Source organism: Nocardioides sp. NPDC087217 (assembly GCF_044744805.1).
Taxonomy (GTDB): Bacteria; Actinomycetota; Actinomycetes; order Propionibacteriales; family Nocardioidaceae; genus Nocardioides.
On sequence record NZ_JBIUZB010000004.1, the window covers coordinates 1 to 56826 of the forward strand.

Genomic DNA, 56826 nt, shown 5'->3' on the forward strand with positions numbered 1-56826 from the left:
GCCTACCCTTGACCTACAGACGCCAGCCCAACGGCTGGCCCAGCTGCTCAATCCAGCAGCTTGACCAACCGTTGCTTCGACCGGTTGAGATCGCCTCACTCACAAGGTGTCATCGGCTGGTGCAGCGGACTGCGTGGGGTCAGAGGTCGAAGAGCGACCCTGCCTCGTGGATGTCGACGTCGGTACGCGGCGCGTGAGCCTCTCCGCTCACGGCCGGTGCCGGCTTCGGCTCCGGCGCGGCCTTCTCGGGCTCGGGCTCCGGGTCGGGCTCGGCTGGCGTCTCCACCTCGACCGCCGCTTCTTCGGCGGGCGCGGCGGGTGCCTCGTCGACCACGGTCTCCGGGGCAGCCTCGGCCACGGGTGCGGCCTCAGCGGGGGCGGGAGCAGCCGGAGCCGCGGCCGCGACCGCGCCCTCCGGGGCCTCGATGTCGAAGAGCGAGCCGAGGCTGTCGAAGTCGACGTCGGTCTTCGGCTCCGAGGTCACTCCCGAACCTGCCACCGGCGCCGCGGGTGCCGCGGGCGCAGCAGGTGCGGCCGGGGCCTCCGTCGTGGCCTCGACCGGAGCAGTCTCGGCCGGAGCAGCCTCGACCGGAGCGGCGGGCTCGGCGGCCTTGGCCGTCGTCGGCTCGGGCTCGCTGGCCGGGATGTCGAAGAGCGAACCACCCGCGCTGAGGTCGATGCTCGGCTCTTCGGCGGCCGGCGTAGCAGCCGGGGCCGCGGGCTCGGCTGCCGGTGCAGCCTTCGCCTCAGGCGCAGGTGCGGCCTCCTCGGCCGGTGCGGCCGGGATGTCGAAGAGCGAGCCGCCTCCACCGAGGTCGACAGCAGGCTCCTCGGCGGGCGCCGGAGCGGCCTTCGCCTCGGGTGCGGCAGCAGGCTCCGCCTCCTGAGCCGGTACGTCGAAGAGCGACCCACCAGCCCCGAGATCCGCAGCAGGCTTCTCAGCCGGCTTCTCGGCAGGCTTGTCGGCGGGCACGTCGAAGAGCGAGCCACCCGAAGCCGGGGTCTCCTCCTCGGCAGGTGCCTCCGCAGGCGTGTCGAAGAGCGACCCGCCGCCGTCGAACAGCGAGCCACCGGAGGCCGGCTTCTCCGGCTCAGCGGCCGGAGCGGGGGTGTCGAAGAGCGATCCGCCACCCGACGTACCTCCCGAGGCCGGCTCGGCCGGGGCAGGCGTGTCGAAGAGCGAGGACGCGTCGGCCGGAGCCTTCGGGGACTCGGTGGTCTCCGCGGCCTCGGCGGGGGAGTCGAAGAGCGACGAACCCGCAGCGGCGGTGGCAGCACCGGCGGCCGGAGCGGCTTCCTCGACGGCCGGAGCAGCCTTGGCGGCGGCACCGACCTTCGCACCCTCGCCCGGGGCCAGCTTTGTCGCCTGCTCGCCCTTGACGGACGCGAGCAGCATCTGCGCGACGTCGAGCACCTCGACCTCTTCGCGTGCGGCCCCGTTGGCCTGGGCCTTGGTCAGGCCGTCGGAGAGCATGACGCGGCAGAACGGGCAGCCGACGGCGATCTGGTCGGCACCGGTGGCGACGGCCTCGTCGGTGCGGTTCTCGTTGATCCGCGACCCGATCTTCTCCTCCATCCACATCCGGGCGCCACCGGCACCACAGCAGAAGGAGCGCTCGGAGTTGCGGGGCATCTCCTTGTACTCCGCACCCGGCATGATCTGCAGGAGCTCGCGCGGCGGCTCGTAGACGCCGTTGTGGCGACCGATGTAGCACGGGTCGTGGTAGGTGATCGAGCGCTTGTGGGCGCCGGCGCCGTCCGCGACCGGGGTCAGCTTGCCCTCGCGGACGAGGCGGTTGAGCAGCTGGGTGTGGTGCACGACCTCGAGCTCGATGCCGAACTCCTTGTACTCGTTCTTCAACGTGTTGAAGCAGTGAGCACAGGTGGTGACGGCCTTCTTGACCTTGAACTCCTTGAACGTCTCGACGTTCTGCTGAGCCAGGCCCTGGAACACGAACTCGTTGCCGGCGCGGCGGGCGGAGTCGCCGGTGCAGGTCTCGCCGTTGCCGAGTACGCCGAAGGAGACCCCGGCCATGTCGAGCAGCTCGGCCACGGCGCGGGTGGTCTTCTTGGCCCGGTCCTCGTAGGCGCCGGCACAGCCGACCCAGAACAGCCAGTCGACCTCCTCCAGCGACTCGATGTCCTTGCCGACCTCCTTGACGTCGAAGGGCAGGTCCTTGGCCCAGTCCATGCGCGCGTTGGCGTTCATGTTCCAGGGGTTGCCCTTGCCCTCGAGGCCCTTGAAGAGGCCGTTGAGCTCAGAGGGGAAGTTGGACTCGACGAGCACCTGGTAGCGGCGCATGTCCATGATGTGGTCGACGTGCTCGATGTCCACGGGGCACTGCTGGACGCAGGCACCGCAGGACGTGCAGGACCAGAGGACGTCCTCGTCGATGACGAAGCCGCCGTCCTCGGGGTTGTAGAACCAGTCGAGCACCTCGGCGTTGCCCCCGGCACCCTCCGGTGCGCCGTCGGCCTTGCCGATCAGCGGCTTCTCCTTGAGATCACCGTCAGCGGCAGCGGCGTACGCATGCTCACGCAGGCCCATCATCAGCAGCTTGGGCGAGAGCGGCTTCTCGGTGTTCCAGGCGGGGCACTGCGACTGGCAGCGACCACACTCGGTGCAGGTGGTGAAGTCGAGGATGCCCTTCCAGGAGAAGTCCTGGATCGAGCCGACACCGAGGATGGCGTCCTCGGGGATCCGGTCCTCCTCGACGTCCTCGAGGGTGACCGGCTTGCCGTCGATCAGCATCGGCTTGATCGCGCCGAGCGCGGTGCCGAGCGGGCGCGCGCCGTCAACAGCAGACGTACGCGAAGCGGGCTCGCGCTTGAACCAGATGTTGAACCAGGCGGTGAAGCGGTGCCAGGCGACACCCATCGTCAGGTGGGTGGAGACGACGGCCAGCCAGATCAGCGCCGTGATGATCTTGAAGGCCGCGATCCCGTAGATGATGTTCTCGAGCGTGTGGATCGCGTCGGGGCCGGTCGGGTAGAGCGCGCCGAAGAACTGCGAGATCGGGAAGTGGAACGCGGTGGCGTGCTCGGCGACCTCGCCGCCGTGGGCCTTGGCGAGGTTGTACTCCGCACCGCGGATGAACAGGATCGCCGCGCTCTCGACCAGCACCATCGCCTCGACGAAGAACGCCTGCCACTGCGTGGAGCCGTAGAACCGCGTGCCGCGGCCCATCTTCGAGGGCAGGTGGGTCACCCGGTAGATGATCAGCGGGATGATGCCCAGCGCGCCGAGCAGGCCGAGGAGCTCGGCGAGCCACTCGTAGGCGAACAGCTTGCCGATGACCGGGAGCGTCCACTCGGGGTCGAAGAGCTGGAAGTACGCAGCCCCGACCGCCGTCGAGAGCAGCAGGAACGCGGCGAAGGCGAACCAGTGGAGCACGCCGACCCAGGTCCACTGCAGCATGCGCGTGTGGAGGACCGTCTCTTTCAACATCGTCAGGGTGCGGGCGAGTGGCTGGTCGACGCGGCTGATCGGCGTACCGATCTTGATGACCGCGAGCATCGACCTGACCGCCTTGATCACCAGGTAGGCGGTGGCCACCGTTGCCGCAAGACACACGACGATGGCGATGATCTGCAACATGCCTAGGCGCTCCTCATCAGGGGGCAGGACTGCCGGAATGAACCGAGCCTAATGCTTCAGGTCGGCTCGACTGCGTATGGGTGGGTTGATACTACCCGTGAGTAACTTCATAAAGAAGAAACGGCCCGCGACCTGGTCAGGACGCGGGCCGTTTCTTAGGACAGCCTCAGTGGATCAAGGCCTCACTTGTTCGCGTTCACCTTGAACTTGGCGTGACCGATGTTGACGACCGACTTGGTGCCCTCGGTCGCGTCGAGGAGCGTCAGCCGCAGGGCGACGACCTCAACCAGGTTCTTGCTGCGCTCGACGACGACCTTGGTCTCGATCTTGGCCAGGCCGGGGATGTCGACGCGGGAGAGCGCCGACTCCAGCTGGGCGAGGGAGACCTTCTGGTCGTTGATGTAGATGTCGCCGAACTTGGTGCCCGAGATGGACGTCGTGGAGCCCTTGCCCTTGACGTACTTGGCGTTCGCCTGAGCGCGGATGGCCTCGATGCGGATCGCGCCGTCGCCGATGTTGACGTTGGCGACCTCACCGAAGGTGTAGCCCTCGGCGGTGGTCTTGGTCTGGTTCGAACGCTGACCGCTGGTCAGGCCCTTGACGTCCACGATGTTGCCGGCCTCGCCCAGCGGCACGTGGCCGATGGACTTGGTCTTCAGCTTGCCCTTGGTGCCGGCGCAGCCCGCGTTGGTCAGCGGGTTCTTGCCGATCTGGACGGCGCCGCCGAGAGCGGAGGCGTCGATGGAGTTGGAGAAGCCGTTGAAGACCGCGGAGAAGGCCTGGCCGTTGATCTCGGCGCGGGAGCGACCGACGATGACCTCGGAGTCGGTGCCGTGGAGCTTGATCCAGATGCCGTTGGCGTAAGCCTGGGCGCCGTCGGCGTTGGTGTTCTCGACGGTGTTGCCCAGACCGATGGTGGCAATGCCCGGGATGACGAGCGGCTTGTCACGGCCGGGGATCGGGAGGTCGATCTTCTGGCCGGGACCGGCCGGGTCGAGGACCACGTGAGCGATCTTGGCCTTGGAGTCGGCCTTGTAGGCCTTCCCGTCCCACCAGGCCTGGGAAACCGAGCTGAGGCCCTCGACGGTGACCTTGCCCAGCGGGCTCTTGTCGAGCACGACGTCGGCGATCTTGTGCTCCGAGATGGACTTGACCACCGCGCCGGACTTGACGGTGCGCTGCTTGGTGGTGGTCGCACCGATCGTGCCGATGCCGGGCACCTTGGCGCCGGCGGTGTTGTTGTTGACGTCGTAACCAGCCTTACGGGTGCACCCGATCGTCTGGTATCCGAGGTCTCCCGAGTTGGCCGGGATGCTTCCACCGGTCACGCGGGTGCCGAAGCCGCTCGCGAACAGCCCGAAGGAGGTGTTCGTCAGTGCGGCCTGAGAAGGCGCCGGCACAACCAGAACTGCGCCGACGACGGCGGCAGCGGCTGCGGACAGCGCGAACGTACGGATGCTTCGCATTGTTGGTTGGACTCCGATTCTGCGGTGGGGATCCCCCAAGATCCCCGCAACGGGGCCGTGCCACCTGCCAGATCCGGGGGAACCTGGCGCACTCCCGAGTTAAGGGGTGGCACATCGGGCAAACGAGAGAAAACCACGGAAGTTATCGGGACGGAGGTCCTATTTCTAGATGACCCTTCCTGGCCATGGGTAACCCACCCGGGCATACGCAAACGGGGCCGTGACCTCGGATGAGGTCACGGCCCCGTTCTGGGCCAGTCGATGACTACCGGGTCAGGTCGAGCTTGATTCCGGTGAGACCGTCGATGACGCCCGTCACCGTGTCGAGCACCGGGGCGACCACGTTCTCGCCCAGCGATGGCTGGGTCGGCGCTGGGGTCGGCTCGGGCTCGGGTTCGGGCTGGGGCTGCGGAGCGGGCTCCGGGGCCGGCTCGGGAGCCGGTTCGGGAGCGGGGGCCGGATCCTTGTCCGACAAGGCGTCCCCCTCGCGCGGCGCGGAGATCGTCCCGCTGGAGGAGTGAGCGCCGCCGTAGGTCTCGGCGGTGGAGGGCGCGTCGTAGTCGCCGTTGGAGTGCTTGCCGCCGGCGGTGGTGCCCGGGGCCGCGGGGGAGAACGGCGACGTCCTCTCCGGCGCGATCACGCCGGGGGCGTCGATGACCTTCTGGTCGGCGACGTCGACCACGGGTACGGCGTCGTACTGGCCGGCGTGGGCCTTGGCCTGCGTGGTCTCGAGGCCCGGCTCGACGTTGGCCTGGGCGAAGGCGCCGATGCCGGCCGAGGCGATCGCCATCGCGGCGAGCGGCAGCAGCACGGCCTTCTTGTTGCGGGCGCGGCTCTTCGGGATCCGGTGCTCCTCGACCACGCCGTTCCGGGTTGGCACCTGCGCGGCGGCGTACGGCGGCATCGCCGGGTTGGCGAACGTCACCGGCCCGGCAGGGTGGAACTGCTGGGCCGTGTAGGGGCTCGGCTGGTAGGCGTACTGCGGCAGCCGGGTGTGCGCGGGCATCGGGCGCTGATAGGTGGCCCGCGGCGGCTGGGAGTAGCCGGCATCGGAGTGTCGCAGGACGATCGCCGTGCCGGGCTGCGGCGGCGGGTATGGCGTGTACGGCGTGTGATGCGGTCGCACTCGCTCCGCGGCTGGGTTCGTCTTGGGATTGGTGAACCACGACTCGTCCGCCGGGGACACCCCCTCGAGAGCGCGGCGAGCGATCTCGAGGGGTTCGGGCGCGGTGTCGTTCGTGGGGAGCATCGGTGTGGCGGGGTGTCGAGCCGGCGTGGGTGGGACGTTCGAGTGGTCCCCCGTCGCGGGCCGACGATTCGCTTCAGTCATCTGACGCTGTCTCCTGAGCGCGTAGCGAGTGTCGGTTGTGTCGCGCAGCACGTAACGGAACCAGAATCGCGCCGGTTTGTCACCTTCTTCTCGGAAAAAAGTTACTGATCAGCCAAGATGGGCGATCAGTAACTTTTTCTATACATTGAGAGATATTCCTGGCCGGTGGCCTACAGCGCGGCGATGGCCTCGGCGATGCTGAGGACTCGCTTGGCGGACTCGACGTGGAGGGCCTCCACCATCTTGCCGTTGTAGGTCGCGACGCCGCTGCCGGCGGCCTCGAACGCCTCGATGAGACCCTTGGCGTCGGCCACCGCCTGCTCGCTGGGCGCGAAGCCTGCGTTGGCGCCCTCGACCTGGGCCGGGTGGATCAGGGTCTTGCCGTCGAACCCGAAGATCCGGCCCTGCTCGACCTCGGCCGCGTAGCCCTCGGCGTCCTTCACATTGTTGTAGACGCCGTCGAGGATGACCTTGCCGCTCGCGCGCGCCGCGAGCACGGCCAGCTGGAGGCTGGTGACCAGGTTGGCGCGGGCCGGGACGTGGTCGACGTACAGCTCCTTGACCAGGTCGTTGGTGCCCATGACGAGCACCGTCAGCCGCTCGGCGGCGGAGGCGATCTCCTCGGCGTGGAGGATGGCGTACGGGCTCTCGATCATCGCCCAGAGCTTCGTCTGCTCCGGGACGCCGGCCTTCTCGAAGGCCGTGACGAGGTCGTGCACCTGCTGGGCGCTGCTGACCTTGGGGACCACGATCGCGTCGGGTCCTGCCTTGGCCGCGGCGGCCAGGTCGTCGGCATGCCACTCGGTGTCGGCGCCGTTGATGCGGATGGTGAGGTACTTGTTGCCGTACTCGCCCGATGTCACGGCCGCGGCGGCGTTCTCGCGCGCCTCCGGCTTGGCGTCGGGGGCGACGGCGTCCTCGAGGTCGAGGATCAGCGCGTCGGCGGTGATCGTCTTCGCCTTCTCAAGGGCGCGCGTGTTGGAGCTCGGCATGTAGAGGACCGAGCGCAGGGGGCGGAAGGTGGTGGTCTCGGTCATCTCAGTCCTCGATCTCGATGGCGTCGTAGAGCTCCTTGAGCTTCGGGTCGATGGCGGCCAGCTCCTCGGCGAGGTCGACGAGCACCAGGCACTGCTTGAGCGAGGCGTCGTCCTCCATCTTGCCGTCGAGCATGACCGCGCCGGTGCCGTCGCCCATGGCGGCGACCACGCGGCGCGCGTGCTTGATGTCCTCGACGCTGGGGGAGAAGACGCGGTTGGCGATCTCGATCTGCTTGGGGTGCAGGCTCCAGGTGCCGACGCAGCCGAGCAGGAACGCGTTGCGGAACTGGTCCTCGGCCGCGACCACGTCGGTGATGTCGCCGAACGGGCCGTAGTAGGGGTAGATCCCCGCCGCGGCGCAGGCGTCGACCATCTTCGCGATCGTGTAGTGCCACAGATCCTGCTGGAAGACCGTGCGGTTGCCGTGGATGTCGCCGTCCACCGGGTCCTGGCGGACCAGGTAGCCCGGGTGGCCGCCGCCGACGCGGGTGGTCTTCATCTTGCGGTCGGCCGCGAGGTCGGCCGGGCCGAGGCTGATGCCCTGCATGCGGGGGGAGGCGAGCGCGATCTCCTCGACGTTGGCCACGCCGCGCGCGGTCTCGAGGATGGCGTGGATGAGGATCGGCTTCTGTACGCCGCCCTTGGCCTCGAGCTGCGCGAGCAGCCGGTCCACGTAGTGGATGTCCTCGGGGCCCTGCACCTTCGGCACCATCACGACGTCGAGCTTGTCGCCGATCTCGGTGACCAGGGTGACCAGGTCGTCGAGCACCCACGGGGAGTCGAGCGAGTTGATCCGGGTCCACAGCTGCGTGGGGCCGAAGTCTGTCTCGGAGGCGATCTTCACCAGACCCTCGCGCGCCGCGACCTTGTTGTCGGCCTTGACGGCGTCCTCCAGGTTGCCGAGGAGCACGTCGACGGTGCCGACCATGGCGGGCACCTTGGCCGCCATCTTCGGGTTCGACGGGTCGAAGAAATGGATCGCACGACTGGGCCGTGCCGGGATCTCCCGCAGTGGTGCGGGGGCGCCCACCGCCAACGGTGCGAAGAAGTCCTTGGGGCTCTTGTGACTCATGCCGGTCACCCTAACGGCCGGGAGTTACCGGCCGGTAGGCGTCTCGGCTTGTAACGATCACGACCGGCGTCGGGAGGGATGGTCCTTGGGAACCTGGGCGCCGTGACGGATCCGGGCGCCGGCGTCGAAGCCGGCGAGGACGGAGCGGACGGTGCTGCGGACCTTGCTGGGGTTCTTCTTGTAGTTGGTCATGACTCCAGCGTGCTCTCGTGGAGCGCCGAGGAGGAGTGGCAGGATTGACTAAGAATGATAGATTCTTGCCATGCCCGCGAAGCCGTCCATCGCCATCCCGATCGTCGACGGGATGACCCTGTTCGAGATCGGGATGCCGCTCGAAGCGCTCGGCTACGACTGGGACCACGACGCCAGCCCGCTCTACGACGTGGTGCTGTGCGGCGACCTGCGCGGGGTGCGCGTCCACGGTGGACCGCGGCTGACTCCGCAGCGGCCGATGGCCGCGCTGGCCGAGTCCGGAACGGTGCTGGTGCCGGCGATCCGTCCGGGCGAGCCGATCAGTCCGACCCTGGTCCGGGAGCTGCGCCGCGCCGCCGCGGGCGGGGCCCGGATGGTCTCGCTGTGCACCGGTGCCTTCGCCCTGGCCGAGGCCGGGCTGTTGGACGGTCGCCGCGCCACGACCCACTGGCGGTGGACGGAGTTGTTCCGGCGTACGTATCCCGGGGTCGACCTGGACCCGCGGGCGATCTACGTCGACGACGGTGTGCTGACGAGCGCGGGCTCGGCCGCAGGGCTGGACCTGTGCCTCCACCTGATCCGCACCGACCACGGCCAGCACGCCGCCAACACCATCGCCCGCAACCTGGTCATCGCCTCGCACCGCGACGGCGACCAGGCGCAGTACGTCGCGGCCGACCCGCTCACCGAACAGGCCCACTGGCTCGACGAGCTGCGCAGCTGGCTCCGGGCCAACCTGCACGAGGACATCACTCTCGAGCGTCTGGCGGCGGCTGCCGCGGTCTCCCCGCGCACCCTCGCCCGGCGCTTCGAGCGCGACCTCGCCACCACTCCGATGCGCTGGGTCACCGCAGAGCGGATCGCGGTCGCCAAGACCCTCCTCGAGACCACCGATCTGCCGATCGAGCGGATCAGCCACGAGGCCGGCTACTACTCGCCGGTGACCTTCCGGGCCTCGTTCACTTCGGAGGTCGGTGTGACTCCTGGGCGGTATCGGATGCGGTTTTCTCGGCGCGAGGTCGGTGGTCGGGGTGGGGAGGTCGTTGGGGCGCGCTGAGACGGTGGGTCTTTGTGGTTGGGGTTTGCCGCCGACCCTTTCGGGGAGGGTGTTCTCGGCGGCGTCCGGAGTAAAGGACGGCCTTCGGCCGCCGGCTTCGCCGGTCGCCTTCGGCGATCCTTGACACCGGCCGTCGCCGAGAATTTTGGCTGTATATCGGGTCGGCGGCAGGGGTTTGGTGCGGAGATGTGAGTTGGGTAGGGGCTTTGGAGTCGGCTGATGGCTTCGCTGGTGTGGGCGAGCGGGGCAGTTGGTGGAAGGAAAATTCCTTTCGCCGCGTGAGCCGTGTCTGCCGAGACGTGGGTTCTGCTGGCGGAAGGAATTTTCTTTCCGCTGGAGGAGTCCTTGCTCGGTGGGGCGAACGAATTTTCGTTCGCCTGTAGAAGCCTTCCCTTCGCCTGGAGCGGTTTCCCGCGGCCACTCTGGGGCCGCCGCCCCGATAGCCAGCCAAGTCTTTCTCGACGTGGTCCGGTGTCAAGGATCGCCGAAGGCGACCGGCGAAGCCGGCGGCCGAAGGCCGTCCTTTACTCCGGGGCAGGTCGAGAAGACCGTCGAGAACGGGTCGGCGGCCCAAGACCAGCCACAAGTAACGGTCGCTGACCGCACTCTTTCACCGGCCCGGCGACCGCTCAGCGCCGCCACCAACGCCGCCTCCGCGGCGTCTGCTCGCGACGCACGTTCTTGGCCGCCTCCACCCGGGCCGCGCGGCGCTCGCGCCAGGCGTCGAGCGTGGCGTCGACGTCGCGGGGCATGGTGATCAGCGGCGGGCCCTCCGGCGCGCCGTAGCGGGCCGCGATGACGCGCTCGTTGAACTCCTCGACGATCCTGCGGGCGCCGTCCTCGGTGGTCTGGGTGTCGAGGAGGCCGTCGAGCTCGGCGTCGTCCTTGCGGAGCTGGACGGACCGAGGGAGCACCACGATCTGCTCGCGCTCGACGAGCTGCTTGACCCACCAGTCGGGATCGTGGTCGCGGTCGAGGTTCTTGATCGGCTTGCCGGCGCCGGGCAGGTTGTCGAACTCGCCGCGCTGGATCGACTGCTGCACCTGGAGGTCGACCCACTTGGCCTGCTCCTGGATCCGGGCCGCGGCTGCCGCCTTGCCCGCCGCGTCGGAGAGAGGGGGCGCCTGCGTCTCCGGGCGCTCCTCGGGCCGGTCCTCGCTCGTGGGCATGTGATCACCTCCAGCGCGGGAAAGTTTACCCAGCGCTGGTTGTGCGGCGGGGCAGCAGGAGCAGCAGCCCGGCGACGAGGGCGGTGATGCCGCACACCGCCCACACCGTGAGGTAGCCCGAGAGCGGCGCGTGCGCCTCGCCGGCGATGGATCCGTCCGCGGCGAGCGCGATCGCGAAGACCGCGGAAGCGATGGCGCCGCCGACGGTCTTGGTGGCGTTGGTCATGCCGGTCGCGAACGCGGTGCGGGAGGCTGGCGCGGCCGCGGCGGCGGCTGCCGGCAGCGAGGCGACCAGGGCACCCGAGCCGAGCCCGACGACGGCCATGTTGAGGAGTCCCTGGCCGGTGGAGTCATGGAACGGGAGCCACATCAGATAGCCGGTCGCCACCAGGAAGCAGGCGACCGCCTGCGCCCGTACCGGCCCGAGGAACCGGGCCCACAGCGGCAGGCTGAAGGCGGAGATCGCCATCGCGATCACGTACTCCGCGATCAGCAGCGACACGAACGACGCATCCGCGCCCAGTCCGAATCCGGCCTCGTCAGGTGACGTGCGCGCGAAGGTCGACAGCGGGATCTGCGCTCCCAGCACCGAAATCCCGAAGAGGAACGCGGTCAGCTGGATCGGCCACTGCCCGCGCGAGACCAGCAGACGTACGTCGATCAGCGGCTCGCGCCCACCGGCATCGTCCAGCGCCGTCTCGATGCGCCAGAACGGGACCAGGGTGAGCAGCCCCAGGACCACGAGGCCCCAGGCGAGGAGAGACCCGGCCCCGAGGACGCGTACGCCGACCAGGCCGGCCATGACCAGGCCGAGCACGAGGGTCAGCACCGTCAGCCCGAGCCAGTCGAAGGCGCCGCCGCTGGTGCCGGAGTCGGGTTCGATGCCGACGGCGATGACGACGAAGACAGTGGTCACGGCCACGGCCGGGAAGGAGAGGATCGCCCACATCGGGAGGATGCCGACGAGGGCGCCGGCGGCGATCGCGCCGATGATCACCGAGACCTGCAGCGCGCCGACCAGGACACCGGCGGCTCGGCGGGTCAGGGCGGTGTCGCCGCCGGTGCGCTTGTGGACGATGGCGACCTCGAGGGGCAGCCAGATGACGTAGGCGCCCTGGATCGACCAGGCGACCAGGAACGAGCCGAAGTCGGGAGCGACGACGGTCCACCAGGTGGCGAGCGCGGTGATGCCGGTCGCCAGCAGCAGCACCTTCTTGTGGCCGATCAGGTCGCCGAGCCGGGCGAGCGGGGGCACGCACAGCGCGGAGACGATCAGCTGCCCGGCCTCGAGCCAGTTGAGGTCGGCGTCGGAGACGCCGAGGTGGTCGGCGAGATCGGAGAAGATCGGGGTGTAGTAGCCCTGCAGGATGCCGCTGGCGAATTCGACGGCCACCAGGAAGCCGACGATCACCCAGATTCCGCGGGCGGCCTTCTCGACGCCGGTGCGCTGGCTTTCGGTGGTCACAGTGACTCGATCAACCTTCGGTAGAAGCGGATCCCGTCGAGGTAGTCATCGACCCTGATGTTCTCGTCGGCGGCGTGGATGGTGGCGCGCTGGGCAGCGGTCATCCGGAACGGCGCGAACCGGTAGACCCGGTCGCTGATCTCGTAGAAGAAGCGCGAGTCGGTCGCGGCCATGACCGTGTAGGGAGCCGGTACGGCCTCCGGGAAGACGTCCGCGATGGTCTCGGTGATCTTCGCGAAGGCCTCGTCACGTGGCGAGACCGGGGACGGCTCACCCGCGCGCACGACCTCGATCTCGACCTGCTTGTCGCCGATCGCGGCACGCAGCCGCTCGACGACCTCGGCGACCGTCTCGCCGACCATGATCCGCAGGTTGACCCCGGCCGAGGCGGCCGAGGCGATGACGTTGGCCGCCGGGCTGCCCTCGAGCGTCGTGATCGCGACGGTGGTGCGGGTCAGCGCGGCCGGCTCGGGCCCCAGCCGGGTCAGCAGCCGGGCCAGCGCCGGCGCCAGCCGACCCGCGTTGGCCAGGACAGGTCGCATGGGCTTGGCCGCGTACGGGGCGATCTGCTCGAACATCTCGACCGTCGGCACCGGCAGCCGGACAGGCATCGACATGCGGTCGAGCCGGGTGATCGCGCGGGCGAGCCGTACGGTCGGGCCGTTCTGGCGTGGGGTGGAGGAGTGGCCGCCGTCGCCGGTCACCGTGAGGCGTACGTCGGTGGTGCCCTTCTCGGCGACGCCGACGACCCCGATCGGCGCGGCGACGCCCGGGAAGGCGTCGAAGGCGACCGCGCCGCCCTCGTCGAGCACGAACCACGGCTCGACCCCCTGGTCGCGAAGCTCCTGGACCGCCGCCCGCGCTGCCGCGCCGGTCGTCTCCTCGTCGGAGCCGAACGACAGCCAGACGTCGTACGCCGGCTCGAACCCGTCCGCGAGGAGTCCCTCGACCGCGGCGCAGATCGCCACCAGCTGTCCCTTGTCGTCGAGCGTGCCGCGCCCGTGGATCACCCCGTCGACGATCTCGCCGCCGAACGGGTCGTGGGTCCAGACGCCTGCGATCGGGACGACGTCCTGGTGGGCCATCAGCACGACCGGCTTCTCGGCCGAGGCGCCGGGCCAGCGGAAGAGGAGGCCGTGCTCGCCGACCGGGGTGAGGTCGAGGGCCGCGTGCAGCAGCGGGAAGTGCTCGCGCAGCGCCTCGTGGAGCTGCTCGAACGCCTTCTTCTCCGCGCCGGAGCCGTCGTTGACGGTCGGGGCTCGAAGTGCGGCCTGAAGAGCGGCGACGGCATCGAGTGTCATGGCCGCAACCTAGTCGGCCGTGGCGGTGTGGATCACCGTGGTGGCGTCTCCGTCACCAGTTTGTGGCCTTCCCTGCGCCGGGCAGCGGCACGTCGCGTGGGTGGATGACGTAGGTGACCCCGTCGGTCGAGGTCTGCCAGACCCGCTCGAAGTTCTCGCGGGTGTAGACGTTGCGCACCTCGTCGTTGGAGGAGTGGTTGGCGTCGTAGACGATCGGGTCGCCCTCGGCGGTGAAGCCGCCGATGACCAGCAGGTGGCCGTCGGTGCCGTAACCCGACTCCGGCATCTCCTCGCGCTCCCAGCTGGCGGAGACGACCAGCGGGAAGCCGGCCGCCACCAGAGCCTCGGCCTCGGCCAGCGAACGCAGCCGGGTCACGAACCCGTCCAGGCCCCAGCGGCCGGCGTAGGCGGTGTTGAACGGCCAGTTGCCGGCGCCCTCGTAGGCGTAGTCCCAGGTGTTGATCGCGGCGTAGGCGACCTGCGGGTCGCCGTTGGGCGCCTCGATGTCCGCCAGCTCGCTCGCCGGGACCTCGTGACCCCAGTGGTACTGCACCATCGTCGTCGAGGTCGGTGAGCACCAGACCTGACCGCCGCCACCGAACTCCGGGTACTCGCCGCGGTGGATGTTCTGGCTGAACGGCGGCACCCTGAGGTCGACCTCGCTGTCGAGGGTCGGCGTGCTCGTGCCGGGGTAGGCGGAGTCGGGCAGGTACTCGTTGGTCAGCGTCGAGACCGTTCGCAGGCTGGGGGAGACGGTCGCGCCCTCGGGGCGCAGCAGGGTGACCCTGGTCTGGAACGCCTCGGGCTCCTTACCGGTCCGGGCGACGTACGTGTCGGTGTAGAGCGCCGCGTCGGTGTCGCTCTGTCCTTCGACGGAGGTGCGGTGGATGTCGCCGGCCGCGAAGTCGTCGCCGGCCGTCCAGCGACCCATCACGAACCACTTCGTCCAGGTGCCGTCCGCCTTCCGCCCGCGGAACCGGATCTCGGCCCAGGTGCCGGTCGGGGTGTCGACGTCCCACGAGGTGACCGACTCGTCGATCGGGTATCCGGTCGTGACCACGGGCGAGGTCCACGTGCCGTACTCGTAGGTCTTGGCCGTGCCGTCGCCGAAGGGGTCGGCGTAGGTGGTCGTCTCGCTGCCGCGGCCGATCCGGAGGGTGCCGTGCCGGTCGGGGCGCAGGTTGCTCGACCTGCCCTTCGCGAAGTCTTCGAGGCTGTTCCACCGGGTGAGGGTGATGTCGGTGGGGGTCTCAGGCTCGGCCGCGTGGACCGGAGTCGTGGGCGCGACCAGGACGACTGCGGCGGCGAGCGCGGCAACGTACGCGAGGCGGGACCGAGGGCTCATGCCCGGCACGCTATTCCTCCTCGGAGGGCCGGGCCATGACATTTCGGCAGTCCGACTCCCCGGAAACTTCGGTGCCGGCTGGCATCCTGGTCGACGTGAACAACTTCGCATCCGACGGCTGGTTCAAGGACGAGTTCCACAAGAGGTACTCCGAGTCGGCCAAGGAGATCGGCCGGTTCAACCTCGCCGCCTTCGGTAAGACCGGGGTCGGCAAGTCGACGCTGGTCAACGCCGTCTTCGGGGCGGAGGTGGCGAAGACCGGGATCGGCGAGCCGGTGACGAAGGAGTCGACGCTCTACCTGCACACCAGCGGGTTCTTCGGGCTGCTCGACACCCAGGGCCTGGAGATCGGCGTCGAGGGCGACCGGGTGATCAAGGATCTCGCCAAGCTGATCCAGGAGCGGCGCCGCAAGCCGCAGTCCGAGCAGATCCACGTCGCCTGGTACGCCGTACGTTTCGCCGACCGCCGCTTCGAGGACACCGAGGCCGCGTTCATCCAGAAGCTCGCCGACCTGGGGCTGCCGGTGGTGCTGGTGATGACCCAGGTGCCGACCTCGCCGACGGGCGCCTACCACCCGGACGCGGTCGAGTTCGCTCAGCAGATCGACGCGCGCGGGCTGCCCGTGCACGGCGCCCGGGTCTACCTGACCAACGCGAAGGCCGACGAGTTCTCGGGCCTTCAGGTCCACGGGCTGCAGGAGCTCGTCGATGCCACCTTTCGATGCGCGCCTGCAGGGGTCGAGGAGGCCCTCACCGCGGCGCAGAGGGTGGATCTCAAGCGCAAGCAGGAGCAGGCGAACACCGTGATCGCGGGTGCCGCGACCGCGGCCGGGGCGGCCGGAGCCACCCCGATCCCGTTCTCCGACGCGGTCGTCCTGGTCCCGATCCAGCTCGGGATGATGGCGCGCATCTCGGCGATCTACGGCATCGAGGTGGACAAGGCCGCGATGGCCTCGATCGCGGCCACCGCGGCCGCCACCCAGGCAGGCCGCACCGTCGCCGGCAACCTGCTCAAGATGATCCCCGGGTTCGGCACCGTCGGTGGTGGGGCGATCAACGCCACCGTCGCGGCGGGCTTCACCGGCGCCATCGGGGCCGCCTGGTCGGCCGTCTGCGTCAAGCTCGGCGAGGGCAAGCTGCGCGGCGTCAACGGCGCACTGGACACCGAGAGCATCCGGACGCTCTTCCTCGACGAGCTGAAGACCCAGATCTCGAAGCTGAAGCTCCACGCCAAGGAGAAGTGAGCCTCCGCCTCACTCCGCCATGGCCGCCTCGTACGCCGCGGCGAGCTGCTCGCTCGCCCGCGGGGCGTCGGGGTCCGGCCGCGGCGTCCCCAGATGGAGCTCGCGCAGCTCGTCCATGAACGACTCCACCATCTCGGGACCGGCATCGCGCAGCAGCTCCGCGCGGACCCGGAGCTGCCGGGTGCCGTCGCGGTGGGCGAGGCCCCAGTTGCCGAGCGCGACCATGATCGGCAGCGTCTGGATGCCTGCCTCGGTCAGCGCGTAGGCGGCCTTCTGGCCGCGGCCGGCCTCCTCCTTGGTGAGCAGACCACCCTCGACCAGCTTCTTCAGCCGGCTGCTGAGGATGTTGGAGGCGATGCCCTCCTCGGAGCTGCCGAGCAGCTCGCGGAAGTGGCGACGGTTCCCGAACATCACATCGCGCAGCACGATCACCGACCAGGGGTCCCCGAAGACCTCCACGGCTGCGTTGATCGGGCAACCCGATCTGGGCTCGCTCACTCGGTGTCTCCTGCACTCGAAAATAGTGGTTGCAATCTGCAATCGGGAAGTCTACTCTCGACGCCAGTGATTGCAAAGTGCAATCACTCTGAACTCGAGGGAGACGGACATGTCACTCGTACGCGCTCACACCATCGGCGTCTCGCTGGACGGCTTCGCCACCGGCGACGGCCAGAGCCTGGAAGCGCCGTTCGGCCACGCCGGCATGCGGCTGATGGAGTGGTTCTTCCCGACCAGGACCTTCCAGAGCGCGACCGGCCACCGGGAGCGGATGGAGGTCGACCCGGCAGCCGATCCCGACGACGCCTTCGCCGCCCGCGCCTGGGAGGGCATCGGGGCCGAGATCATGGGCGCCGGCAAGTTCGGCCCTCCGGGATGGCAGGACGACGCCGACTGGACCGGCTGGTGGGGCGAGGAGCCGCCGTTCCACACACCCACCTACGTGCTGACCCATCAGCCCCGCGAGTCGATCGAGATGAAGGGCGGCACCGTCTTCCACTTCCGCGACGCGCCCATCGAGGAGGTGCTGGCCGAGGCGCAGGAGGCGGCCGCCGGCCAGGACGTACGCATCGGCGGCGGCCCCTCCTCGCTCCGGGACTTCCTGGCAGCCGGTCTCGTCGACCACCTGCACGTCGCCGTCGTCCCGATCATCCTGGGCCGTGGCGTACGGCTGTGGGACGGGCTGGAGGCGCTGGAGGACGGCTACGAGGTGACCTCGACCACCACGCCGAGCGGCGTCACCCACATCACCTTCGACCGGACGCAGGTGGCCCGATGAGCACCGTCCTGTGGCACTTCTCCATGTCGCTCGACGGCTACGTCGACGGTCCCGAGCCGGGGATGGCGTGGCTGAGCGACGTCACCGGCAAGCCCGGGGTCGAGGAGGCGTACTCCTCGCAGCTCGACGCCGTCCTGGGCGGGCGCAAGGGCCACGACGCCTACCCCGACGCGATGCCGTACGGGGACTGGCAGGGTCCGGTCTTCATCCTCACCCACCACCCCGAGGACGCCCGGCCCCAAGAGCACGTCACCTTCCTCAGCTGCGATGTCGAGGAGGCGCTGCGGATCGCGGTCGAGGCGGCCGACGGGAAGAACGTCGAGGTCCATTCCGCCGACATCGGCCGCCAGCTCCTCGAACGCGGCCTGATCGACCAGATCGACCTGCACAACCTGATCGGCGACGACCCGCATCTGGAGGTCGACCTCCGCTACGCCCCGGTGCGTCCGTGACGCCCTAGGGTTCATCACGTGGTCAGCCTGTTCTCGCTTCCGCTCCTGCAGACGCCGCGCACCCGGGTGGCGCGCACGATCCGGGCCGTGACCGGTGGTCCCAGCCCGCTCGCCGGGAGGACCGCGCTGATCACCGGCGCCAGCTCCGGGATCGGTGAGGCGACGTCGTACGCCGCGGCTCGACGGGGCGCGCACGTGCTCCTCGCCGCCCGCCGGGCCGAGGAGCTCGAGCGGGTGCGGAGGACCATCGAGCAGAGCGGCGGGCGGGCGTCGACGTACGTCGTCGACATGGCCGACGGTGACTCGATCGACGCGCTGGTGGAGCAGCTGCTCGCCGAGCACGGGGCGGTCGACTACCTGGTCAACAACGCCGGCCGGTCGATCCGGCGGTCGCTGGAGCTGACTCACGACCGCTTCCACGATTTCGAGCGGATGATGGCCGTGAACTACTTCGGTGCGGTCCGGCTCACGATGGGACTGCTGCCGGCGATGCGCGCCCAGCGGTTCGGCCACGTGGTCAACATCGTCACCTGGGGCAACCAGATCAAGGCGCCGAAGTTCGCTGCGTACATCGCCGCGAAGTCGGCGCTCGACGTGTTCGGCCGGATCCTGAGCCGTGAGGCCTACTTCGAGAACGTGACCTGCACCAACATGCGCGTCGCGATCGTGCGTACGCCGATGATCGCCCCGACCGCCGAGTACGAGGGCCGCGGCGAGAGCCCCGAGGAGTGCGCCGAGCGTGTCGTCCGCGCGCTCGAGGACCGGCCGGTGACGGTCGACGGCGCCTTCGGGTCGGTCTTCGAGGTCCTCAACGTCGTCACCCCGCGGCTGGCCGACCTCGCCATGGCCGTCTCCCACCTGCGTACGCCGGACTCTGCCGCCGCACGCGGGACGGCTCGGGTGCGGGACTGACTGATTGACGCCTGGCCGTCACCAGCGGCCGCGGTGGACGACGTCCTCGAGCGGAGTGCGCTTGCGGCGGGTGGGGGAGCCCTTGGCGCCGCCGGAGGCGGGGTGGCCGATGGTGACGGCCCCGATCGGGTCGAAGGCGTCGGGGATGTCGAACGTCTTGCGGACCGCGGCGTCGGACTCGGGCGGGATGCCGAAGTAGAGGGCGCCGAGGCCCTCGTCGACCACGGTCTGCAGGATCAGCATGGTCGCCATCGCGGTGTCCATGTGCCAGAACGGCATCGGCCAGTGGGCCTCGTCGCGGTCGGTCCAGCCCTTGTCGGGCTGTGCGTAGCGGTCCAGGTAGGCCGCCTTGGAGGAGCACGGGATCACGATCACCGGGGCCGTCATCATCCCCGCCAGCCAGCTGTCGGGGTTGTCCACGTCGGCCGTGGCCTCCCAGTAGCGGCGTACGTCCTCGGGGGTGTCGAGGACGAGGAAGGCCCAGCCCTGGGAGAAGCCGGCCGACGGCGCCCGGGTGGCGTTGTGCAGGATCTTGTCGATCACCGCCGGGTCGACCGGATCGCCGGTGTAGTTGCGGACCATCTTGCGGCGACGTACGACCTCGGAGAACTCCATAGGCACAGTGTCCCGTCTAAGGCGTGGAGCCCGTGCCCTAGGTCGGAAAGTAAGGCGCCCGGGTCGGTAAGTAGGGCGCGCGACCGATTCGGGTGCCTACCTCAGCGGAGGAGTGTTCTCGGTGTCAGCAGAACACAACTCAGCAGGAGATCGAGATGTACACCACCGTAGGTTACGAAGCAGAGGTCAAGTACCGCCGCCAGCAGATCCAGAAGGACCTGGCCAAGCGCCAGCGGGCCACCGAGGCTCGTCAGTCGCGACGCAACCGCACTCGCTGAGATGCGGCCGCAGACCGGCAGTCAGGAACGGAGCAAACGCCGAGCAGGAGGGATCCCGCTCGGCGTTGCTTCATGTCCGGGGCAGGGCGGTGTCGACCCCTGGGCCGACACGCTGTTGTCGGAAGGCGCGATGATTGCGCCCATGGCGCAGAGTGCCGAAAGGCTGGTCGGGCGTGATGCCGACCTGGAGACACTGGCAGGGCTGGTGGGGCTGGACGGCACCGCGCAGCCGGGCGGACGTAGGCATGTCCTCCTAGCGGGCGACGCCGGTGTCGGGAAGACCCGGATCCTGCGCGAGCTCCGCGGCCGTGCCGCCGCCGACGGCAGGCAGGTGCTGGTCGGCCACTGCCTCGACTTCGGCGACAGCGCCGAGGCCTACCTGCCGTTCACCGAGATCCTCGACAACATCACCTCCGCGCTGCCCGACGTGGTCGCGCAGGTCGCCGACGTACATCCGGCGCTCCTGCGGATGGCGCCCGTGGCCCGTGCGCTCGGCGGGGCTGACACCGCCGTCCAGGAGGCGCTCGACCGAGGCAACCTCTTCGCCGCGATCCACTCACTCCTGGAGCGCGCGGCCGAGAAGGCGCCGCTGCTGGTCGTGGTCGAGGACACCCACTGGGCCGACCAGTCCACCCGTGACCTGCTGACCTTCCTCTTCACCCGGCCGTTCGGCGGCCCGGTGACGCTCGTCGCCTCCTACCGCGCCGACGACCTCCACCGCCGTCACCCGCTGCGCCGCCAGCTCGCCGAGTGGACCCGGCTGCCGTCCGTCGAGCGATTCCACCTCGGCCGCCTCTCGGACGATGACGTACGTGTCCTGGTCGGTGAGCTCGCCGGCGACCTCACCGACGGGGTCGACGTCGAGAGCGTCGTACGTCGCGCCGACGGCAACGCCTTCTTCGTCGAGGAGCTGGTGCAGGCCGCCGGCGCCGAGGAACTGCCGTGGGACCTCGCCGACCTGCTCCTGATCAGGCTGGACCAGCTCGACGCGACCGCGCGTGAGGTGGTCGACACCGCCAGCGCCGCCGGCCGCGACGTCAGCGACGAGCTCCTCGAGGCCGTCGCCGGCCTCGACCGCGCCACTCTCGACGCCGGTCTGAGACAGGCGATCGAGCGGGCGATCCTGGTGCCGCGCGAGGACGGCTACTACGTCTTCCGGCACGCGCTGCTCGGGGAGGCCGTCTATGACGATCTGCTGCCGGGCGAGCGGGTCCGGCTCCATCAGCGGTACGTCGAGGCGCTGAGCCGCGACCTCACGACCGGCAGCGCGGCCGGCCTCGCGCGTCACGCCCGCCTTGCCGGCGACCACGAGACCGCGCTCGCGGCCGGGATCGCCGCCGGCGACGAGGCGGCCGCCGCAGGTGGTCCCGACGAGGCCTCGCAGCACTATCAGCAGGCGATCGCCCAGCTCGCCGGTCGTGCCGACTCCGACCACGACACCCAGCGCCTCGTCGATCTGGTGGTCAAGGCCAGCGATGCGATGGTGGCCGCCGGGCACGCCGACCGCGCCGGGAAACTGGCCCGTGAACAGCGGGAATCACTCCCGGCCGACGCTCCCGGTCTGTGGCGCGCGCAGCTGATGACGGTTGAGATCGAGACCAGCTTCGCCTACGTCAACGATGTCCGGGTGGGGGCGCTCGCGGAGAAGGCGATGGCCGAGCTGCCCGAGGACGCCCCGCCGCTGGTGCGGGCGCGGCTGCTCGCGGCGTACGCCCGGTCGCTGATGATCTACCGCCGTCACGAAGACGCCGAACGAGCCGGCCGAGAGGCGCTGGCGCTGGCCGAGGAGCTCGGCCGGACCGGCCTCGCCGCAGAGGTCGCGGCGACGCTGGCCGGGTCGTGGGGACGTCCGCCCCAGCTGTGGATCGAGCCGCTCCGTGAGGCGGTGGCGCGGGCCGCCAAGGTCGGCGCCCTGCACCCGGAGTTCCGCGCCCGGCTCCAGCTCGCCTTCGCCCTCGACGCGGCCGACCGTCGTGACGAGGCCGGCGAGAGCTACCGCAGCGCCTACGAGCTCAGCGTGGAGCGGGGCGTCCCCTGGGCGCCGTACGCCTTCGACGCCCGGATCGCCTGGCTCGACTACCTCCACACCGCCGGTCGCTGGGACGAGGCGCTCGCGCTGACCGACGCATACGGCATCCCGCCGGTGCTGTGGCCGTGGCTGGAGTCCAAGCGGCTGATGATCGAGCAGGCCCGTGGCGCCGACGTCGGTGCCGAGGCGCGGCGGCTGCGGCCGTCGTGGAAGCAGGAGGTGGCCACCGCCAGCGAGTCGGCCCCGGTGGAGATCCGGGCCGCCGCGGGTCGTGGGGACATCGACGCGGCGATCGAGGCCTACGACGCCGGCGTCGCGGCCCTCACCACCGGCTGGGGAAAGTGGTTCGGCGCCCATGCCCGGCTCTCGGCGATCGCCGTCGGTGCGATCGGCTCCGCCCTCCCTGCCGTCCCCGTCGGTGCTCGACCGCAGGTGATGGCGCAGGTGGACCGCATCGTGGAGGCGGGCACCCGGCCCGTCGAGACGGAGCAGCCCTGGGGGCTGGAGGGGCAGGCGTGGTCGGCGCGGCTGCGGGCCGAAGGGCTCCGTGCCCACTGGCTGGCGGGCATCTCCGTGCCCGAGCAGGCCGACCTCGTCGAGGCGTGGCGGGCGACCGTCGCCGCCTTCGAAGCCTTTCCGCACGTCCACGAGCTCGCCTGGTCACGGGTCCGGCTCGCCGAGATCCTCCGGGCCGGCGGCGACACCGCCGGCGCGCGTGAGCTGGCAGACCAGGCCAGGGAAGCGGCGAAGCGGCTCGGCGCTCGACCGCTCCTCGACCACCTGCTCACCCTCGGCAGCACGCCACAGCGGTCGGCGGCAGGTCCCTCCGGCGAGCTGACCGCTCGGGAGAGGGAGATCCTCGCCTTGGTCGCGGCCGGACGCAGCAACGGCGAGATCGGCAAGCAGCTGTTCATCTCGACCAAGACCGTCTCGGTCCACGTCTCCAACATCCTGGCCAAGCTCGGCGCCTCCGGCCGCACCGAGGCAGCGGCCATCGGACGCCGCCGGGGGCTCGTGGAGTGATGCTGATCACGGCCGAATGAGGCACCCCTGACGTACGCCTAAGGCAGGCGCCTCATGCGTGGCCCTACCTCAGGAGCCGAGTCTGGATGCATGACTTACACCAACCAGATCAGCTATGACGCCGAGCTGGCCTACCGCCAGCAGACCATTCGCCGCGCGACCGCGGCCGACCGTCTCGCCCGCCAGGTGAAGCGCCGCCGTCCCCGCCGGATGGACTCGATACACAACTGAGTCCTCGGAGGTCGGTAATGCGGGAGAATCCCGGGCCCGGAGGCGCGATGATAGGGGACATGGCGCAAAGTGCTCGGTCATTCGTAGGTCGCGACCCTGAGTTGCGCACCCTCACCGGGCTGCTTGGCGTCTCGGCCGAGGAGGCGGTCTCGACCTCCGGTCGGCGCCAGCACGTCCTCCTCGCCGGTGACGCCGGCGTGGGCAAGACGCGTCTGCTCACCGCGCTGCGCGACCGCGCCGTGTCCGACGGCTGGCAGGTGCACGCGGGACACTGCGTCGACTTCGGCGAGAGCGCCGTGGCGTACATGCCGTTCTCGGAGATCCTCGACCGGATCGTCGCGGACCTGCCCGACGTGGTCGAGCGGATGGCGGCCGACTACCCGGCGCTGGCCAGGCTGAGGCCCGTACGCCGCGTGATGGGCGCCAACCAGGGAGCCGCTCCGACCGGCACCGACCGCGGGCAGCTCTTCGACGCCGTCCACACCCTCTTCGAGGCGGCCGCCGAGAAGGCGCCGCTGCTGGTCGTGGTCGAGGACACCCACTGGGCCGACCAGTCCACCCGCGACCTGCTGACCTACCTCTTCACCCGGCCCTACGTCGGCCCCGTCGCGATGGTCGCGTCCTACCGCGCCGACGACATCCACCGCCGCCACCCGCTGCGCCGCCAGGTCGGCGAATGGGGCCGGCTGCCCGACGTCGAGCGGATCGTCCTGGAGCCGCTCTCCGACGACTCGGTGCGACTGCTGGTCCACGAGCTGGCCCCCGGCAAGGTCGACGCCGAACGAGTCGTACGCCGCGCCGAGGGCAACGCCTTCTTCGTCGAGGAGCTGGTGCAGGCCGGCTGCGACGAGGATCTCCCGGTCGACCTCGCCGACCTGCTGCTGGTGCGTCTGGACCGGCTCGACGGCTCGGCGCGGAGCGTGGTCCGCACGGCGAGCATCGCCGGGCGCCGGGTCACCCACGAGCTGCTCGCCGCGGTGACCGAGATGAAGACCGACGAGCTCGATGACGCGCTGCGCACCGCCGTCGAGCAGAAGGTGCTCGAGCCGACCGGTTCGCGCTACACGTTCCGCCACGCGCTGCTCGCCGAGGCGGTCTACGACGACCTGCTGCCCGGTGAGCGGGTGCGTCTGCACGCCCGGTTCGCCGAGGTGCTGAAGGAGACGCCCGGGCTGGGTGCGGCCGCGGAGCTCGCGCTGCACGCCAAGCACGCCGGCGACCTCGCGACCGCGCTGCGGGCTCGCATCGCCGCGGCCGAGGAGGCCCGCAGCGTCAGTGGTGTGGGCGAGGCCGCCCACCACTACGAGAAGGCGCTGGGCCTCGCCGCCGACCCGAAGGTCGCCCAGGCGGCCGCGGTCAACCTCGACCGGGTCTACGAGCGCGCCGCCGACACACTCATCCTCGCCGGACTGCCCTCGCGGGCCGACGCGATCCTGGCCGAGCGGCTCGATGCCATCCCGGCCGGCCCGTCGGTGGGCCGGGCGCTGCTGCTGGCGACCCGGGCCGAGGCGGCGCTGCTCATTGAGAACGGCGACCCGCTCACCTACTCCCACGACGCGATGGTCGCGCTACCTGCCGACGCCGAGCCGAAGGTGCGGTGTTCCGTCCTGGCCGTGCGCACGCGCACGCTCGTGACCTACCGTCGAAGCGAGGAGGCCGAGGCCGTCGGGCTGGAGGGCATCGAGATCGCCGAGCGGCACAGCCTCTCCAAGCTCGCCTCCGACATGGCCACCAGCCTGTCGATGCTCAAGGTCCGCACCGGCCGCGCTGGCGGCGACAAGGTCGAAGGCTTCCGGCAGGTGCTGCGCGAGACGATCGACCAAGCACGGCAGGTCGGATCGACGTACGCGGTCAGCCGGGGGCTGTACACGCTCGGTCGCTCCTACGACGAGGCCGGGGACTACCGGGAGGCGTTGAGGTGGTTCCGGGCGGTGACCGACGAGGCCGGAGGGGAGTCGCTGCAGTGGCAGCCCTACGTTGCCGGGGCCCGCTCCGACATCGTCCGGATCCAGATGGTCCTGGGGGAGTGGGACGAGGCGCTCGCGCTGGCCGGTGGCAACCTACCCGACGCGCCGCCGGTCCCGGTCGCGCTCCTCGACATGCTCCGGATGATGATGGAGCAGGCGCAGGGGGCATCGGTCGGTGACGCGGCCAACGCGTTGCGACCGTTCTGGACCCAGGAGGGCCTGGTCGCCCTCTACGGCTCGGTCGTGGAGATGACCGCGTTCGCCCGTGCCGGCGACCCCGAGGGAGTGCTCAGGGTCTACGCGGAGACGGTCGAGACTCTCGCCCAGTTCTGGACCGAGTGGTTCGGCGGCCGGGTGCGGCTGGCGGTCGTGGCCGCCTCCGGGATCGCGCAGATGCTGCCCTCGCTGCCGGCGGCGCGCTGGCCCGCGTTGGTGGAGGCCGTCGACGGGCTGCACAGCGACGGCGAGCAGGTGGTCGCGCAGTACGAGCCCGGAGAGTGGGGTCCGGAGGGCCGCGCCTGGACGGCCCGGCTGGAGGCGGAGGTGCTCCGCGTCCACTGGCTGGCCGGCATCGACGCCCCGCCCCAGGAGACGCTGCTGGCGGCGTGGGAGCGCGCCGAGCAGCAGGTCGAGGCCTATGGCGATGTCCCAGGTCTGGCCGCCGTCCGGACGACGTACGCCACCATCCAGCGGGCCACGGGCGACGTGGCCGGCTCGCGGGTGACCGCCGACAAGGCCCGGACGACCGCGAAGCGGCTCGGCCTGCAGCCGTTGCTCGACGAGCTCAGATCGCTCGGCGCGACGGCCGTCAAGCAGCAGCAGGCGACGTCGACGTCGCTGACGCCGCGGGAGAGCGAGATCCTGACGCTGGTGGCCGCGGGACGCAGCAACGGCGAGATCGGCAAACAGCTGTTCATCTCCACGAAGACGGTTTCCGTGCACGTCTCGAACATTCTCGGGAAGCTGGGCGCCGGGAGTCGCACGGAGGCAGCCGCCATCGCTCGTCGTCAGCAGCTGATCAGCTGAACTTGTGGTGCTCGGTAGGAACCTGTGGCTGAATTGTCACCATCACCACGGCGGGTCGAGGAGCAGATGTGAAGCAGGGCGGGCAGCACCCGATCGCAGCCGGAGTCACGGCGCTCGTCGCGGTCGCGGTCGGAGTGGGACTGATCATCGGGATCGCGATGTTTGTCGGTGCCAACATCCTGGGCCTCGGTGGCGGCGGTGCCGCCGACGACCAGGCCACCGACCCGGACGCGGGTGCCTCGCTCTACGCTCCGTCGCCCAAGCCGACCAAGACCGCGAGCGGGCCGGCGATCACGCTCAACGCCTCGCCCACGAGCGCTCCCGAGAAGCAGGCGGCCACCACGAGCCCGTCGCCGTCCAAGACCGTTGAGGAGAAGCCTGCGAAGAAGGAGATCACCCTCCAGGCCGGAACCGTCCAGGCGGAGCCGATGGAGCGGATCGACCTCAGCGGGATCTACCCGCGCGGCGAGGGCGCCATCCTCCGCCTGGAGCGCAACGACGGCCAGGGCTGGGAGGACTTCGGGATCCCGGACGTTCCGGTCACCGGCGAGCAGTTCTCCACCCCGATCCAGTCCGGCCGGATCGGGAAGCACAAGTTCCGGATGAAGGACATCGACACCGGCATCTACTCCAACGTGGTGACCGTGACGATCGGCTGAGATGGAGCCGAGGATGGAATAGGCCATCGCACGCTTGGTTGTATGGAGACATGACGGTTCCCACGATCAAGCTCAATGACGGCACTTCGATCCCGCAGTACGGTCTCGGCGTCTGGCAGGTTCCGCAGGACGAGACCGAGCAGGTGGTGAGCCAGGCTCTCGAGGTCGGCTACCGCCACATCGACACCGCGCAGATGTACCAGAACGAGGCCGGAGTCGGCGCCGCGCTGAAGAGCGCCGGACTCGCTCGCGAGGACGTCTACGTCACCACCAAGCTCAACAACTCACAGCACGACCCGGCCGACGCGAAAGCATCGCTGGAGAGGTCCCTGGAGCTGCTCGGCCTGGACCGCGTCGACCTCTTCCTGATCCACTGGCCGCTGCCGACGCGGTACGACGGGACGTACGCGAAGACGTGGGAGGCCCTCGTCGGCCTCCGCGAGGAGGGCCTGACCACCTCCGTCGGCGTCTCCAACTTCCAGCCCGACCACCTCGACAAGATCGTCGCCGAGACCGGCGTCGCCCCCGCGGTCAACCAGATCGAGGTCCACCCCTACTTCGCCAACGAGGCCGCTCGCGCCGCCACCCTGGCGCACGGCGCGAAGGTCGAGTCGTGGTCCCCGCTCGGACAGGGCGGCGGTGAGCTCACCGACCCGGTGGTCGCCGAGATCGCCTCCGCCCACGGCAAGTCGCCCGCCCAGGTGCTGCTCCGCTGGCAGATCGATCGTGGCGACATCGTCTTCCCCAAGTCCGTACGCCGCGAGCGGCTCGAGGAGAACCTCGCGATCTTCGACTTCGAGCTGAGCGCCGACCAGGTGACGGCCCTCGCGGCCCTCGACAAGGGCGAGTCCGGCCGCTCCGGCCCCAACCCCGACACCTTCGACTGGATCCCGTCCTACTGATCCCCGCCTTCCGCCGAGTCGGCTCGTCCTGACGCAAGCACCCGCCGAGTCGGCTCGTCGTGACGAGCCGACTCGGCGGGGTTTTCGGTCAGGACGGGCCGACTCGACCTGGTTTTGGCCGGCGTTGGAATAGGGGGCGTAGGGTCTTCGTTGTGGAGAGTGAACGAAGTTGAGTTGATCCGACTCAACTTGTTTGCAACACTCGGCGGCAGCAGTCGCTGGGCGGGTGCAGAACAACCCAAGTCTTCCGGGGTCTCCCCAGGGAACACAGTCCACATACACACAGCTTCAACAAGCGGAGGTAGCAAAGATGGCACGTGCCGTCGGTATCGACCTCGGGACCACCAACTCGGTCGTCTCGGTTCTGGAGGGTGGCGAGGCCACCGTCATCGCGAATGCCGAAGGCGCCCGTACGACGCCTTCCGTGGTCGCGTTCAGCAAGTCCGGTGAGGTGCTGGTCGGTGAGGTCGCCAAGCGCCAGGCCGTCACCAACGTGGACCGCACGATCAAGTCGGTCAAGCGTCACATGGGCACCGACTGGAAGGTGTCCATCGACGACAAGGACTTCACGCCGCAGCAGATCAGCGCGTTCGTCCTGCAGAAGCTCAAGCGCGACGCCGAGGCCTACCTCGGTGAGACGGTGACCGACGCGGTCATCACCGTCCCGGCCTACTTCTCCGACGCCCAGCGTCAGGCCACCAAGGAGGCCGGTGAGATCGCGGGCCTCAACGTCTCCCGCATCGTCAACGAGCCCACCGCCGCTGCGCTGGCCTACGGCCTCGACAAGGGCGACGACCAGACCATCCTCGTCTTCGACCTCGGTGGCGGCACGTTCGACGTGTCCCTGCTCGAGATCGGTGAGGGTGTCGTCGAGGTCAAGGCGACCTCCGGTGACAACCACCTCGGTGGTGACGACTGGGACAACGCGATCGTCAAGTGGATGGTCGGGAAGTTCAAGGCCGCCAACGGTGTCGACCTGGCCGCCGACAAGATCGCCGCCCAGCGCCTCCAGGAGGCCGCCGAGAAGGCGAAGATCGAGCTCTCCTCCTCGCAGAACACGAGCATCCACCTGCCCTACATCACCCACGGTGAGTCCGGCCCCCTCCACTTCGAGGAGACCCTGACCCGGGCGGAGTTCCAGAAGATCACCGCCGACCTGCTCGACCGCACCAAGAAGCCGTTCGAGTCCGTCCTCAAGGACGCCGGCGTCGCCCTCAAGGACATCGACCACGTCGTCCTGGTCGGCGGTTCGACCCGGATGCCGGCCGTGACCGACCTGGTCAAGAGCCTGCTTGGTGGCAAGGAGCCCAACAAGGGCGTCAACCCGGACGAGGTCGTCGCCGTCGGTGCCGCGCTGCAGGCCGGCGTGCTGAAGGGCGAGGTCAAGGACGTACTGCTCCTCGACGTCACCCCGCTGAGCCTCGGCATCGAGACCAAGGGCGGTGTCTTCACCACCCTGATCGAGCGCAACACCACCATCCCGACCAAGCGCTCCGAGATCTTCACCACGGCTGACGACAACCAGCCGAGCGTCGAGATCAAGGTCGCCCAGGGCGAGCGCCCGATGTGGTCGGAGAACCAGCCGCTGGGCAACTTCGAGCTGACCGGCCTCCCGCCGGCGCCGCGTGGCGTGCCGAAGATCGAGGTCACCTTCGACATCGACGCCAACGGCATCGTGCACGTCTCCGCCAAGGACCAGGCCTCGGGCCGCGAGCAGTCCATGACGATCTCCGGCGGCTCCGCGCTGTCGAAGGACGACATCGACCGCATGGTCAAGGAGGCGGAGCAGTACGCCGAGGAGGACGCCAAGCGTCGCGAGTCCATCGAGATCCGCAACCAGGGTGACAGCCTCGTCTACACCACCGAGAAGTTCATCACCGACTCCGGCGACAAGGTCCCGGACGACGTGAAGACCGAGGTGCAGGCCGACCTGGACGCCCTGAAGAAGGTCCTCGAGGACACCGAGGCCGACAAGGACGCCATCCAGACCGCGATCACCAAGCTCGGTGAGTCCTCGCAGAAGATGGGTGCGGCCATGTACGCCGCGGCCGAGGCCGAGCAGTCCGCTGCCGGCGGTGCCACCGGCGCGACTGGTGAGGCCGACGACGACGTCGTCGACGCCGAGATCGTCGACGAGCCCGTCGAGGGTGAAGAGGGCGACAAGAAGTGACGAAGCGCCGCCCCGGCGGGGCGGAGGAGGCCGTCGAGGAGACGACCACCGAGGCCCCGCCCGAGACCGACCCTGAGACAGAGGCTGGCGAGGAGTCGACCGAGGATTCCGAGGTGGACGCTCCTGAGGGCGACGCCTCGGAGTCGGACGACGCCGCCGAGACTGGATCCGATGAGGATGGCTCCGCCGAAGCGGCGGAGGACAAGGCGGACGAGGCAGACGACGAGGACGACGTGATCGTTGACGACAGCGAGGTGGACTTCATGGGCGATGCCGCCGACGAGGTCGACAAGCGGGTCGCCGAGCTGACCACGGACCTGCAGCGTCTCCAGGCCGAGTACGTCAACTACAAGAGGCGGGTCGACCGTGACCGCGAGCTGGTCTCGCAGAACGCGACCTACAAGGTACTCACTCCGATCGTGGAAGTGCTCGACACCATCGACCGTGCCCGCGAGCACGGCGAGGTCGACGGCGGCTTCAAGGCCGTCGCCGACCAGCTCGAGAAGATCGTGACCAACCTGGGTCTGAAGAAGTTCGGTGAGCCGGGCGACGTCTTCGATCCCAACCGCCACGAGGCGCTCAGCCACATGGGCACCGACCCGGAGGTCGAGGAGACCTCGGTCAAGCTGGTCGCCAAGGCCGGCTACATGATCGGCGACCGGGTGGTCAGGGCCGCGCAGGTCCTGGTCGTCGACCCGGAGTGACCAGGAGTGACAACGATGGGTGGCCGAGGCTGTCGAGAGATCGACAGCCTCGGCCACCGAGAAGAAGGGAGGAGGGGCTAGGTGGCTGAGAACGACGGGATCCGGCCGGACTGGATCAACAAGGACTACTACGCCGAGCTGGGTGTCAAGAAGGACGCCTCGGGCGACGACATCAAGAAGGCCTATCGCAAGCTCGCGCGGGCCAACCACCCCGACTCCAACCCTGGCGACGACGCCAAGCACGAGAAGTTCAAGAAGGTAGCCGAGGCCTACGACGTCATCGGTGACGCCGAGAAGCGCAAGAAGTACGACGAGGTCCGCACCCTCGGCGCCTCGGGCGGGTTCCCGGGCGGCTTCGGTGGCACAGGTGGCGGCCGCGGCTACAACTTCGACGACCTCTTCGGTGCCGGTGGCGCCCAAGGTGGTGGCCTCGGTGACATGTTCGGCGACCTCTTCGGCGGCGCCGGCGGCGGTGGAGGCTTCGGTGGGCGGCGTACGACGCCGAGGGCTCGGCCGATCAAGGGTGCCGACGTCGAGACGAGCGCGACGATCGGGTTCACCGACGCGCTCGACGGCGTGACCATCTCGCTGCGGCTGACCTCGGACGCCGCCTGTCCCGACTGCAACGGCACCGGTGGCAAGCCCGGCACCAAGCCGCGGGTCTGCCCCGAGTGCGAGGGCGCGGGCTACGTCGTCAACTCCGTCGGCGGCGCGTTCTCGATGAACGAGACCTGCCCGCGCTGCGGTGGCCGCCAGCTGATCTACGACGAGGCCTGCCCGACCTGCCACGGCTCGGGTCGCGGCACCTCCGCGCGCACCATCCAGGCGCGCATCCCGGCGGGCGTCAAGGACCGTCAGCGGATCCGGCTCAAGGGCAAGGGTGCCGCCGGTGAGAACGGCGGCCCGGCCGGTGACCTCTACGTCACCGTGCACGTCACGCCTCACCGCGTCTTCGGCCGCAAGGACGACAACCTCACCATCGACGTGCCGGTCGGGTTCGACGAGCTGGCTCTCGGCGCCGAGGCCAAGCTGCCGACGCTGTCCGGCTCGCCGGTGACGCTGCGGATCCCCGCGGGCACCCCCAACGGACGTACGTTCCGTGTCCGCGGCAAGGGGTTCCGCCGCTCGGACGGCACCGTGGGTGACCTGCTCGCGACCGTCGAGGTGCAGATCCCGGCCGTGCTCGACGCCGATGCCAAGGCCGCCGTCGAGGCCTATCGGGCCGCGATGGCCGGCAAGCCCCTGCGTACGTCCCTTCTCGAGGAGTCATGATGAGTGACGGATTCGGCAGCCCGGCGCCGGATGCCGCGGTCTACGTGATCAGCGTCGCCGCGGAGCTGACCGGGCTGCACCCGCAGACGCTGCGTACCTATGAGCGGATGGGCCTGATCACCCCCGGTCGCACCGGGGGCGGCGGGCGGCGCTACTCCTTCCACGACATCGAGCTGCTGCGCTCGATCGCGGACCTGACCGCGGCCGGCATCGGCATCGAGGGCGTGCGTCGCATCCTCGCTCTCGAGCAGCACGTCGACGCCCTGCGCCGGCGCAACGAGGAGCTGCTGCACGAGCTGGCCGCGACCCGCGAGGCGCTCGCCCAGGCACGGGCGGCGGCGCCGGAGCCGAAGGGGCCGACCAGCAGGCTTCCTGCGGTTCGTCAGGCCCCGCCAGGACAGGCGATCGTGGTCTGGCGGCGCCAGCAGGGTTAGCACAGTACTAACTGATCGCTCGATAGATTTGTTGGCGAGTTGTGGATTTCGGGTAAAACCGATGTGGGTTCGACACCCGCATACTGAGGAGTAAGCCGCGGGTGTCGGACCAACCCCCATATGGTCGGGGCACACGCGGCGGACCCGGTGGAGCCGACCCGAGACGGACCCGCCGGGTCCTTCCAATTTCAAGCGCGCTCAGCGGCCGCAACCTTCAGTTCGGGAACGTCCCGGCCTGCGCCGCCGCCTTGCAGGACTGGTTGCCCGGAAGCAGCTCGATCTCCAGGTTCGGCAGGGTCACCTTGCCCTCGATCTGGGCCTGCCAGACGTCGCCGTAGACCGAGTTGAGGTCGGCGACGGTCGCGTCGATGCCGGTGAAACCCTGACCGTTGTTGTGGCCGCCGTTGCCGCTGGCCTGGTACCAGCTCGGGTCGAACGCCTGGGGCAGGCCCATCGGGTTGGCGGCGTACGGCGCGCTTCCCGGGTTGGTGGTCAGATCGGTGGAGGCCAGCCCGATCTGGGCGACCCCCTGCAGGTTGATCCCCGGCCCGGCGGCGGCACGGAGCTGGGTGATGTCGAAGACGGCCATCTGGGCGTTGATCTCGTTGGTCGCCGGGTCGTCGTCCCCGGAGGTGAGCCTGATCGTGTAGCTGCCGAGCATCCCGACCTCCTCGACCCGAGAGAGGCAGAAGCCGTTCATCGTCGCGCTCGCGAAGCCGGCACGCAGGACCGGCGTCCAGTCGCCACCGCTGCTGGCGGCCGCCTGGGTCTGCACCAGCGAGGTGCCGAAGGCGGCGTCGGCTGCGTGGATGTTGGTCGAGGAGAACGTCGAGCTGCCGTTGTTGATCGTCAGCGTGGGGCTGAAGACCGCGGACGCGGAGGACCCCATCGCCGCGACCATCCCGGCGAGCAGGCCGAAGCCGACCGTCGTCGCCGCGACCGTGCGTCGCCATCGTGTGCCGTACGTGCTCATCCCGCGGTCACCGTGATCGTCGTGTTGGGGAGCTGGATCGAGTTGAGCGGGTTCGTAGTGCCACCCGGGGGATAGACGTACGGGTCGTTGCCCGCGTTGTTGTCGTGGGTGAACAGGTAGTAGAACTCCAGGTTCGCCGCCAGGATGTTGTAGTCACCACCGGCCGCGAGGCCACTGAGGATCGCGGTGACCAGGTCGTTCCAGCCGCCGGTGCCGTCACCGGCGAGCGTACGGATCTTCAACCGGCACGAGTCGCCGTTCCAGCCGGCGGTGCAGATGGTGTTCTTCTGCGAGGTCGTGGTCAGGCCGGCGGCGATGATCAGGATGCCGGCCAGGTTCGTGACCGTTCTCCACGGGATCGCCACCCAGGAGTCGCCGGTGGTGAGCAGGTTCGTCTTCACCCCCGGCCCGCCGACGGTGAACGGGCCGTCCGGGGCGATCCGCAGGGTGTGCGCCACCTTCGCGCTGGGGGCGGGCGCCGTCGTCGACCTCGCGGAGAGCACCGGAGCGCCGAACGAGGCGACGTTGTTGCGGAAGACGAGGTCGCTGAAGGCGATCTGGAACAGGCACATCGAGCCGGTGGCGGCGTAGTAGTAGGTGAAGCCCTTGTTGCTGTCGCAGTTGCCGTCGCTGCTGTTGGTGTAGATGCCACGCACGTCGGCAGCCACGTTGGTGGTGCTGCTTCCGTTCGGCTCGCCCGCGGTCAGGATCCACCGCGTCCCGGACAGGCAGGGGAACATCCGGGTCCCGAAGAGGCGGCTCTGGAAGGCGCCGTTGTCGCCACTGTTCTTGAGCGGTACGACCTGCCGCCGTTGCTGCGGGTTGCTGCTGCCCGGCTGGTCGCACTGGAACGGCTGATAGCTGTTGTTCTGGCTGTTCGCCGCGGCCCGGTGGTCGGGGGAGGGCCACAGTGCCGAGGACATGATGAGGAGCGCGATCGCGGTGACGACGACAAGGCGTTGCTTGCCGACGGTGAGCTGGTGGGACACGGCGGTCAGCCGCCGGAGGTGACGCGCTTGGACGGCCGCGGCTTCTTCTCGCCCCAGGACCAGATCATCGAGCCGCCGATGATGCCGAGGACGGAGCCGAGGACGAAGCCGCCCAGGTTGGCAGTCGGGAACGCACCGAGCGCGATCAGGAACGCGACGATCCCCGAGAGCGACTTGTAGTGCGGCGCCAGCCAGGTGACCAGACCGAACATGATCAGCGCCCCGCCCATGACGTAGCCGGCGGAGTACGACCAGCCGCCGGTCAGGGCGATGCCGATGTCGAACGACATCCAGTAGATGATCCAGGCGCCGGCCACGATGAGCCACAGTGCACCCCAGAAGGGTCGCGTACGCCGCCACGCGCGGAACCACGAGCGGGCCGCTGCGAGGAACGCGCCGAGCCGGTTGCGGCGTACGTTCTCCGGCCGGGAGTCGGCGGAGAAGCCGAGGTCGTCCGTCAACGACTGGGTGGTGTATTCGGTCATGAGCAGTCGGCCTGCGTCCTGGCCCCGGGGACGACCTTGATGTTCAGCTCCGGCAGGGTGATGTTGCCCTTGAGGTTGAGCCCGTAGCTGTTTCCGTTGAGTCCGGCCACGTTGAGCTGGCGGGCGTAGAGGCCGAAGGCTCCTGCCTTGGGCAGCTGGTTGGGGTTGCCCTCGAAGGTGAGGCCGGCGGAGTCGCCGACGGTCTCGGCCGACTGGCCGAGGTTCATGCCGGAGATCTTGTTTCCGTAGCCGCTGAGCGCGTCGGCGTTGATGAAGAGGTTGGTCGCCGAGATCGCGTTGCCGAGGCTGCCGTCGGTGAGCTTGCCCGTGCTCGGGTCGGTGGTGGTGCCCGTCGGGATCGTGCTGCCGCTGTAGCTGTCCGGGATGTCGTCACCGGCGGTGATCATCAGCGAGTAGCTGCCGACGAGCGGGATGTTCTCGGTGGCGATCCCGCACAGGCCGGCGAGCTTGGCCTGGTGGATGCCGAGCTCGGTGACGCCGCACTGCGCCTGTACGTCGGCGACACCGGGATCGCAGTCCGTGGCCCCCTGGCGGCTGGTCGGGGCGAGATAGCCCGCGGCGTGCTCGGCGTCGAGGTAGTTGGAGTAGAGCTTGAACTTGGCGTTCCCGGTGGTGAAGTTCACCGCCAGAGCGTTCTGCGAGACCGCGCCGAACATGGCCACGAGCGCGGCGCTCCCGACGATCATCAGCGGCAGCGAGCGCTTGCGGCTGCCGCGACGTACGGACTCCGCCTCCGCCTTCATCTGTGCCGACTGCTCCGCGGCGCGGTCGACGGCGGCGTACGCGGCGCGGTAGATGCGGCCGGTGAGCCGGCCCCACGCGCCGAGCAGGCCGGACTCCTCGCCCCAGGGTTCGGGCCGCTCGAAGCGGCGGGCGCGAGGGCTCATGCGGTCGCTCCGCTCCGGGCCGGCTTGCCCGCCGCCTTGCGAGCGCGCTTGCGGGCGTCCTTCTCAGCCATCTTGGCCAGCTGCTTGTCGGTGTAGGGGGTCCAGGCGACGATCAGGGCACCACCGGTGACGCCGGCGACGGTGCCGATGATCAGGCCGCCGAGGTTGGCCAGCGGGAGCGCCGCGATGGCGAGCGCGACCGAGACGATCCCGGGGAACGTCCGCTGCGCGGGCATGAACATCGCGATCAGCGCCGCGGCGGCCATGGCGAACGAGATCAGCACCGGCGGCAGGGTCCGGTCGCCGAAGGCTGCGAAGATCGTGAAGTCGAGCTGCTTGGAGAGCATCGAGGACCCGATCATCCACGACGACCACAGCAGGATCAGGCTTCCCCAGAAGGGGCGGGTGCGCCGGAAGCCCTTGAAACCGCGCGGCGTGGGGACGGCGGCTGGGGTGCTCACGGTGGGTGCTTCGGGGTCGATGGGCGTCTTGTCAGGCATGGGGTTCTCCGGCGGGGGCTGAGGCAGAGGTGTTGGCGGGCGCTCCGGAACGCCCGCCAACTACTGCGGGCTGATGAGGTGGAGTGCTACGGGTTGAGCGTGATCGACAGGTTGTCGAGGCTCAGCGAGCTCAGCTGAACCGCGTACGCCTTCGCCGACAGGTTGTTCAGCACCTGCTGGCCGCTCTGGCCGGCGGTCTGCGCGGCCTGGAGTGCGAAGCCGTCCGCCACGTAGCCGGGGCCGCCGGGGTCGAACCCGGCGTCGGCCTGCGACTGGCCCAGGGTGACGTTGGCCATCGTGGCGCCGCTCGGTGTGTTGAGCGAGGCAGCGTTCAGTGCCACGTCGCCGAGGTTGATCGCCGAGTCGGTCGAGGTGATCCCCAGGTTGAGGCTCAGGCCCGGGAGCACCTCGACCTCGGGTGTCACGACGTTGAGCCCGTTGGCGACGGAACCCTCGGTCTGGGCGTAGATCGTGCCCTGGTTGTTGCCGGCAGAGCCGACCTCAGTGGCGCCGGTGCGCATCTTCAGCGCGTCGGCGGTGAGGCTCGTGCGCATGTCGAAACCGCCGGTGGACGAGATGACCGCTCCGACCATGCCGGACAGCATCGCGTACCCCATACCGGCGGAGACGACCGCCGCCGGCAGCGTCACGGCCGCGAAGCGGCCGAGACTGGTATGCCCCATCTTGTTCATATGTGCTCCCTCGTTGAACCCGTCCCTCACGGGCTGATGAACCCGAGAAAAGTGCGCCGCCCACGGTCCCTAATACCCTGGGTGGCATCACAGACTGTGACGGTCGCCACGTGCTACGGTCAAGCAAATCTGGACATTTTGTCCCTAAATGTCTACGAAGTGTGGCGATCCCTGCGTGGGTTTGGCCTCGCTGTCGTCGACCTGCCCGAAAGAGAGTCTGGTTGTGTTCGGAGGACCTCGAAGCGTTCGTTTCGCTGCCGAACGCGGCGCCGCCGGAGTGGTCGTCGGGTGGGTCGCGCTGGTGGCGTTCCTGCTGGTGATGGCGGTGGTCGTCGCCGCGCTCTTCGGCTCGTTCACGGTCAAGGGACGCAGCATGGAGCCGACGATGGTCTCTGGTGAGCGGATCCTGATCGACCCGCTGCACAACGACGACATCGAGCGGTTCGACCTGGTCCAGGGCGTCGAGCCGGGACCGGAGCGCTTCGGTGGTGGCATGCAGGTGGTCAAGCGGGTGATCGGGTTACCCGGCGACCGGGTCGCGATCGTCGGCGGCGAGAAGCCGGTCGTCTATGTGAGCCCCGCCGGGTCCGCCGACGTCTACCGGGTCGACAACCCCGCCTGGCCGGCCAGGATCGGGGCTGAGGTCGGCATGTGCTGCGAGCCGGACGGGACGTACGACGACGATGCCGCGTCCGGGGTCTGGGCGACCGTCCCGGGCGACTCGCTGTGGGTCCTCGGGGACAACTGGGGCGGCTCGACCGACTCCCGTGGGTTCGGCTTCCTGCCGCTGGCGGACGTCTCCGGCAAGGCGTGGCTGCGGTTGCTCCCGGCCGGCGCTTTCGGTGGGTTCGGCGACGGTGGCGTCGAGCTGGTCGAGGTGGCCGTGCCTGTCGCCGGGTTGGACGTACGGCCGTGAGGAAGGTCCTCGCGGCGAGCGGTGTCGGTGCCGGGGTTGCCGCCTTTGTCGCGCTGGTCCTGGTGGTCGCCGCGCTCGCGTTCTCGGTCACCGTCGACGGGACGAGCATGGAACCGACGCTGCACGACGGCGACCGGATGCTCCTCGAGTTCTGGACCCAGGACGAGATCGAGCGTTTCGACGTCGTCGAGGCGGACGCTCCGAGCGCTGTGTCCGGTGGCGGTACCCAGATCCTCAAGCGGGTGATCGGGATGCCCGGTGACCGGGTCTCGGTCTCCGGCGATGCGCGGGTGCTGGTCCGCCCCGCGGGCGAGGACGAGACCTATGTCGTCGAGAACCCGGCCTGGTCCGCCGAGGTTGGTGCCGAGCTGGAATCGCTGACGGTCCCCGAGGACGCCTACTGGCTTATCGGCGACAACTGGAACGCCTCCACCGACTCGCGCAGCTTCGGTTTCGTCGATGCCGACGCCGTCCATGGCAGGGTGGTCTTCCGAATGCTCCCCCTGCGTCGGAACGGGATGATCACCCGGGACGTACGACTCGCTCCCGTCGAACCAGGCTCGATCTTTGGATCGATAACTGAGTGATCGGTGGACATTTTGCCCCAAGTTGTCAAACGGTGGACTAGCCTTCGCGCCAGGGAGACCACGACACCGCTTGAACCTGGGGCGGTCTCGTGGATGAGGAAATGAAGGTCAGGTCTTGTGTCTAACACCATTTCGGCGGGGTTGACCCTGCTAGGCGAGTTCAACTGGTTCGAGTTCTGGTCGGTCCCGATCTTCACCGCCGTGATCGGCTGGCTCATCAACTGGTCGGGGCTGTGGATGCTCTTCTCCCCGATCCATTTCCACGGGATCACGGTGCCCGGGCTCAAGCAGATCGCCGGCTCGCTGCCGCGCAAGGTCCAGGAGATCCCGGGCATCCTGCGCGGCGGGCTCGGCTGGCAGGGGATCGTGCCGGCGCGGGCCGCGAAGATGGGCTCGATCGCCGTCGACCGGGCGCTGTCGCAGATGGCGACGGCCCGCGACTTCTACGAGCAGCTCGAGCCGGACAAGATCGCCGCCCACATCGTCGACGTCTTCCGTCCGGAGATCCCGTTGCTCGTCGACGAGATCATGTGGCGTGAGCATCCCCGGTTCTGGCGCGATCTGCCGCGCCCGCTGCGTACGGTCGTGATCCAGCGGGTCCAGGACCGGCTCCCGGAGGTCGTCGGTGACGTGACCGTCGAGATCGGCAACCACATCGACCAGATCTTCGACCCGAAGATCATGGTGATCGAGAACTTCGAGAAGGATCCCTCGATCATCGTGCGGATCTTCAAGGACTTCGGCGCCCGCGAGCTGCGGATGATGGTCGTCTTCGGGGCGATCTTCGGCTTCCTGCTCGGCATCCCGGTCGCCGTCGTCGACCAGGCCTTCCACATCTGGTGGCTGCTGCCGATCCTCGGCGTGCTGGTCGGCTGGACGACCAACCTGCTCGGCATGCTGCTCATCTTCGAGCCCGCCGAGCCCCGGCGGATCGGTCCGTTCAAGATCCAGGCGCTCTTCGCCCGGCGGCAGTGGCAGGCCTCGGACGTCTACGGCAAGCACATCGCCAAGGACGTGATCACGCTCGAGCACATCGGCGAGCACCTCCTCAACGGGCCGTCCGGCGACCGCACCCGTCAGATGCTCGCCGCGGCCCTCGAGCCGGCGGTCAACGCCGCGGTCGGACCGGCCTACGGCGCGGTTCGGGTCGCGGTCGGGACCAGGAGGTTCGACGCGATCCGGTCCTCGGTCGCCGAGCAGGCCGTCGACTACACGCTCACCCCGCTGCGCGACGCCGCCTTCAGCCAGCAGCAGTCGTGCAACATCCGCCGGCTGATCGCCGACCGGTGCAGGGCGCTGCCTCCGAAGACCTTCGTTGAGATGATGAGAGCCGCGATCAAGGAGGACGAGTGGCTGCTCTACGCCCACGGGGCGATCATGGGGTTGGCGGGCGGGTTTCTGCACGTGGCGGTCTTCGAATGGTGGAACGTGTTGTGAGCGCCCTCCACATCAACACCGAACCAGGGGCCCGTCGACCACGCTCGATCGAGCCGCCCGAAGAGCTCGTCGACGGTCGGGAGGGGATGCACCGCATGCCCACGCCGGCCCCGAGCGGCGGTCTCGTCGACGATGCCATGGAGGTCCTCCCGGGCCTGCTCAGGATCTCCGCGGTCACGGTCGCCCACACCGCGGGCTGGGGGCTGAGGACGTACGCCCGAGGGGTGGGGCGGGTCGCGAAGGCGGTCGTCGATCCTGACGAGGCGGTCCGGCTCACCGAGGACGTGGCGACCAACGCCCGCCAGGTGACCGCCCTCGCGAAGCGGGTTGCCACCGGCAACCCGGTCACGGGTCTGCTGGAGCGGTTCGCGCTGCCGGCCGCCGAGAGCGCGAGGGCGGCGATGGAAGGTCGTGCCGCGCGGGTCAATGGAGTCGCCCCGGGGGCGGAGCCCGACCGGCTGCGGCGTACCGGGGAGGAGCTGTTGCGCCGCTCGCGCGACGTATGGGACGAGAACGAGCGGCACCCGGCCTTCGTGTCGATCCTCAACGAGCTGGCCCCTGACGAGGCCCGCATCCTGGTGCTGATGCTCAAGGGCGGCCCGCAGCCGGCCGTCGACGTGGTCGAGGGCGGCCTGATCGGCCATCTGCGCGGGGCTCGGATGATCGCCCGGGGACTGACGATGATCGGGGCGCAGGCCAGCGTGCGCTACCCGTCGCTCGTGCCGCAGTACCTCAACAACCTGACCCGGCTCGGCCTGGTCTGGCAGTCCGAGGATCCGGTCAGCGAGCTGATCCGCTACCAGGTGGTCGAGGCGCAACCCGACGTACTCGCGGCTCTTCACGCCAAGGGCGGTGCCCGGATCAAGCGGCGCTCGATCCACCTGACCCCGTTCGGGCAGGACTTCGCCCGGGCCTGCTTCGCCGACGTCGAGGATCTCGACCGGTTGCCGAGCCATGAGATCCCGCCCGGCGCGGCGACGGAGGCCTCAACCGAATAGCACAGCCGAATAGCAGACGCTTCAGGGTGTTTGCGTTCGCCTGTGGGTAGGGTACGCATACTGACGGTCTGGAACTCTGGCGGAAGGAGCTCGGATGTCGCCGGAGTGGCAGGACTCGCTGGTCAGCTGGTTGGAGGACTGGGCTGCTCACGTCCACTGGCTCTCGCTGATCACCATCCCGATCTTCACCGGAGTGATCGGCTGGCTGATCAACTGGTCGGGCCTCTACATGCTCTTCTCCCCGCTCTCCTTCAAGGGGTTCCAGGTGCCCGGGCTGCGCGAGCTGACCAGGGTGCTGCCGCACAAGCTGCAGGAGGTCCCGGGCTTCGCCCAGGGCGGGATCGGCTGGCAGGGCATCATCCCCGCACGCGCCGCGAAGATGGGCTCGATCGCCGTCGACAAGGCGATCGCCAAGCTCGGCACGCCCAGCGACTTCTACCAGCAGCTCGGCCCCTCGGAGATCGCCACGCACATCGTGGAGACCTTCCGTCCGGAGGTCCCAGAGCTGGTCGAGCAGATCATGATGCGCGAGCACCCGCGGCTCTGGCGCGACCTGCCGCGGCCGGTCAAGGACGCGATCGCCGTCCGTGTGCAGGCGCAGCTCCCCTCGATCGTGCACAAGGTCACCGACGACATCGGCGTACACATCGACCAGCTGCTCGACCCGAAGCTGATGGTCATCGACCACTTCCGCAAGAACCCCGCCCTGGTGGTCAGGATCTTCCGCGACTTCGGGCAGCGCGAGCTCAACCTGATGGTCGCCTTCGGGTTCATCTTCGGCTTCCTGCTCGGCATCCCGGTCGCGCTGATCGACCAGACCTTCCACGTGTGGTGGCTGCTTCCCGTCCTTGGCGTGGTCGTCGGCTGGGTGACCAACCTGCTCGGCATGTGGCTGATCTTCGAGCCCGCCGAGCCGCGACGCGTCCTGGGGATCAAGGTGCAGGGTCTCTTCCCGCGCCGCCAGGAGCAGGCCGCGGAGGTCTACGCCGACATCATCGCCACCGACGTGATCACGCTCGAGCGGATCGGCGACTTCCTGCTCGACGGCCCCCGCGGCGACGCCACCCGCAAGCTGCTGATCAACGCGCTGATGCCCGCGGTGGACAGGGCGGCCGGGCCCTACCGGGGTGCGGTCCGGATAGCACTCGGCTCGGAGCGGTTCGACCGGATCAGCACGTCGGTCGCCAACGAGGCGGCGGATCGTACGCTGGTGCCGTTCCGCGATCCCGGCTTCAGCCGTCACCAGGCGGACAAGATCCGCGACCTGGTCGCGCGGCGCACCAAGGAACTCCCGCCGGGCGACTTCGTGGACATGATGAGGTCAGCGATCAAGGAGGACGAATGGATGCTCTACGCCCACGGCGCGATCATGGGACTCGCGGGCGGCTTCCTTCACCTTCTAATCTTTCCGACATGAGTCTCTTGGGCAAGGTCATCCCGACCGCCTCCGCCGTGGCCGGCACCGCGCCCGGTCTGGCGCGGGTGGCGGCGGGGGCTGCCTGGCACACGGCTGGGTGGGGGCTGCGCACCTCCGGCCGCGCCGGGATCCGGGTCGCCCGGGCGATGGTCGACCAGGACGTACGCGTGGGGCTGGTGCGGGAGACGGCCGAGGCCGTGGGCATCGTCGCCGGCACCGCGGCCCGGATCATGCTGCCCAACGCGAACCAGGTGATGGAGCTCTCCGACGCCGACTACGAGGCCGCCGGCCGCGATGTCGTGCTCGCCCGCACGCGGGAGGCCGAGGCGTCCGAGGACTCCCTGCCGGTGCTGCGCCGGCGAGGGGCCGAGCTGCTCGACCGGTCCCGCGACGTCTGGGCCGATGAGCAGGGCCACCCGGCGTACGCCCGGATCCTCGACGAGCTCGCCCCCGACGAGGCGCGGATGCTGCTCTACCTGCTTCAGGCCGGGCCGCAGCCCTCGGTGGACATTCGCACCGGTGGGCCGGCGGGCCTCGTCGGCAGCACCATGATCGCGCCCGGTCTCAACATGATCGCCGGACGCAGCGGCGTGCGCTATCCGGATCGGGTGCCGGCCTATCTCAACAACCTGTTCCGGCTCGGGCTGGTGTGGTTCTCCAAGGAGCCGCTGCCCGACCCGTTGGAATACCAGGTCCTCGAGGCCCAGCCCGACGTGCTCGAGGCGCTGCACTCGGTGAAGTTCGCCAAGATCGTGCGCCGCTCGGTGCACCTGACGCCGTTCGGTGAGGCCTTCGGCCGCACCACACTGGTGGACGAGGTCTCGGCCGAGTCCACCTTCCCGGAGCATCAGGCTCCGGTCACGGGTGGGGCGGACCTGCCGAAGGCGTAGGGATCGCCTCGGCGAGCTTCGTGAACTCGGGGTCGACGGTCTGCGGCGACACATCGGCATCGCGTTCGAGCATGATCCCGGGGAGCCGTCGCCCGGCGTACGCCTCGACCGCGGTCGCGAGCAGCGACAGCACCGGCGTCGGCATCGGGTGGGCGTGGGTGTCGATGTAGAGGCCCTCGCGCTCGGTGCCGCCGGCGACGTGCATGTAGGCGACCGCGTCGAGCGGGAAGCGGGCCAGGTCGGCGACGGGGTCGGAGCTGCGGGCGACCGCGGAGGCGTAGAGGTTGGCGACATCGAGGACGAGGCGTACGCCGGTGCGCTCGACGAGCTCGGTGAGGAAGTCGGGCTCGCTGATGGTGTCCTCGGGCCAGGTGAAGGTGGCCGCGATGTTCTCGATCGCGAGCGGCACCGGCAGCTGGCCCTGCGCGATCCGGACGTTGTCGACCAGCACGTCGAGCGAGTCCTTCGTGCGCGGCGGCGGCAGCAGGTGGCCTGCTTCCAGGACGTCGCCGTGCAGCGGGTCGGGGGAGCCGCTCGCCCGCACGAACGCGACGTGCTCGGAGACGAACGGGCTGTCGAGGACCTCGGCGAGCTCGGCCAGCCGGGTGAGGCGGTCCTCCGCGGGGCGGTCGGCGCCGGCCAGGCCGAGGGTGACCCCGTGGGCGATGACCGGGACGCCGAGATCCCGGACAGCCTGCGGGACCTGCTCCGGCGCGGTGTTCTCCGCGACCACCTCGGTGAACCCGAGACGGCCGGAGGCGGCGTACGTCTGGAGGAGCTCGGCGATCGCGGGACGCCATGCCACGGCGATGCCGGAGACCGAGGGGTTCACAGGGAGAAGTGTGGCGGATCGAACGCGATCGCTGTGGGGCCTTCCGGTATTCTGAACACCTGTTCTCCAATCGTTCAGCAACCCTCGCCGGTCCTGGCTCGAGGCCCGGGTAGGAGCCCCCATCTTGGCGCGCAAAGTCGTTCGTTCCATGCCGTTTCACCGCGTCGCGATGCGGTTCGCGGCATTCATCGGCGTCGCCGCGGTGACGGGGCTGGTCGCCTCCGGCATGGCGGTTCCGTTCATCCACCTGACCGGCGTCGCGGCCAAGTCCGGCGCCCAGGCGATCGACGATCTGCCCCTCGACATCGACATGGGCGAGCTGTCGCAGACGACCCGCATCCTGGATGTGCACGGCAAGGTGATCACGACCCTGTACGACCAGAACCGGTCCTACAAGGCGCTCGACCAGATCTCGCCGAACATGCCGAAGGCGCTGCTAGCGATCGAGGACAGCCGCTTCTACGAGCACGGCGCGATGGACCTCAAGGGCACGCTGCGGGCGCTGCTGCGCAACTCGGCCTCCGAGTCGGGCTCGGTGCAGGGTGGCTCGTCGATCACCCAGCAGCTGGTCAAGACGACTCTCGTCTACGGAGCCGACACCGACGAGGAGCGGGCCGCCGCGACCGAGAAGTCCACGGCCCGCAAGATCCGCGAGCTCCGCTATGCGATCTGGCTCGAGGAGAACCACGACAAGGACTGGATCCTCGAGCGCTACCTCAACGCGGCCTACTTCGGCGACTCCGCCTACGGGGTCCAGGCGGCCGCGAAGCACTACTTCGGCGTCGACGCCGCCGACCTGACCTGGGGTCAGGCCTCGATGCTGGCCGGGATGGTGAAGAACCCGACCGGCTACGACCCGACCGACTACCCGGACGCCACGCTGGCGCGCCGCAACCTGGTGCTCGAACGGCTGGCCCAGGTCGGCGACCTGCCGCGTGCCGACGCCGAGAAGCTCAAGGAGACCGAGCTCGGCCTCAACGTCCAGGACAGCCGCAACGGCTGCTTCGGATCCTCGGCGGAGTTCTTCTGCGACTACGCGCTGCGGTGGCTGCTCGCCGACAAGTCGCTGGGCGAGACCGAGGCCGAGCGCTGGCGGCTGCTCCAGACCGGCGGCCTGACCATCAGGACCACCCTGGACGCGAGCTTCCAGAAGGCGGCGCAGCGGTCGGTGAGCGGCCGCGTCTCGCCCACCGACAACGCGGTCGGCGCCCTGGCGATGGTCGAGCCCGGCACGGGCAACGTCAAGGCGCTCGCGCAGTCGCGGCCGATGGGGGAGAACCGTCGCAAGGGTGAGTCGTATCTGAACTACCTGGTGCCGAAGGAGTACGGCGACGCCAACGGCTTCCAGGCAGGCTCGACCTTCAAGGTCTTCGTCGGCGCCGCGGCGATCGAGAAGGGCTTCCCGCTCAGGCAGGAGATCCCGTCGCCGGCCAAGAAGACGTTCAACCAGGCGTCCTTCGCCAACTGCCCCGGCGAGGGCAACTTCAGCCCCAATCCCTACCCGGTCGGCAACTCGACCACGTCGGGCAACAAGAACCTCTACACCGGCACCCGGGAGTCGGTGAACACCTTCTACGTCCAGCTCGAGCGGTTCACCGGCGTCTGCGCCCCCTACACGCTCGCGAAGAAGATGGGCGTCAGCCTGACCGATCCCGCCCACGAGCGGGTGCCGTCCTTCACCCTCGGCCCGGTCGATGTCAGCCCGCTGGAGATGGCCGAGGCGTACGCGACCTTCGGTGCCCGCGGCAAGCACTGCGACTCGCGGCCGGTGACCGAGATCGTCGGCCCGGACGGGAAGACGATGAAGGAGTACGCGGCATCGTGCGAGCAGGTGATGCGTACCGGCACGGCCGATGCGATGAACGACATCCTCCGCGGCGTGCTGCAGCCGGGTGGGTTCGGGCAGCGGCTCGCGCTGAGCGTGCCGTCCGCGGGTAAGACCGGGACCACCAACAGCAACCGCGCGGTGTGGTTCAACGGCTACACGCCCAAGCTGGCGACCGCCTCGATGATCGCCGGTGCCAACTACGAGGGCAAATGGGTCTCCCTCAACGGCCAGCGCCTGCGCGGCGGGTACGTCGCCTCGGCGTCGGGCTCGACCGTCGCCGGGCCGATGTGGGCCGACGCGATGCGGGCGATCGACGGCAAGCTGGGCTCGGCCAACTTCGTACGCCCCGGTGCCAGCGTCGTCAACGGCAAGGGCGTCAAGATCCCGAAGGTCGAGGGGCTCTCCGTCGCCCGGGCCACCGCCCGGCTCAAGGCGGCTGGGTTCAAGCCGGTCGTCGGCAAGCGGGTGAAGTCGCGCTGGAAGGCGGGCACGGTCGTCGGCACGGTTCCGGGAAGCCGGGCGATCAAGGGCGCGACGGTCGAGATGCTCGTGTCGAAGTGGCGCGGGTGACGGGTGGATGTTCACCGAGGTGACTCGGTGGATGCGCGCTTCCTTCGTGGAGTTCCACGAGGTCGTTGACCGCTGACCGAGTTACCTCGGTGAGCATTCAGGCAGCCGCGCGCGCCCGAGCTGCTTCGACGGCCTCGCGGAAGGCGCGGGTGACGTAGTCGGGGACCGGGAGGCCGCGGTCGCGGGCCCAGAGGAGCTCCTGCTCGACCCTGGCCACGTCGGCGGCGAGGTCACGGCCCTCGTGGTCGACACCGAGGGTCTCCATGACGTCGCCGAAGTCGGCGAGCTGGGTGACGTTGTTGACCCCGACGGGGGCGAAGGAGATCCGGCGCATGCGTCTGACCAGCCACTTCTGCCAGGCGGCGAGCGTGGCCCAGTGGGCGCGGGCGGAGAGCTGGTAGAAGGCGTAGTGGCCCGGCTCCTGCCGCTTGATCGGCGCGATGACGGTCTCGGCGACGGCGTGCTCGCCGGTCTCGATGACGCCGTCGTGGAGCAGGTTGTAGGCGATCACCGCGGAGCGTTCGGTGGCCATGCCGGTCAGGTAGTAGAGCATCCGGCAGACGTCCTGGAACGGCTCCAGGTGAGCCAGCAGGCCGAGCACCTTCAGCTTCAGGCCGACGTGGTCCAGGTCGGTGGTCGCCGGCGGGCGTCCGAGGATCTGCTGGAGCCGGTCGAGGATCAGTCCGTGCTGGATCTCCTGCGGCTGCCACACCTCGGCATAGAACTGCTTGTCGACCTCGGGTGGGTTGGGAAGCATGGTCGAGATCTCGAGGACGTTGCGGTCGACCTCGAGCTCGACCCGCGCCATGTAGTCGAGCACATGGCCGAAGCGGGCGCCGAAGCCGGCCGGGTCGTTCACGGTGAAGTCGACCGAGTCCATCGGGATGGGTGGGTGCTCCTCACCGAGGCGCGCGACATGAGCAACGAGACGTTCGGTATCGGTCGGCATCGAGGCGGCTCCTGGTGGGGGAGTCAAGCAGCTCTTCCAGTGTGCCCGCACCGGGCGGCGTTGTAACGCGATTTAACGTAACCGAGGGGTGTTGGCCCCCGACACGTTCGCCGAGGCTCCGGCGGCTCGACCAGCGGGGGAGGGCGGTGGTCGAGACGGGTGCGCGGGCGGAGGTGCCGAGGCCAACACGTTGGGGGCCCGATTCTCAGGACGTGCTCGCTGTGGCCTCCGCGCCGGTCGACTCGCCGGCCGACTCGGTCGCGGCCGGAGTCTCGGTGGGCGTCTCGGTCGGAGCTTCGGTCGGAGCTTCGGTCGGAGTCTCGGTCGGAGTCGGATCCACCGTGGGGGTCTCGGTCGGCGTCTCGGTCGGCGTCTCCGTGGGCGTCTCGCTCGGTGACTCCGAGGGGGAGCCGGTCGGATCCGGGCCCGAGGTGGGCGACGGGACGACGGATCCGTCATCGCCGGGAGAGCCCGACGGCGAGGGCGACGAGGGCGTGGTCGAGCCGCCGCCGGGCGTACCGGTGTCCGTCCCGCCCGAGGGTGAGCCGCCTGAGCGCCGGGGCGGCTGGGAGCTGGGCGTGGCGCCGGAGAGCGGCTCGAGGTCGGAGGCGGAGGTGACCGGGATCTGCGCGGCCGGCAGGACGACGTCGGTCGGTGCCTCGAAGGTCCCGAGCCGATAGCCGTCGGCGATCTGCAGGACCGCCGATACGTACGCCTCGCTGTGGTTGTAGCGCAGCACCGCCGAGCGCTGCCCGGCCTCGGTGGACAGGTCGGCGGAGCCTGAGCAGAGGTAGACCGCGGCGGCGAGCGCGGCGTCGTCGACGTCCTGCGGGTCGCGGCGTCCGTCGCCGTCGGCGTCGACCCCGACGTCGGACCAGGTCGACGGGATGAACTGCATCGGCCCGACCGCCCGGTCGTAGACGAGGTCGCGGTCGTAGGTGCCGCCGTCGGTGTCGAGGATGCGTGCGGTCGCGCCGGCCCCGGTGAGAGGTACGCCGAAGATCCCCGGCGTCGCGACCCCGGAAGCGGACAGCGTGTTACCCCCGGCGCGGCCGTGGTCGGACTCGACCCGCCCGATGGCGGCGATCAGCGACCAGTCGAGACGACAGCCCGGGTCGGCGTCGGCGAGCACCGTCGCGGCCCGCTGGTAGGCGGAGAGCGCGGTCTCGGGGATGACTCCGGCGGCCGCCTTGGCGGCGAAACCGGCGGGCTTGGCCGCGAGGGTGGGGCTGACCTGGGGTATGGGCTTGACGGCGGAGACGCTCACCGGCGGCAGCAGCTCCTGGGCCGGCACCTCGACCGGCACCTGACGCACGCTGGCCGCGGCGTCGACGGGCCGGCCCTCCTGGATCGCATGGATCGTCCAGGCGGCCGTGGCGGCGGCGACGGGCAGCGCAGCCGCCTTCAACAGCAGACCGGGTCGTGGGGTCATCCTCGGTCACATCCTCGGGTCGGGCGGGGTGGGTCGATGTCACCGATCCAGCCATCATGTGAGCCCCGCCACAACGAGCCGAGCGCGATCCGGGCCGAGAATCCCCGAAACTACTCACGCACGTGACAAGTTTCCGGACCTCGTCACCGCGATCGTCCCGGCCGCTGCCGCGGTCACCAGGCAGAGCAGCGCGCACCCCGCGGCGAGCAGGATCGAGCCGGCGCCCAGGATCGTCAGCACCGCCCCGGCCACCGCCGGCACCAGTGCGACGGGCCCGGCCCAGCGACGACCCAGGACGACCCCGCGGCCGAGCGAGACCAGCTCGGCGACGCGCCGGACGTCGAGGTCCGTCAGCCGTACGCCGGAGCTCCCGCCCACGGCCAGGTCGGCCACCGCCTGGGCCTCCGCGTCCTCCGGGCGAGAGCTCACGAAAGCCACCACCTGCCCCTGCTCCTGCAGTTCGGCGACGAGCCGCTCCCGCTTCTCGGGGGCGATCTCGGGATGCCATCGCTCGATCCCGCAGGTCTCGGCCAGCTCCTCGGTCTCGCGGGAGCCGTCGTCGGAGACCAGCACCGGTGTCACCCCCGCGGACGTCAGCCGTGACACCGACGCCCCGGCATCCTTGCGCGGCTCGTCGCCGACCACGAGATAGCCCAGCGGCCGCCCGTCGAGCTCGACGCCGAGCACGGTGCCGCGGTCGGTGCGGTCGGCCATGCCGACCCAGGACGGCCGCCCGACGCGTACGGGGTGCCGGTCCACCGACCCCCGCACCCCCGATCCGGGAACGACACCGAAGTCGGTGACCCTGCCCCGCGATGAGAGCCGGGCGACCGCACGGGCGATCGGGCCCTCGGCCTCGTGCTCCAACGCTCCCGCGAACCAGCGCAGATTTCGCAGATGGTCGGGATCGAGCGGGTCGACGGTGGTCACCACGAGGCGCCCGGTGGTCACCGTCCCCCACCGGTCGAGCACCACCGTGTCGACCCGGGCAGCGACCGACCACGAGGACCGCGGCACCGACTCGATCCCGCGCCGTCGCCCGGCCCAGCCCGCGAAGAACTGCGGAAACATCGACCCCAGGACGTACGCAGCGACAGCACCGGCCACGAGAACGAACATCTCCATGAGCGACCCAGGTCAGCCGGTCTGCTGCTGGTAGCGGTCGAAGTCGCTCTGGTCGCCGGCGACCCACAGCGGCACGCTCGCCTTCAGCAGCAGCAGGAGCTGGGTCACGAACTCGGGGTCGCGCAGGGACTCCCCGAAGAGCTCGTTGATCCGCTTCCAGCGGTAGCGGATGGTCTGCGGGTGCACGCCGAGGACCGCCGCGATCGCCGGCGCACTCTCCCGGGTCTCGAGCCAGACCAGGAGGGTCTCGGTGAGGATCTCGCGGGAGTTGGCCGACTCGGCCAGCAGGGGTTCGAGCAGCTCCTGGGCGAGCTGACGGCGCATCACCGGCTCGGCGTGGAGCCAGATCTCGGTGCGGTAGGCGAGGCAGTCGATGACCGGCTTGGCCGGGATCACCCGGGCGTTGACCAGCGCCAGGGCGCGGTTGGCCCAGCGCCAGGCGGCGGGTACGTCCCCGGGTGGCACCGGCCAGCAGACCGAGACCCGCGCCTTGGGTGCCGCGGCCCGGACCTGCTTGGTCACCGACTCGGTGTCGTGAGGAGGGCACATCACCACCTGGGTCGGCGCGCGGCGGCGGGTGAGGGCGGTGGCCGAGAGGGCGTCGGAGGGGATCCGGTCTCCGTCACGGAGCTCGACCGCCATCACGGTCACCTTTTCCGGCAGCGCCCAGTCGCCCAGCGCCGCCTGCACCTCGATCTCGTCGGCGGAAGCGCCCGACAGCATCCGGTCGATCAGCCGGGCCCGGGCGACGTCGTTGTCCTGGTCCCGAGCCTCGGTGCCGGCCTCGAAACCCTTGCTGACCTGCGAGGTCAGGTGCTCGACGTACGACGTCATCATCTCGTTGAGCGCGTTCAGCGCAGCGGCGGAGAGCTCGTTCTCGACCGCCCGGCGGCGCAGCTCGTCCCAGAGCTCGGTGGTGGCCATGTGGATGCCCTGGTCGACGATGGCCCGGTCCTGGCCCAGCGCGGCGACCTTGAAGCCGACCTTGCGGAAGTGGTCGTCGATCGCGATGTAGGGCGCCGAACGCCCGAGGCCCAGGTCGATGAAGTGCGACATCGCGCCGTGCACAGCGGTGAAGATGAGCTCCTCGAAGCCCTCGGTCTCAGCCGGGAGCCCCTCGCGCAGGTGGCCGGTGATCTTGCGCGCGATCGGCCGCACCTCGCCCTCGAGGCTCTTCAGCATCCACACGGCGGAACCGGGAAGTCCGGGGGACTGGTGGGTCTGCGTCATCTAGTGCTCCGTCGCACGTCAAACTCCTTCGTCCAACATGCCCGAGAAGGTATCGACCACCATGGCACGTCTTTGCTTGGCGTGCCCCCGAAATTCGGTACGCCTGTGCCGTTGGGTGGCCGGATGGGCAGAGCCCGCCGGGGGCCGTGTGGCCACCCGGCGGACTCGGGGAGGGAGAGCTCAGCCCTGGCGCGGATTGGTGAGGTTGAGCTCGATGGTGTTTCCGTCGCCGGGGACGAGGGCATTGACCAGCCAGGTGTTGAGGCCGCAGTTCTGGAAGTCGCCGATCGAGTACGTCCCGGTGAGCCGCCCACCGGTGAAGACCCCGAATCGCTCACCCTCGGGCGTGGCCACGGGGATGGCCACCGGCTCGACGGTGCGGCAGAACGGGCCGGAGAAGGTCGGGAAGCCCACGACCTTGATGTTGGTGAGACGTACGTTGTAGTAGGAGGTGGCCTCGACATAGCTGCCGCCGCCTTCGGGGTGGGGCTTGAGCGTGCCGGTGGTGGGGGCGGCCTCCTCGAAGCTGACGTCGGCGCTCATCGGGATGAACCCCGCCGCCTTGAACTCGGTGCGGGCGCCGGGAAGCGCGAGCGAGCCGGTGAACGCGCCGGTCGTGGTCTCCAGCGTCGTGTCCAGGACGGCCGGGCCGACCGGGAGCTGCGACCCGGTCGAGGCGACGACCGTGGTGCCGTTGGCGTCGTAGAGGATGTCGAGAGGTGCGGCCTGGGCGGGTGCGGCCGTGGCGACAGCGAGCAGCGTGGCTGCGGCCGGGACGGCGAGCAGGCCGAGCCGGCGCTTCGTGAGTGTTGAGAGAGACATGACGAGATCCTTCGGGATGGTGGAACAGGGAGACGCGACAGCGGTGCGCCGCTCGGACGCACCGCTCTCGCTTACCGGCCTCAGCTGACGTTGACGGCGCCGTTCGGAACGGAGACGTTGTAGGTGCCGTTGAACGAAGCCGGATCGCCGACCGAGATCGATCCGAGGCAGTCGGAGACGACCGCCGTCACCGATAGGGACCCGTCGCCGGTCTCGTCGACGACCAGCCGCTGTGTCGCCTCGTCGAAGTGACCGTCGGCGGACCCGGTGACCGTGAAGTCGCAGAGACCGGTGGAGTCGGTGACTCGTGCGCTGATGCCGCTGATCCAGCCGTCGACCTGGTCGGTGGCGGCGGCGGTCACCGACGTGTCGTTGGTCTCGAGCTTCCAGGCGCCGCTGTGGGTGACCGTCAGCGGGGTGCCGAACTGTTCGGTGCAGCCGCTCCAGGTCGTCGACGAGATGGTCGCGAGATGGTCGGGGGCGAGCCCGCTCTTCCCGGTGCCGCTGTGGATGGAACCGCTGGCGCCGGCCGAGGTGCAGAACATCGCGTTGAGCGGGACGGCGAAGGCGATGCCGCCGACAGCGGTGGCGGTGAAGGCATGGTTGCCTGCGGCCGTGCTGCCGCCTACGGCGACGGTGTAGGGAGGGGCTGCGCTGGCCATCGCCGGCGCGGCGAGGGTGAGGGCGGCGGCGGCCGCACCTACAAGGAGAAGCTTCTTCTTCATCGAAGGTCGTCCTTTCATGGCGATGGAGACTGGTTGTCTCCGTCGGGCTCATTCACCCGCGTGGCGAATCCGGCTGTCGACGGCCAGCTACCCGAAACCACGAAATGGGGCGCCACGATGTCGCGTACGCGACATCCGATGCGGACGCCGGCCCGAGACTTGTCATGGGCATGACAAGTCCGGGGACCGGTTCCGACGTTTCCGAGCCGGTCTTGTTGCGTCCGCATATCCGCGATGCCACGTTGGCGGTATGCGACACACTCTGCAGCGTGCGGCGGCGCTGGCCATTCTCGCCGGCTCCGCCTTCGCGATGCTTGGTCTCGGGGCGAGCGAGGCGGAGGAGGGCCCTTACCCGGGGCTTCCCGCCCCGGAGCAGCAGGAGCTGCCTCTCCGACACGCCTCTTGGACCGGAGCGGCGAACACCTCGCTCGCCGACGTGGAGCGGGCGCGTCAGTGGATGCGTACGCCTCTCATGACGGTGGCCGCCGACTTCTACCAGGGACGTGTCGAGGGCTTCGACGCGACCAAGTACAGGCAGTGCACCAAGGCAGGCGCGAACATCTACTTCGTCGCTCAGCCAGGGTCCGCGTACAACTACGGCCAGACGCCAGACATCGTCGTTCGCACGGTCACCTTCGGCGCCGTCCCGGTCGAGGCGACCGTACGCCTGGAACAGGAGAGAGCTGACGGGCTCCCTGTGCCGATCAAGCTCGAGACCTTGACGTGCGCCCGGCTTCCCCCGTTCGGGGTCGAGGTTCCAGACAGCCCGGTCAAGGGCCGGGTCAGTACGCGCGTGATGTCGGTGCGCGTCGACGGAGTATCGCTGCCCTTCCAAGGAGAGTGCCGAACCCGGGAGTCGGGAGTCCTGGACCTGTCCGGGGAGGGGTATCTGATGGGGTGGGATGGAAGCCAGAACGTACCGGCGCGCGTGCAGCCAGATCTGTGGAACGAAGGCCTCTTCAACCTCAGCCCGGGCGGCCTCCTCGCGGGTACCGTCGACGTGCCCCCGTTCTCGGGGTGCGTCACCACCAGCGGGGACGACCTTTCCAGCTTGCTGACGGCAACCGTTTCGGGCGAAGGATTCCCGTTGCGCACCTATCAGGGTGGTGTTCTCGGCTGCACGGTGCCGAACCCTGGCGGTAAGAACCTGCCGCCTGCGCCTGGCGCATCGACCCCCGAGTCCGTCCCGTGCCGCATGGACGTACTGCCTCCGCAGGTTCCCCCGCTCCCGGAGATCCCCACGAGTGGTCAGTGACGACCACCGAATTTGTCACGTGCGTGACAACTCAGAGGCGTTTGTGCACTGATCGGGCCTTCCTGCACTGGTCGATCAGCTCGATGTCCTCTGTGATGAGCGTCACTGAGTGACGCCGGCCTGACGAAGCACAGTGCTCCCGCGGGCCGGGGATCGAGGGGAGAAGTCGTAGATCCATGAGTCCGACGCAGAGCCAGACGACGACCGCCGGAACGCGTGTCCCGCGCCCACGACTGCCACGCCGAAGCGCCTCTCGGCAGCTCGCCGAGAAGATCCATGCCCCGCACGTCTCGCCTACGGAGTGCGCGGTCATCCGCAGGGTCGGCCGCGGGCTGGTCCCGCAGATCACCGACGAGATCCTGCGCCAGGTCGCCGCCTACTCCCGACATCCCACCCAGCGGCGTCGGGATTTGATCACGAAGGCCGTCGCCAGCGCCGTGGAGCTCTATGCCGACGTGGTCGAGAAGATCCCGTCCGACCCGGAGACGGTGTCGGCGATGTACTTCGGGATGGGGAAGGGAGAGGCGCTGGCCGAACGGAGCCTCGACGGGTTCCGGGCGGCCGTCGACCTGGCCACCCACCGGGCGGCCGAGGCGATCCGTCACGAGGCCGAGGGGCTGGTCCCCGACGACGTCCGCGGGACACTGTGCGGCTCCCTGCTCGCCTACATGGGGATCCTGCTCGACGACGTCGCCCGCGGGTACGCGGCCGGGGTCCGTGACCGCGAGGCGGATCCGTGCTGGATCCGGCGCCGGCTCGTTCGCGGTCTCGCCGGTGCGGCGGACGCCGAGGTGATCGATGGTCTCGCCGCGCGCGTCGGCTGGCAGCTGCCGCCGGCGGTGGTGGTCTGCTCGGTCGACACCATCATCCCGCTGGACTCGGTCGAGCCATCTGCCGAGCACCCGGTCGAGCTGCCCGGCGGGTGCGCGTGGGACACCGCCGGCCGACGCGCCCTGGTGATCACCGACCCGGCCGACGTCGACGCCGTCAGCGCGGTGATGCGGGGGTGGCCGCGTACCGGCTCTGTCTTCGTGACCGTGCCGGTGCCGCTGGCCGACGTGCCGGCCGCGATCCGCTGGACGGAACGCGCCCGGGACCTCGTCGAGTCCGGGATGATCCCCGCGGACCCGGTGGTGCGCTGCGCGGACCACCACGTCGCCCTGCTGCTCAACGCCGACCCCACGCTCTCGCGCTGGGAGGCGAGCGAAGCCCTCGCGCCGCTGGAGGCGTTCAAGGACGAGCACCGACGGGCGATGCTGCGTACGCTGCGGCTCTGGTTGCTCACCGGCGCGAACGCTCCGGCGCTGGCCGCCGAGCTCGGCATCCACGAGCACACGGTCCGCAACCACAAGCTCCGGTTGCGAGCCGCCTTCGGCAGCCGCCTCCAGGACCCCGAGTTCGTCACCCTGCTCCTCTTCGCGCTCGGCGCGCGCGAGAGTTCGGCGCTGGACTGGGTCGAGCTCGAGCGCTGCGGTTGAGAGCTTCGAGGGCAATTTGTCATGCGCGTGACAAAACCCGGCCCGCATTTGTCGGGCGGCTCGATTTCCTCTCCCGTGTGACCGGTGCCACACGTACCGTCCGGGTCGAAGCACACCCCACAACGGCAGATCAGGAGGTCCCGCGATGGGCGGAACCGTGGAGGTCACCGGGCTCACCAAGAGCTTCGGGTCCCAGAACATCTGGAGCGACGTGACCCTCACGCTGCCCCAGGGCGAGATCACCGCGCTGCTGGGGCCCTCGGGCACCGGCAAGTCGGTGTTCCTGAAGTCGCTGATGGGGCTGCTGCGTCCGGAGGCCGGGGTCTGCCTGGTCGACGGGGTCGACATGGTCAAGGCGCGGGAGTCCCAGCGGCAGGAGCTGCGCAAGCGGTTCGGGGTGCTCTTCCAGGACGGTGCGCTCTTCGGCTCGATGAGCGTCTTCGACAACGTCGCCTTCCCGCTGCGCGCGCACACTCGGAAGCGCGAGGCGGAGGTCAAGCAGATCGCATGCGACAAGCTCGACCTGGTCGGGCTGATGGGGCAGGAGCACAAGCTGCCCGGTGAGATCTCCGGCGGGATGCGCAAGCGCGCCGGTCTGGCCCGCTCGCTGGTCACCGAGCCCTCGATCATCCTGTGCGACGAGCCCGACTCGGGGCTCGACCCGGTGCGTACGGCCAACCTCGCCCAGCTGCTGGTCGATGTCAACGCGGCCACCGACGCGACGATGCTGGTGGTCACCCACAACATCGAGCTGGCACGTACGCTGCCGGACAACCTCGGCATGCTCTACCGCCGCCGCCTGGTGATGTACGGCCCGCGCGAGGAGTTCCTGCTCACCGACCACCCGGTCGTCTCCCAGTTCATGAGCGGCGACCCGATCGGGCCGATCGGGATGAGCGAGGAGACCGACCACGGGGTCAACGACGACTACGTCGAGGGCGAGGCCTACTACCCGTCCGGAGGCGTGGCGACCGTACGCGCCGGAGCCCGCGCCATCGAGGTGCTGCCGCGCCAGCTCGCCCCGGCCAGCGGCGCACCTCGCGAGGGTGCCTCGCGGCACGCGGACCGGGTGGCGAGCGGAGCCGCGACGCTCTACACCGCCGATGACGACGAGGTCGACCGAGCCCCGGCCGCGGTCAGGACCAAGGATCCGGTCAGCCGGGGGCTCGACCAGGTCGGGGCGCTCTTCGCACTGGGCCTGGACACCTTCCGGGCGGCGCTCCGCAGACCGTTCGCGGCCCGCGAGCTGCTCGACCAGTTCTGGTTCGTCACCTCGGTCTCCTGGATCCCGGCGATGCTGGTCGCGATCCCGTTCGGGGCGGTGATCGCGCTGCAGCTCGGCACCCTGACGGTCCAGATCGGGGCGCAGTCGTTCACCGGCGCCGCCTCGGTGCTCGCCGTCGTGCAGCAGGCGGCGCCGATCGTGACCTCCCTGGTGATCGCGGGGGCGGGCGGAGCGGCGATCTGCGCCGACCTGGGGTCCCGGACGATCCGCGACGAGATCGACGCGATGCGGGTGATCGCGGTCGATCCGATCCAGGCGCTCGTGGTGCCACGCGTGC

50 protein-coding genes and 1 pseudogene (1 of these 51 only partly in view) are annotated in these 56826 nt (G+C 69.6%); 26 read left to right on the top strand and 25 right to left on the bottom strand.

The window, feature by feature from the left end:
* Positions 1–139: 139 nt before the first annotated feature.
* The 6 genes from ACIO3S_RS18085 to ACIO3S_RS18110 form a co-directional block, all read right to left on the bottom strand.
* Entirely contained in the window at positions 140–3598 is a 3459-nt protein-coding gene (locus tag ACIO3S_RS18085) for a heterodisulfide reductase-related iron-sulfur binding cluster (RefSeq protein WP_400466457.1), read from the bottom strand.
* Between the two features lie 182 nt (positions 3599–3780).
* Positions 3781–5064: a choice-of-anchor P family protein gene (locus ACIO3S_RS18090; protein ID WP_400466460.1), complete on the bottom strand. Its 1284-nt coding sequence runs from the start codon at positions 5062–5064 to the stop codon at positions 3781–3783.
* Between the two features lie 265 nt (positions 5065–5329).
* Positions 5330–6394, bottom strand: a complete 1065-nt coding sequence (locus ACIO3S_RS18095) for a hypothetical protein (protein ID WP_400466463.1) — start codon at positions 6392–6394, stop codon at positions 5330–5332.
* Positions 6395–6564: 170 nt separating this feature from the next.
* Positions 6565–7431 (bottom strand): HpcH/HpaI aldolase/citrate lyase family protein, encoded by an 867-nt coding sequence (locus tag ACIO3S_RS18100; RefSeq protein WP_400466466.1) that lies wholly within the window; start codon positions 7429–7431, stop codon positions 6565–6567.
* A gap of 1 nt (position 7432) precedes the next feature.
* Positions 7433–8503 (bottom strand): CoA ester lyase, encoded by a 1071-nt coding sequence (locus ACIO3S_RS18105; protein WP_350659965.1) that lies wholly within the window; start codon positions 8501–8503, stop codon positions 7433–7435.
* Positions 8504–8560: 57 nt separating this feature from the next.
* Complete coding sequence (locus ACIO3S_RS18110) at positions 8561–8695, bottom strand: hypothetical protein (protein WP_350718664.1); 135 nt, start codon at positions 8693–8695, stop codon at positions 8561–8563.
* Between the two features lie 70 nt (positions 8696–8765).
* Here ACIO3S_RS18110 and ACIO3S_RS18115 point away from each other — a divergent pair, with 70 nt between their 5' ends.
* Positions 8766–9752 carry a GlxA family transcriptional regulator gene (locus ACIO3S_RS18115; RefSeq protein ID WP_400466470.1) on the top strand — a complete coding sequence of 329 codons (987 nt, stop codon included), beginning with the start codon at positions 8766–8768 and terminating at the stop codon, positions 9750–9752.
* Between the two features lie 629 nt (positions 9753–10381).
* Here ACIO3S_RS18115 and ACIO3S_RS18120 read toward each other — a convergent pair.
* The 4 genes from ACIO3S_RS18120 to ACIO3S_RS18135 are packed head-to-tail and all read right to left on the bottom strand — an operon-like array spanning position 10382 to position 15032.
* A complete protein-coding gene (locus ACIO3S_RS18120; protein WP_400466473.1) occupies positions 10382–10921 on the bottom strand; it encodes a DUF1992 domain-containing protein in 540 nt (179 codons plus the stop codon).
* 25 nt (positions 10922–10946) lie between these two features.
* Positions 10947–12386, bottom strand: a complete 1440-nt coding sequence (locus ACIO3S_RS18125) for an MFS transporter (RefSeq protein ID WP_400466476.1) — start codon at positions 12384–12386, stop codon at positions 10947–10949.
* The gene (locus tag ACIO3S_RS18130) at positions 12383–13687 is read right to left on the bottom strand and encodes a M20/M25/M40 family metallo-hydrolase (protein WP_400466479.1); all 1305 of its coding nucleotides are present in this window, start codon (positions 13685–13687) and stop codon (positions 12383–12385) included. Before ACIO3S_RS18130 ends, ACIO3S_RS18125 begins: the two co-directional genes overlap by 4 nt.
* 52 nt (positions 13688–13739) lie before the next feature.
* A complete protein-coding gene (locus ACIO3S_RS18135) occupies positions 13740–15032 on the bottom strand; it encodes a C39 family peptidase (RefSeq protein ID WP_400466482.1) in 1293 nt (430 codons plus the stop codon).
* A gap of 95 nt (positions 15033–15127) precedes the next feature.
* Here ACIO3S_RS18135 and ACIO3S_RS18140 point away from each other — a divergent pair, with 95 nt between their 5' ends.
* Positions 15128–16276 carry a GTPase family protein gene (locus ACIO3S_RS18140; protein ID WP_400466485.1) on the top strand — a complete coding sequence of 383 codons (1149 nt, stop codon included), beginning with the start codon at positions 15128–15130 and terminating at the stop codon, positions 16274–16276.
* A gap of 9 nt (positions 16277–16285) precedes the next feature.
* Here the strand turns inward: ACIO3S_RS18140 and ACIO3S_RS18145 are convergent, their stop codons facing one another.
* Positions 16286–16774 (bottom strand): winged helix-turn-helix transcriptional regulator, encoded by a 489-nt coding sequence (locus tag ACIO3S_RS18145; RefSeq protein ID WP_400466488.1) that lies wholly within the window; start codon positions 16772–16774, stop codon positions 16286–16288.
* Between the two features lie 109 nt (positions 16775–16883).
* Between ACIO3S_RS18145 and ACIO3S_RS18150 the strand changes: the two genes are divergently transcribed.
* From ACIO3S_RS18150 to ACIO3S_RS18160, 3 genes are read left to right on the top strand one after another with little or no spacing between them, the layout of a single operon-like run.
* Positions 16884–17552 (top strand): dihydrofolate reductase family protein, encoded by a 669-nt coding sequence (locus ACIO3S_RS18150; protein ID WP_400466491.1) that lies wholly within the window; start codon positions 16884–16886, stop codon positions 17550–17552.
* Positions 17549–18004 (top strand): dihydrofolate reductase family protein, encoded by a 456-nt coding sequence (locus ACIO3S_RS18155; RefSeq protein ID WP_400466494.1) that lies wholly within the window; start codon positions 17549–17551, stop codon positions 18002–18004. The genes ACIO3S_RS18150 and ACIO3S_RS18155 overlap by 4 nt, the downstream gene beginning before the upstream one ends.
* Positions 18005–18022: 18 nt before the next feature.
* The gene (locus tag ACIO3S_RS18160) at positions 18023–18916 is read left to right on the top strand and encodes an SDR family NAD(P)-dependent oxidoreductase (protein WP_400466497.1); all 894 of its coding nucleotides are present in this window, start codon (positions 18023–18025) and stop codon (positions 18914–18916) included.
* An 18-nt stretch (positions 18917–18934) separates the two neighbouring features.
* Here ACIO3S_RS18160 and ACIO3S_RS18165 read toward each other — a convergent pair whose 3' ends face one another.
* Positions 18935–19531 carry a nitroreductase family protein gene (locus ACIO3S_RS18165; RefSeq protein WP_400466500.1) on the bottom strand — a complete coding sequence of 199 codons (597 nt, stop codon included), beginning with the start codon at positions 19529–19531 and terminating at the stop codon, positions 18935–18937.
* A gap of 155 nt (positions 19532–19686) precedes the next feature.
* Here ACIO3S_RS18165 and ACIO3S_RS18170 point away from each other — a divergent pair, with 155 nt between their 5' ends.
* From ACIO3S_RS18170 to ACIO3S_RS18215, 10 genes are all read left to right on the top strand, one after another.
* The gene (locus ACIO3S_RS18170) at positions 19687–19809 is read left to right on the top strand and encodes a hypothetical protein (protein ID WP_400466503.1); all 123 of its coding nucleotides are present in this window, start codon (positions 19687–19689) and stop codon (positions 19807–19809) included.
* A gap of 142 nt (positions 19810–19951) precedes the next feature.
* Positions 19952–22861, top strand: coding sequence for an AAA family ATPase (locus tag ACIO3S_RS18175; protein ID WP_400466506.1), 2910 nt, complete (start codon positions 19952–19954; stop codon positions 22859–22861).
* Between the two features lie 90 nt (positions 22862–22951).
* Entirely contained in the window at positions 22952–23092 is a 141-nt protein-coding gene (locus ACIO3S_RS18180) for a hypothetical protein (protein WP_160026607.1), read from the top strand.
* A 59-nt stretch (positions 23093–23151) separates the two neighbouring features.
* Complete coding sequence (locus ACIO3S_RS18185) at positions 23152–26085, top strand: AAA family ATPase (RefSeq protein WP_400466511.1); 2934 nt, start codon at positions 23152–23154, stop codon at positions 26083–26085.
* A 68-nt stretch (positions 26086–26153) separates the two neighbouring features.
* Positions 26154–26744 carry a hypothetical protein gene (locus ACIO3S_RS18190; RefSeq protein WP_400466514.1) on the top strand — a complete coding sequence of 197 codons (591 nt, stop codon included), beginning with the start codon at positions 26154–26156 and terminating at the stop codon, positions 26742–26744.
* 50 nt (positions 26745–26794) lie between these two features.
* Positions 26795–27646, top strand: a complete 852-nt coding sequence (locus tag ACIO3S_RS18195; protein WP_400466517.1) for an aldo/keto reductase — start codon at positions 26795–26797, stop codon at positions 27644–27646.
* 310 nt (positions 27647–27956) lie between these two features.
* Positions 27957–29816 carry a molecular chaperone DnaK gene (dnaK, locus tag ACIO3S_RS18200; protein WP_160026611.1) on the top strand — a complete coding sequence of 620 codons (1860 nt, stop codon included), beginning with the start codon at positions 27957–27959 and terminating at the stop codon, positions 29814–29816.
* Entirely contained in the window at positions 29813–30520 is a 708-nt protein-coding gene (gene grpE / locus ACIO3S_RS18205; RefSeq protein ID WP_160026612.1) for a nucleotide exchange factor GrpE, read from the top strand. Before dnaK ends, grpE begins: the two co-directional genes overlap by 4 nt.
* 81 nt (positions 30521–30601) lie before the next feature.
* Complete coding sequence (locus ACIO3S_RS18210; RefSeq protein WP_160026613.1) at positions 30602–31792, top strand: DnaJ C-terminal domain-containing protein; 1191 nt, start codon at positions 30602–30604, stop codon at positions 31790–31792.
* Entirely contained in the window at positions 31792–32226 is a 435-nt protein-coding gene (locus tag ACIO3S_RS18215) for a heat shock protein transcriptional repressor HspR (RefSeq protein ID WP_160026614.1), read from the top strand. Before ACIO3S_RS18210 ends, ACIO3S_RS18215 begins: the two co-directional genes overlap by 1 nt.
* A 214-nt stretch (positions 32227–32440) precedes the next feature.
* Here ACIO3S_RS18215 and ACIO3S_RS18220 read toward each other — a convergent pair whose 3' ends face one another.
* The 6 genes from ACIO3S_RS18220 to ACIO3S_RS18245 form a co-directional block, all read right to left on the bottom strand.
* The gene (locus tag ACIO3S_RS18220) at positions 32441–33199 is read right to left on the bottom strand and encodes a DUF6230 family protein (protein ID WP_400466522.1); all 759 of its coding nucleotides are present in this window, start codon (positions 33197–33199) and stop codon (positions 32441–32443) included.
* Positions 33196–34188, bottom strand: a complete 993-nt coding sequence (locus tag ACIO3S_RS18225; RefSeq protein WP_400466524.1) for a hypothetical protein — start codon at positions 34186–34188, stop codon at positions 33196–33198. The genes ACIO3S_RS18220 and ACIO3S_RS18225 overlap by 4 nt, the downstream gene beginning before the upstream one ends.
* 5 nt (positions 34189–34193) lie before the next feature.
* Positions 34194–34673, bottom strand: a complete 480-nt coding sequence (locus ACIO3S_RS18230; protein ID WP_400466527.1) for a DUF6114 domain-containing protein — start codon at positions 34671–34673, stop codon at positions 34194–34196.
* A complete protein-coding gene (locus tag ACIO3S_RS18235; RefSeq protein WP_400466530.1) occupies positions 34670–35581 on the bottom strand; it encodes a DUF6230 family protein in 912 nt (303 codons plus the stop codon). The genes ACIO3S_RS18230 and ACIO3S_RS18235 overlap by 4 nt, the downstream gene beginning before the upstream one ends.
* Positions 35578–36081: a DUF6114 domain-containing protein gene (locus tag ACIO3S_RS18240; RefSeq protein ID WP_400466533.1), complete on the bottom strand. Its 504-nt coding sequence runs from the start codon at positions 36079–36081 to the stop codon at positions 35578–35580. Before ACIO3S_RS18240 ends, ACIO3S_RS18235 begins: the two co-directional genes overlap by 4 nt.
* A gap of 86 nt (positions 36082–36167) precedes the next feature.
* Positions 36168–36773 carry a DUF6230 family protein gene (locus ACIO3S_RS18245; protein ID WP_400466536.1) on the bottom strand — a complete coding sequence of 202 codons (606 nt, stop codon included), beginning with the start codon at positions 36771–36773 and terminating at the stop codon, positions 36168–36170.
* A 223-nt stretch (positions 36774–36996) separates the two neighbouring features.
* On the opposite strand from ACIO3S_RS18245, the gene lepB (ACIO3S_RS18250) reads away from it, so the two are divergent.
* The 6 genes from lepB (ACIO3S_RS18250) to ACIO3S_RS18275 all read left to right on the top strand — a co-directional run bounded on the left by lepB (ACIO3S_RS18250) (position 36997) and on the right by ACIO3S_RS18275 (position 43018).
* Positions 36997–37689, top strand: a complete 693-nt coding sequence (lepB, locus tag ACIO3S_RS18250) for a signal peptidase I (RefSeq protein WP_400466539.1) — start codon at positions 36997–36999, stop codon at positions 37687–37689.
* The gene (gene lepB, locus ACIO3S_RS18255) at positions 37686–38276 is read left to right on the top strand and encodes a signal peptidase I (protein ID WP_400466542.1); all 591 of its coding nucleotides are present in this window, start codon (positions 37686–37688) and stop codon (positions 38274–38276) included. Before lepB (ACIO3S_RS18250) ends, lepB (ACIO3S_RS18255) begins: the two co-directional genes overlap by 4 nt.
* A gap of 117 nt (positions 38277–38393) precedes the next feature.
* Complete coding sequence (locus ACIO3S_RS18260) at positions 38394–39713, top strand: hypothetical protein (protein WP_400466545.1); 1320 nt, start codon at positions 38394–38396, stop codon at positions 39711–39713.
* Entirely contained in the window at positions 39710–40711 is a 1002-nt protein-coding gene (locus tag ACIO3S_RS18265; RefSeq protein WP_400466548.1) for an Abi-alpha family protein, read from the top strand. Before ACIO3S_RS18260 ends, ACIO3S_RS18265 begins: the two co-directional genes overlap by 4 nt.
* A gap of 94 nt (positions 40712–40805) precedes the next feature.
* On the top strand, positions 40806–42128 hold the full coding sequence (locus ACIO3S_RS18270; RefSeq protein ID WP_160026624.1) for a hypothetical protein: 1323 nt from the start codon (positions 40806–40808) through the stop codon (positions 42126–42128).
* A complete protein-coding gene (locus ACIO3S_RS18275) occupies positions 42125–43018 on the top strand; it encodes an Abi-alpha family protein (protein WP_400466550.1) in 894 nt (297 codons plus the stop codon). The genes ACIO3S_RS18270 and ACIO3S_RS18275 overlap by 4 nt, the downstream gene beginning before the upstream one ends.
* Here ACIO3S_RS18275 and ACIO3S_RS18280 read toward each other — a convergent pair.
* Positions 42987–43850, bottom strand: a complete 864-nt coding sequence (locus ACIO3S_RS18280; RefSeq protein ID WP_400466553.1) for a DUF692 domain-containing protein — start codon at positions 43848–43850, stop codon at positions 42987–42989. The two genes, ACIO3S_RS18275 and ACIO3S_RS18280, sit on opposite strands and share 32 nt — an antisense overlap.
* Positions 43851–43998: 148 nt before the next feature.
* Between ACIO3S_RS18280 and ACIO3S_RS18285 the strand changes: the two genes are divergently transcribed.
* Positions 43999–46248 carry a transglycosylase domain-containing protein gene (locus ACIO3S_RS18285; protein ID WP_400466556.1) on the top strand — a complete coding sequence of 750 codons (2250 nt, stop codon included), beginning with the start codon at positions 43999–44001 and terminating at the stop codon, positions 46246–46248.
* 97 nt (positions 46249–46345) lie between these two features.
* Here ACIO3S_RS18285 and ACIO3S_RS18290 read toward each other — a convergent pair whose 3' ends face one another.
* The 6 genes from ACIO3S_RS18290 to ACIO3S_RS18315 form a co-directional block, all read right to left on the bottom strand.
* Entirely contained in the window at positions 46346–47197 is an 852-nt protein-coding gene (locus ACIO3S_RS18290; RefSeq protein WP_400466559.1) for a GTP-binding protein LepA, read from the bottom strand.
* A gap of 205 nt (positions 47198–47402) precedes the next feature.
* Complete coding sequence (locus ACIO3S_RS18295) at positions 47403–48629, bottom strand: lytic transglycosylase domain-containing protein (RefSeq protein ID WP_400466562.1); 1227 nt, start codon at positions 48627–48629, stop codon at positions 47403–47405.
* Between the two features lie 114 nt (positions 48630–48743).
* The gene (locus tag ACIO3S_RS18300) at positions 48744–49748 is read right to left on the bottom strand and encodes an HAD family hydrolase (RefSeq protein ID WP_400466565.1); all 1005 of its coding nucleotides are present in this window, start codon (positions 49746–49748) and stop codon (positions 48744–48746) included.
* A gap of 18 nt (positions 49749–49766) precedes the next feature.
* A complete protein-coding gene (locus tag ACIO3S_RS18305) occupies positions 49767–50984 on the bottom strand; it encodes a helix-turn-helix domain-containing protein (RefSeq protein ID WP_160026628.1) in 1218 nt (405 codons plus the stop codon).
* Positions 50985–51164: 180 nt separating this feature from the next.
* Positions 51165–51806, bottom strand: coding sequence for a hypothetical protein (locus ACIO3S_RS18310; protein ID WP_400466568.1), 642 nt, complete (start codon positions 51804–51806; stop codon positions 51165–51167).
* 80 nt (positions 51807–51886) lie between these two features.
* Positions 51887–52531 (bottom strand): hypothetical protein, encoded by a 645-nt coding sequence (locus ACIO3S_RS18315; protein WP_400466571.1) that lies wholly within the window; start codon positions 52529–52531, stop codon positions 51887–51889.
* Positions 52532–52781: 250 nt separating this feature from the next.
* Here ACIO3S_RS18315 and ACIO3S_RS18320 point away from each other — a divergent pair, with 250 nt between their 5' ends.
* The 4 genes and pseudogenes from ACIO3S_RS18320 to ACIO3S_RS18335 all read left to right on the top strand — a co-directional run.
* Positions 52782–53786, top strand: coding sequence for a hypothetical protein (locus ACIO3S_RS18320; protein WP_400466574.1), 1005 nt, complete (start codon positions 52782–52784; stop codon positions 53784–53786).
* A 176-nt stretch (positions 53787–53962) separates the two neighbouring features.
* Positions 53963–55264 carry a helix-turn-helix domain-containing protein gene (locus ACIO3S_RS18325; protein WP_400466577.1) on the top strand — a complete coding sequence of 434 codons (1302 nt, stop codon included), beginning with the start codon at positions 53963–53965 and terminating at the stop codon, positions 55262–55264.
* A 145-nt stretch (positions 55265–55409) separates the two neighbouring features.
* Positions 55410–55853, top strand: a pseudogene (locus ACIO3S_RS18330) (ABC transporter ATP-binding protein); the annotation flags it as partial.
* Between the two features lie 603 nt (positions 55854–56456).
* Positions 56457–56826, top strand: the 5' portion of a protein-coding gene (locus tag ACIO3S_RS18335) for an MlaE family ABC transporter permease (protein WP_400467539.1). It continues 353 nt past the right edge of the window; 370 of the gene's 723 nt are visible here — the first part of the coding sequence; the start codon lies at positions 56457–56459; its stop codon lies off the right edge, out of view.

Excerpts from the sequence above, each read along its gene's own strand:
- ACIO3S_RS18320 (WP_400466574.1), top strand. The coding sequence starts at position 52,782 with ATGCGACACACTCTGCAGCGTGCGGCGGCGCTGGCCATTCTCGCCGGC.
- ACIO3S_RS18115 (WP_400466470.1), top strand. The coding sequence starts at position 8,766 with ATGCCCGCGAAGCCGTCCATCGCCATCCCGATCGTCGACGGGATGACC.
- ACIO3S_RS18130 (WP_400466479.1), bottom strand. The coding sequence starts at position 13,687 with ATGACACTCGATGCCGTCGCCGCTCTTCAGGCCGCACTTCGAGCCCCG.
- ACIO3S_RS18180 (WP_160026607.1), top strand. The coding sequence starts at position 22,952 with ATGACTTACACCAACCAGATCAGCTATGACGCCGAGCTGGCCTACCGC.
- ACIO3S_RS18085 (WP_400466457.1), bottom strand. The coding sequence starts at position 3,598 with ATGTTGCAGATCATCGCCATCGTCGTGTGTCTTGCGGCAACGGTGGCC.
- ACIO3S_RS18310 (WP_400466568.1), bottom strand. The coding sequence starts at position 51,806 with ATGTCTCTCTCAACACTCACGAAGCGCCGGCTCGGCCTGCTCGCCGTC.
- ACIO3S_RS18185 (WP_400466511.1), top strand. The coding sequence starts at position 23,152 with ATGGCGCAAAGTGCTCGGTCATTCGTAGGTCGCGACCCTGAGTTGCGC.
- ACIO3S_RS18245 (WP_400466536.1), bottom strand. The coding sequence starts at position 36,773 with ATGAACAAGATGGGGCATACCAGTCTCGGCCGCTTCGCGGCCGTGACG.
- ACIO3S_RS18175 (WP_400466506.1), top strand. The coding sequence starts at position 19,952 with ATGGCGCAGAGTGCCGAAAGGCTGGTCGGGCGTGATGCCGACCTGGAG.
- ACIO3S_RS18300 (WP_400466565.1), bottom strand. The coding sequence starts at position 49,748 with ATGTTCGTTCTCGTGGCCGGTGCTGTCGCTGCGTACGTCCTGGGGTCG.
- ACIO3S_RS18240 (WP_400466533.1), bottom strand. The coding sequence starts at position 36,081 with ATGCCTGACAAGACGCCCATCGACCCCGAAGCACCCACCGTGAGCACC.
- ACIO3S_RS18270 (WP_160026624.1), top strand. The coding sequence starts at position 40,806 with ATGTCGCCGGAGTGGCAGGACTCGCTGGTCAGCTGGTTGGAGGACTGG.
- ACIO3S_RS18100 (WP_400466466.1), bottom strand. The coding sequence starts at position 7,431 with ATGACCGAGACCACCACCTTCCGCCCCCTGCGCTCGGTCCTCTACATG.
- ACIO3S_RS18305 (WP_160026628.1), bottom strand. The coding sequence starts at position 50,984 with ATGACGCAGACCCACCAGTCCCCCGGACTTCCCGGTTCCGCCGTGTGG.
- dnaK (WP_160026611.1), top strand. The coding sequence starts at position 27,957 with ATGGCACGTGCCGTCGGTATCGACCTCGGGACCACCAACTCGGTCGTC.
- ACIO3S_RS18230 (WP_400466527.1), bottom strand. The coding sequence starts at position 34,673 with ATGACCGAATACACCACCCAGTCGTTGACGGACGACCTCGGCTTCTCC.
- ACIO3S_RS18155 (WP_400466494.1), top strand. The coding sequence starts at position 17,549 with ATGAGCACCGTCCTGTGGCACTTCTCCATGTCGCTCGACGGCTACGTC.
- ACIO3S_RS18120 (WP_400466473.1), bottom strand. The coding sequence starts at position 10,921 with ATGCCCACGAGCGAGGACCGGCCCGAGGAGCGCCCGGAGACGCAGGCG.
- ACIO3S_RS18135 (WP_400466482.1), bottom strand. The coding sequence starts at position 15,032 with ATGAGCCCTCGGTCCCGCCTCGCGTACGTTGCCGCGCTCGCCGCCGCA.
- ACIO3S_RS18220 (WP_400466522.1), bottom strand. The coding sequence starts at position 33,199 with ATGAGCACGTACGGCACACGATGGCGACGCACGGTCGCGGCGACGACG.
- ACIO3S_RS18215 (WP_160026614.1), top strand. The coding sequence starts at position 31,792 with ATGAGTGACGGATTCGGCAGCCCGGCGCCGGATGCCGCGGTCTACGTG.
- ACIO3S_RS18090 (WP_400466460.1), bottom strand. The coding sequence starts at position 5,064 with ATGCGAAGCATCCGTACGTTCGCGCTGTCCGCAGCCGCTGCCGCCGTC.
- ACIO3S_RS18150 (WP_400466491.1), top strand. The coding sequence starts at position 16,884 with ATGTCACTCGTACGCGCTCACACCATCGGCGTCTCGCTGGACGGCTTC.
- ACIO3S_RS18165 (WP_400466500.1), bottom strand. The coding sequence starts at position 19,531 with ATGGAGTTCTCCGAGGTCGTACGTCGCCGCAAGATGGTCCGCAACTAC.
- ACIO3S_RS18110 (WP_350718664.1), bottom strand. The coding sequence starts at position 8,695 with ATGACCAACTACAAGAAGAACCCCAGCAAGGTCCGCAGCACCGTCCGC.
- ACIO3S_RS18275 (WP_400466550.1), top strand. The coding sequence starts at position 42,125 with ATGAGTCTCTTGGGCAAGGTCATCCCGACCGCCTCCGCCGTGGCCGGC.
- ACIO3S_RS18235 (WP_400466530.1), bottom strand. The coding sequence starts at position 35,581 with ATGAGCCCTCGCGCCCGCCGCTTCGAGCGGCCCGAACCCTGGGGCGAG.
- ACIO3S_RS18105 (WP_350659965.1), bottom strand. The coding sequence starts at position 8,503 with ATGAGTCACAAGAGCCCCAAGGACTTCTTCGCACCGTTGGCGGTGGGC.
- ACIO3S_RS18290 (WP_400466559.1), bottom strand. The coding sequence starts at position 47,197 with ATGCCGACCGATACCGAACGTCTCGTTGCTCATGTCGCGCGCCTCGGT.
- ACIO3S_RS18315 (WP_400466571.1), bottom strand. The coding sequence starts at position 52,531 with ATGAAGAAGAAGCTTCTCCTTGTAGGTGCGGCCGCCGCCGCCCTCACC.
- ACIO3S_RS18195 (WP_400466517.1), top strand. The coding sequence starts at position 26,795 with ATGACGGTTCCCACGATCAAGCTCAATGACGGCACTTCGATCCCGCAG.
- ACIO3S_RS18325 (WP_400466577.1), top strand. The coding sequence starts at position 53,963 with ATGAGTCCGACGCAGAGCCAGACGACGACCGCCGGAACGCGTGTCCCG.
- ACIO3S_RS18295 (WP_400466562.1), bottom strand. The coding sequence starts at position 48,629 with ATGACCCCACGACCCGGTCTGCTGTTGAAGGCGGCTGCGCTGCCCGTC.
- ACIO3S_RS18170 (WP_400466503.1), top strand. The coding sequence starts at position 19,687 with ATGTACACCACCGTAGGTTACGAAGCAGAGGTCAAGTACCGCCGCCAG.
- ACIO3S_RS18285 (WP_400466556.1), top strand. The coding sequence starts at position 43,999 with ATGCCGTTTCACCGCGTCGCGATGCGGTTCGCGGCATTCATCGGCGTC.
- ACIO3S_RS18095 (WP_400466463.1), bottom strand. The coding sequence starts at position 6,394 with ATGACTGAAGCGAATCGTCGGCCCGCGACGGGGGACCACTCGAACGTC.